This window comes from Exiguobacterium sp. s39 (assembly GCF_018618925.1).
Taxonomy (GTDB): Bacteria; Bacillota; Bacilli; order Exiguobacteriales; family Exiguobacteriaceae; genus Exiguobacterium_A; species Exiguobacterium_A abrahamii.
Genome location: NZ_JACSNA010000002.1, coordinates 230,687 through 287,642, shown reverse-complemented (window position 1 = coordinate 287,642; position 56,956 = coordinate 230,687). Strand labels below are relative to the sequence as shown.

Annotated in this window: 58 protein-coding genes and 1 riboswitch (2 of these 59 cut by a window edge); of the genes, 16 read left to right on the top strand and 42 right to left on the bottom strand. The window is 49.4% G+C overall.

The genetic code is table 11. The annotated features are described in order from the left end of the window. The 3 genes from KNQ11_RS12945 to KNQ11_RS12935 form a co-directional block, all read right to left on the bottom strand. On the bottom strand, positions 1-556 hold the 5' portion of the coding sequence (locus tag KNQ11_RS12945; RefSeq protein WP_133208351.1) for a general stress protein. 188 nt of this gene lie to the left of the window's left edge; only the first 556 of its 744 coding nucleotides appear in the window; it begins with the start codon at positions 554-556; its stop codon lies beyond the left edge, outside the window. Positions 557-684: 128 nt separating this feature from the next. After that, on the bottom strand, positions 685-1,002 hold the full coding sequence (locus KNQ11_RS12940; protein ID WP_023467016.1) for a DMT family transporter: 318 nt from the start codon (positions 1,000-1,002) through the stop codon (positions 685-687). Continuing rightward, positions 999-1,328 carry a DMT family transporter gene (locus KNQ11_RS12935; protein WP_149426776.1) on the bottom strand — a complete coding sequence of 110 codons (330 nt, stop codon included), beginning with the start codon at positions 1,326-1,328 and terminating at the stop codon, positions 999-1,001. The genes KNQ11_RS12940 and KNQ11_RS12935 overlap by 4 nt, the downstream gene beginning before the upstream one ends. Before the next feature lie 269 nt (positions 1,329-1,597). On the opposite strand from KNQ11_RS12935, the gene KNQ11_RS12930 reads away from it, so the two are divergent. Continuing rightward, on the top strand, positions 1,598-2,152 hold the full coding sequence (locus tag KNQ11_RS12930; RefSeq protein WP_133208350.1) for a GNAT family N-acetyltransferase: 555 nt from the start codon (positions 1,598-1,600) through the stop codon (positions 2,150-2,152). A gap of 141 nt (positions 2,153-2,293) precedes the next feature. Further along, positions 2,294-4,849, top strand: a complete 2,556-nt coding sequence (locus tag KNQ11_RS12925; protein ID WP_251139695.1) for a C40 family peptidase — start codon at positions 2,294-2,296, stop codon at positions 4,847-4,849. 58 nt (positions 4,850-4,907) lie between these two features. Here the strand turns inward: KNQ11_RS12925 and KNQ11_RS12920 are convergent, their stop codons facing one another. Continuing rightward, a complete protein-coding gene (locus tag KNQ11_RS12920; protein ID WP_029340705.1) occupies positions 4,908-5,201 on the bottom strand; it encodes a putative quinol monooxygenase in 294 nt (97 codons plus the stop codon). A 77-nt stretch (positions 5,202-5,278) separates the two neighbouring features. Here KNQ11_RS12920 and KNQ11_RS12915 point away from each other — a divergent pair, with 77 nt between their 5' ends. The 4 genes from KNQ11_RS12915 (at position 5,279) to KNQ11_RS12900 (ending at position 9,312) form a co-directional block, all read left to right on the top strand. Beyond that, on the top strand, positions 5,279-6,457 hold the full coding sequence (locus KNQ11_RS12915) for a M20 metallopeptidase family protein (protein ID WP_214772185.1): 1,179 nt from the start codon (positions 5,279-5,281) through the stop codon (positions 6,455-6,457). Positions 6,458-6,519: 62 nt separating this feature from the next. Then, a riboswitch (SAM riboswitch) is annotated at positions 6,520-6,623 on the top strand. 94 nt (positions 6,624-6,717) lie between these two features. Beyond that, positions 6,718-7,248 (top strand): peptide-methionine (S)-S-oxide reductase MsrA, encoded by a 531-nt coding sequence (gene msrA / locus KNQ11_RS12910; RefSeq protein ID WP_023467010.1) that lies wholly within the window; start codon positions 6,718-6,720, stop codon positions 7,246-7,248. Positions 7,249-7,477: 229 nt separating this feature from the next. After that, positions 7,478-8,077: a winged helix-turn-helix domain-containing protein gene (locus tag KNQ11_RS12905; protein ID WP_064300613.1), complete on the top strand. Its 600-nt coding sequence runs from the start codon at positions 7,478-7,480 to the stop codon at positions 8,075-8,077. A 14-nt stretch (positions 8,078-8,091) separates the two neighbouring features. After that, positions 8,092-9,312, top strand: coding sequence for an MFS transporter (locus KNQ11_RS12900; protein WP_214772183.1), 1,221 nt, complete (start codon positions 8,092-8,094; stop codon positions 9,310-9,312). 260 nt (positions 9,313-9,572) lie between these two features. Here the strand turns inward: KNQ11_RS12900 and KNQ11_RS12895 are convergent, their stop codons facing one another. From KNQ11_RS12895 to KNQ11_RS12880, 4 genes are all read right to left on the bottom strand, one after another. Further along, complete coding sequence (locus KNQ11_RS12895) at positions 9,573-10,055, bottom strand: DMT family transporter (protein WP_214772181.1); 483 nt, start codon at positions 10,053-10,055, stop codon at positions 9,573-9,575. A 12-nt stretch (positions 10,056-10,067) separates the two neighbouring features. After that, the gene (locus KNQ11_RS12890) at positions 10,068-10,736 is read right to left on the bottom strand and encodes a Crp/Fnr family transcriptional regulator (protein ID WP_023467006.1); all 669 of its coding nucleotides are present in this window, start codon (positions 10,734-10,736) and stop codon (positions 10,068-10,070) included. A 15-nt stretch (positions 10,737-10,751) separates the two neighbouring features. Then, positions 10,752-11,180, bottom strand: coding sequence for a DMT family transporter (locus tag KNQ11_RS12885; protein WP_050678968.1), 429 nt, complete (start codon positions 11,178-11,180; stop codon positions 10,752-10,754). A 137-nt stretch (positions 11,181-11,317) separates the two neighbouring features. Further along, on the bottom strand, positions 11,318-12,256 hold the full coding sequence (locus KNQ11_RS12880; RefSeq protein WP_214772179.1) for an NAD(P)H-dependent flavin oxidoreductase: 939 nt from the start codon (positions 12,254-12,256) through the stop codon (positions 11,318-11,320). Positions 12,257-12,347: 91 nt separating this feature from the next. On the opposite strand from KNQ11_RS12880, the gene KNQ11_RS12875 reads away from it, so the two are divergent. Further along, positions 12,348-12,887, top strand: a complete 540-nt coding sequence (locus KNQ11_RS12875; RefSeq protein WP_035399020.1) for a gamma carbonic anhydrase family protein — start codon at positions 12,348-12,350, stop codon at positions 12,885-12,887. A gap of 56 nt (positions 12,888-12,943) precedes the next feature. Here KNQ11_RS12875 and paaX read toward each other — a convergent pair whose 3' ends face one another. From paaX to KNQ11_RS12815, 12 genes are all read right to left on the bottom strand, one after another. After that, the gene (gene paaX / locus KNQ11_RS12870) at positions 12,944-13,828 is read right to left on the bottom strand and encodes a phenylacetic acid degradation operon negative regulatory protein PaaX (RefSeq protein ID WP_023467002.1); all 885 of its coding nucleotides are present in this window, start codon (positions 13,826-13,828) and stop codon (positions 12,944-12,946) included. Between the two features lie 73 nt (positions 13,829-13,901). Continuing rightward, positions 13,902-14,669: an enoyl-CoA hydratase-related protein gene (locus tag KNQ11_RS12865; RefSeq protein ID WP_023467001.1), complete on the bottom strand. Its 768-nt coding sequence runs from the start codon at positions 14,667-14,669 to the stop codon at positions 13,902-13,904. Continuing rightward, positions 14,666-15,874, bottom strand: a complete 1,209-nt coding sequence (locus KNQ11_RS12860) for an acetyl-CoA C-acyltransferase (protein WP_214772177.1) — start codon at positions 15,872-15,874, stop codon at positions 14,666-14,668. Before KNQ11_RS12860 ends, KNQ11_RS12865 begins: the two co-directional genes overlap by 4 nt. Beyond that, positions 15,871-16,737 carry a 3-hydroxyacyl-CoA dehydrogenase gene (locus KNQ11_RS12855; protein WP_058265571.1) on the bottom strand — a complete coding sequence of 289 codons (867 nt, stop codon included), beginning with the start codon at positions 16,735-16,737 and terminating at the stop codon, positions 15,871-15,873. The genes KNQ11_RS12860 and KNQ11_RS12855 overlap by 4 nt, the downstream gene beginning before the upstream one ends. Positions 16,738-16,811: 74 nt before the next feature. Beyond that, positions 16,812-18,320: an aldehyde dehydrogenase family protein gene (locus tag KNQ11_RS12850; RefSeq protein WP_214772175.1), complete on the bottom strand. Its 1,509-nt coding sequence runs from the start codon at positions 18,318-18,320 to the stop codon at positions 16,812-16,814. A gap of 5 nt (positions 18,321-18,325) precedes the next feature. Then, entirely contained in the window at positions 18,326-19,105 is a 780-nt protein-coding gene (locus tag KNQ11_RS12845; RefSeq protein WP_023466997.1) for an enoyl-CoA hydratase/isomerase family protein, read from the bottom strand. Further along, positions 19,083-19,406 carry an EthD family reductase gene (locus KNQ11_RS12840; RefSeq protein ID WP_023466996.1) on the bottom strand — a complete coding sequence of 108 codons (324 nt, stop codon included), beginning with the start codon at positions 19,404-19,406 and terminating at the stop codon, positions 19,083-19,085. The genes KNQ11_RS12845 and KNQ11_RS12840 overlap by 23 nt, the downstream gene beginning before the upstream one ends. 15 nt (positions 19,407-19,421) lie before the next feature. Continuing rightward, positions 19,422-19,916 (bottom strand): 1,2-phenylacetyl-CoA epoxidase subunit PaaD, encoded by a 495-nt coding sequence (gene paaD / locus KNQ11_RS12835; RefSeq protein WP_149426766.1) that lies wholly within the window; start codon positions 19,914-19,916, stop codon positions 19,422-19,424. 14 nt (positions 19,917-19,930) lie between these two features. After that, a complete protein-coding gene (gene paaC, locus KNQ11_RS12830) occupies positions 19,931-20,716 on the bottom strand; it encodes a 1,2-phenylacetyl-CoA epoxidase subunit PaaC (RefSeq protein WP_214772173.1) in 786 nt (261 codons plus the stop codon). Beyond that, positions 20,713-21,057, bottom strand: a complete 345-nt coding sequence (gene paaB / locus KNQ11_RS12825; RefSeq protein WP_023466991.1) for a 1,2-phenylacetyl-CoA epoxidase subunit PaaB — start codon at positions 21,055-21,057, stop codon at positions 20,713-20,715. The genes paaC and paaB overlap by 4 nt, the downstream gene beginning before the upstream one ends. A 14-nt stretch (positions 21,058-21,071) precedes the next feature. Further along, positions 21,072-22,043, bottom strand: coding sequence for a 1,2-phenylacetyl-CoA epoxidase subunit PaaA (paaA, locus tag KNQ11_RS12820; protein ID WP_214772171.1), 972 nt, complete (start codon positions 22,041-22,043; stop codon positions 21,072-21,074). A gap of 18 nt (positions 22,044-22,061) precedes the next feature. After that, positions 22,062-23,339, bottom strand: coding sequence for a phenylacetate--CoA ligase family protein (locus KNQ11_RS12815; protein ID WP_149426764.1), 1,278 nt, complete (start codon positions 23,337-23,339; stop codon positions 22,062-22,064). A 331-nt stretch (positions 23,340-23,670) separates the two neighbouring features. Between KNQ11_RS12815 and KNQ11_RS12810 the strand changes: the two genes are divergently transcribed. The 7 genes from KNQ11_RS12810 to KNQ11_RS12780 all read left to right on the top strand — a co-directional run bounded on the left by KNQ11_RS12810 (position 23,671) and on the right by KNQ11_RS12780 (position 30,524). Further along, positions 23,671-24,072, top strand: coding sequence for a thioesterase family protein (locus KNQ11_RS12810; RefSeq protein WP_214772169.1), 402 nt, complete (start codon positions 23,671-23,673; stop codon positions 24,070-24,072). A gap of 37 nt (positions 24,073-24,109) precedes the next feature. Beyond that, the gene (locus KNQ11_RS12805) at positions 24,110-25,252 is read left to right on the top strand and encodes a Glu/Leu/Phe/Val family dehydrogenase (protein WP_050678955.1); all 1,143 of its coding nucleotides are present in this window, start codon (positions 24,110-24,112) and stop codon (positions 25,250-25,252) included. Between the two features lie 13 nt (positions 25,253-25,265). Beyond that, positions 25,266-26,315, top strand: coding sequence for a pyruvate dehydrogenase (acetyl-transferring) E1 component subunit alpha (gene pdhA, locus KNQ11_RS12800; RefSeq protein WP_214772167.1), 1,050 nt, complete (start codon positions 25,266-25,268; stop codon positions 26,313-26,315). Position 26,316: 1 nt separating this feature from the next. Beyond that, a complete protein-coding gene (locus KNQ11_RS12795) occupies positions 26,317-27,315 on the top strand; it encodes an alpha-ketoacid dehydrogenase subunit beta (protein ID WP_214772165.1) in 999 nt (332 codons plus the stop codon). A 13-nt stretch (positions 27,316-27,328) separates the two neighbouring features. Beyond that, a complete protein-coding gene (locus KNQ11_RS12790) occupies positions 27,329-28,546 on the top strand; it encodes a dihydrolipoamide acetyltransferase family protein (RefSeq protein WP_214772163.1) in 1,218 nt (405 codons plus the stop codon). A 1-nt stretch (position 28,547) separates the two neighbouring features. After that, entirely contained in the window at positions 28,548-29,945 is a 1,398-nt protein-coding gene (locus KNQ11_RS12785; RefSeq protein WP_214772161.1) for a dihydrolipoyl dehydrogenase family protein, read from the top strand. 78 nt (positions 29,946-30,023) lie between these two features. Then, the gene (locus KNQ11_RS12780; protein ID WP_214772159.1) at positions 30,024-30,524 is read left to right on the top strand and encodes a methylated-DNA--[protein]-cysteine S-methyltransferase; all 501 of its coding nucleotides are present in this window, start codon (positions 30,024-30,026) and stop codon (positions 30,522-30,524) included. Here KNQ11_RS12780 and KNQ11_RS12775 read toward each other — a convergent pair. The 17 genes from KNQ11_RS12775 to KNQ11_RS12700 all read right to left on the bottom strand — a co-directional run bounded on the left by KNQ11_RS12775 (position 30,498) and on the right by KNQ11_RS12700 (position 50,122). Continuing rightward, entirely contained in the window at positions 30,498-30,908 is a 411-nt protein-coding gene (locus KNQ11_RS12775) for a VOC family protein (protein ID WP_167507525.1), read from the bottom strand. The two genes, KNQ11_RS12780 and KNQ11_RS12775, sit on opposite strands and share 27 nt — an antisense overlap. Before the next feature lie 119 nt (positions 30,909-31,027). Continuing rightward, positions 31,028-32,032, bottom strand: coding sequence for an aldose epimerase family protein (locus KNQ11_RS12770; protein WP_214772157.1), 1,005 nt, complete (start codon positions 32,030-32,032; stop codon positions 31,028-31,030). Further along, complete coding sequence (locus KNQ11_RS12765; RefSeq protein ID WP_214772155.1) at positions 32,029-33,525, bottom strand: UDP-glucose--hexose-1-phosphate uridylyltransferase; 1,497 nt, start codon at positions 33,523-33,525, stop codon at positions 32,029-32,031. The genes KNQ11_RS12770 and KNQ11_RS12765 overlap by 4 nt, the downstream gene beginning before the upstream one ends. A gap of 29 nt (positions 33,526-33,554) precedes the next feature. Next, entirely contained in the window at positions 33,555-34,553 is a 999-nt protein-coding gene (gene galE / locus KNQ11_RS12760) for a UDP-glucose 4-epimerase GalE (protein WP_214772153.1), read from the bottom strand. Next, a complete protein-coding gene (locus KNQ11_RS12755) occupies positions 34,554-35,726 on the bottom strand; it encodes a galactokinase (protein WP_214772151.1) in 1,173 nt (390 codons plus the stop codon). It abuts the gene before it with no gap. Beyond that, a complete protein-coding gene (locus KNQ11_RS12750) occupies positions 35,723-37,846 on the bottom strand; it encodes an alpha-galactosidase (protein WP_214772150.1) in 2,124 nt (707 codons plus the stop codon). Before KNQ11_RS12750 ends, KNQ11_RS12755 begins: the two co-directional genes overlap by 4 nt. 14 nt (positions 37,847-37,860) lie before the next feature. Further along, entirely contained in the window at positions 37,861-39,855 is a 1,995-nt protein-coding gene (locus KNQ11_RS12745) for a beta-galactosidase (protein ID WP_214772148.1), read from the bottom strand. Positions 39,856-39,880: 25 nt separating this feature from the next. Then, positions 39,881-40,666: a carbohydrate ABC transporter permease gene (locus KNQ11_RS12740; RefSeq protein WP_023466970.1), complete on the bottom strand. Its 786-nt coding sequence runs from the start codon at positions 40,664-40,666 to the stop codon at positions 39,881-39,883. 13 nt (positions 40,667-40,679) lie between these two features. Further along, positions 40,680-41,642 carry a carbohydrate ABC transporter permease gene (locus KNQ11_RS12735; protein ID WP_214725005.1) on the bottom strand — a complete coding sequence of 321 codons (963 nt, stop codon included), beginning with the start codon at positions 41,640-41,642 and terminating at the stop codon, positions 40,680-40,682. Positions 41,643-41,714: 72 nt separating this feature from the next. Beyond that, a complete protein-coding gene (locus tag KNQ11_RS12730; protein ID WP_050678942.1) occupies positions 41,715-43,025 on the bottom strand; it encodes an ABC transporter substrate-binding protein in 1,311 nt (436 codons plus the stop codon). A 29-nt stretch (positions 43,026-43,054) separates the two neighbouring features. Next, the gene (locus KNQ11_RS12725) at positions 43,055-43,537 is read right to left on the bottom strand and encodes a hypothetical protein (protein ID WP_050678941.1); all 483 of its coding nucleotides are present in this window, start codon (positions 43,535-43,537) and stop codon (positions 43,055-43,057) included. 221 nt (positions 43,538-43,758) lie between these two features. Beyond that, the gene (locus KNQ11_RS12720) at positions 43,759-44,919 is read right to left on the bottom strand and encodes an ROK family transcriptional regulator (RefSeq protein WP_214772146.1); all 1,161 of its coding nucleotides are present in this window, start codon (positions 44,917-44,919) and stop codon (positions 43,759-43,761) included. Between the two features lie 110 nt (positions 44,920-45,029). Then, a complete protein-coding gene (locus KNQ11_RS12715; protein ID WP_023466965.1) occupies positions 45,030-45,734 on the bottom strand; it encodes a hypothetical protein in 705 nt (234 codons plus the stop codon). A 107-nt stretch (positions 45,735-45,841) separates the two neighbouring features. Then, on the bottom strand, positions 45,842-45,970 hold the full coding sequence (locus KNQ11_RS16935; protein ID WP_255359383.1) for a hypothetical protein: 129 nt from the start codon (positions 45,968-45,970) through the stop codon (positions 45,842-45,844). A gap of 77 nt (positions 45,971-46,047) precedes the next feature. Continuing rightward, on the bottom strand, positions 46,048-46,896 hold the full coding sequence (locus KNQ11_RS12710) for an MBL fold metallo-hydrolase (protein WP_214772144.1): 849 nt from the start codon (positions 46,894-46,896) through the stop codon (positions 46,048-46,050). An 84-nt stretch (positions 46,897-46,980) separates the two neighbouring features. Next, positions 46,981-49,647, bottom strand: coding sequence for an MMPL family transporter (locus tag KNQ11_RS12705; RefSeq protein ID WP_058265550.1), 2,667 nt, complete (start codon positions 49,645-49,647; stop codon positions 46,981-46,983). 31 nt (positions 49,648-49,678) lie between these two features. After that, the gene (locus tag KNQ11_RS12700) at positions 49,679-50,122 is read right to left on the bottom strand and encodes a MarR family transcriptional regulator (protein ID WP_029343331.1); all 444 of its coding nucleotides are present in this window, start codon (positions 50,120-50,122) and stop codon (positions 49,679-49,681) included. Positions 50,123-50,250: 128 nt separating this feature from the next. Here KNQ11_RS12700 and KNQ11_RS12695 point away from each other — a divergent pair, with 128 nt between their 5' ends. Further along, positions 50,251-50,448, top strand: coding sequence for a hypothetical protein (locus KNQ11_RS12695; RefSeq protein WP_023466956.1), 198 nt, complete (start codon positions 50,251-50,253; stop codon positions 50,446-50,448). A 40-nt stretch (positions 50,449-50,488) separates the two neighbouring features. On the opposite strand, the gene KNQ11_RS12690 is transcribed toward KNQ11_RS12695, so the two are convergent. The 3 genes from KNQ11_RS12690 to KNQ11_RS12680 form a co-directional block, all read right to left on the bottom strand. Beyond that, complete coding sequence (locus KNQ11_RS12690; protein ID WP_023466954.1) at positions 50,489-50,938, bottom strand: universal stress protein; 450 nt, start codon at positions 50,936-50,938, stop codon at positions 50,489-50,491. Positions 50,939-50,966: 28 nt separating this feature from the next. Beyond that, complete coding sequence (locus KNQ11_RS12685; protein ID WP_214772135.1) at positions 50,967-51,416, bottom strand: general stress protein; 450 nt, start codon at positions 51,414-51,416, stop codon at positions 50,967-50,969. A gap of 64 nt (positions 51,417-51,480) precedes the next feature. Next, a complete protein-coding gene (locus KNQ11_RS12680) occupies positions 51,481-52,188 on the bottom strand; it encodes a hypothetical protein (RefSeq protein ID WP_214772133.1) in 708 nt (235 codons plus the stop codon). A gap of 150 nt (positions 52,189-52,338) precedes the next feature. Here KNQ11_RS12680 and KNQ11_RS12675 point away from each other — a divergent pair, with 150 nt between their 5' ends. Next, the gene (locus KNQ11_RS12675) at positions 52,339-52,977 is read left to right on the top strand and encodes a FusB/FusC family EF-G-binding protein (RefSeq protein ID WP_064300586.1); all 639 of its coding nucleotides are present in this window, start codon (positions 52,339-52,341) and stop codon (positions 52,975-52,977) included. Between the two features lie 78 nt (positions 52,978-53,055). Here KNQ11_RS12675 and KNQ11_RS12670 read toward each other — a convergent pair whose 3' ends face one another. Both KNQ11_RS12670 and KNQ11_RS12665 read right to left on the bottom strand, forming a co-directional pair. Next, complete coding sequence (locus KNQ11_RS12670; protein WP_214772131.1) at positions 53,056-54,594, bottom strand: GGDEF domain-containing protein; 1,539 nt, start codon at positions 54,592-54,594, stop codon at positions 53,056-53,058. Between the two features lie 198 nt (positions 54,595-54,792). Beyond that, on the bottom strand, positions 54,793-56,956 hold the 3' portion of the coding sequence (locus tag KNQ11_RS12665) for a HAMP domain-containing sensor histidine kinase (RefSeq protein ID WP_082874248.1). The gene runs 407 nt beyond the window's last position; the window shows 2,164 of its 2,571 coding nt (coding positions 408-2,571); its start codon lies off the right edge, out of view; the stop codon is at positions 54,793-54,795.

Below are 56,956 nucleotides of genomic sequence, written 5' to 3'. Positions count from 1 at the left end.
AATGATCGATTGCCTGCTCGTCTTGCGGCATCTTATCCGTACCGGCACGGTGCAAATCAATCTCTGCATGCTCTTCCTTCGAATCTTTATCAACATCAAGCGGATTACCGGAGCCGAGCTGTGCATTGGAGTTCGCATCTGATGACGTATGCGTCTCTTCGCCACTACCATAACGGACTTTTACATCAGGATGCGTATTGTCTGTATTTAAATGTGGATCGAACTGGATGTCTTGGACTTCAAGTAACAGAACGAAGCCCCCACCTTCGACTTCCGTTTTGCGTTGTTCGATCTCATTGTCTGATAGATCAAGTGACCCGAACAGATCATCGACTTCTTGATCACGACCTTTGTTCCCACGAATCCGATCAATCCAAGACGGTTTCGTCGTCGCGATTTCTGCGTCCATTTGGCTACGGACGAGTGCGATGTTCGACTTCTCCTTGACGATGACGTAGAAGTCTTCCTCCCGGTGTCCTTGAATATGCAGTTCGTCCATTTTTGAAATCAATTCTTCCTCTGAATAGAACGTTCCGATATATTGTTTTGTTTTCATGGATGTTCTCCCCTTATTAACACGATTTGTCATGCGTGACTTCTATAAGGAGTATTTCCTCTTTTGCGTTAAAATATGCCAAAAAATATGCGTTCCGTTAAAACGTCATCTGTTTGACATGTAAACAATCATTCGCCGACGAGTTTCAGACCAATCGTCGCACTTAAGACGAGACCGATACAAACCAGTCGCTTCCAGTCTTTTGATTCGTTATAGAGCACCATGCTGAGAATCGCACCGCCCGCCGCTCCGATTCCCGTCCATACCGCATACGCCGTTCCCATCGGTAAACCATTCATTGCAAGCGTTAAGAATAGGAAACTGAGTCCGAATCCTGTTCCCATCAACAGTAGATTCTTCGCATTCTTATTTTGATTGAACGTATTGATCAAGACGACACCAAACATCTCAAAGATTCCGGCAATGATTAAATAAATCCAACTCATGCTGATTTCTCCTCTCCACTGACTAACTTCAGACCGATGACGCCGACCAGTAAGACAGCGATCAATGCTAATTTCATCACGGAAGCCGCTTGATCGAATAACACGATGTCCGTCACGACCGTCCCTGCCGTTCCGAGACCGACGAAGACAGCATAGACCGTTCCGACCGGTAAATGGTTACTCGCTTTGATCAGCACGGTAAAGCTAACGATGATACAGACGATCGTTGCAGTCCACTCAAGTGGTGTTGCCGCATGTTTTAATCCAATGACCCAGCCGACTTCAAAACACGCTGCGACGATGATGCCAATCCAATACTTTGCCATAGTAATTGCCTCCTGATAGGTAAATTCAAATGAAAAAGCCCGGGAGTAAGCGAGACGATTCGCTTTACTCCCGGGCTTTTATCCCTCCGTTGCATGGACAAACGTCCATGTTCCTCCCTCGGTCCAGCCGTACGGAACCCTAGAGGATACTCCCTATTCCATTCGATACAACCACCCTAGCACGCCCTTTTTCCCGTGTCAAACAGGAATCCGTTCCCCATCTGTCAAATAGAATCAAAGTGACTTCATCTGAAAGAGGAGGATGCTGCATGCGTTATAAAATCAATGATCAACTTCGGATTCGTCGTTTTACACCAGAAGATGTAGAAGCGGTTCACGCCTATGCCTCACAACCCATCGTCAGTCAATTCCAATCATGGGGACCGAATACCGAAACGGATACGAAACAATTCCTACACGATGCGCTTGAAAGTGAACTCGAGACACCAAGACGTCGTTATGTCTTTGCCGTGACGTTTCCAAGTGACGTCGTCATCGGTGCCGGTGAACTCGTCATCACAGACGTTGATAATAAAATCGCCGAAATCGGATACGTCCTCTCGCCTGATGAATGGGGGAACGGATACGCGACGTCAATCGCCTCTTTCCTTCTCCAATTCGGTTTCGAAAAACTAGAACTACACCGCATCACGGCAACGTGTGACCCACGGAACGTCGCTTCCGAACGCGTGTTGCAAAAGGTCGGCATGACGAAGGAAGGACAGCTTCGCGAGACGGTCTATCTCGAAGACCACTGGCGCGATTCCTTGATTTACGGCATGCTTGACTGGGAATGGCAAGTGGATCACGAAGAAGATAACTAACATATGACTTCAAACGGTATGCCGAGGCATACCGTTTTTTTATGGACAATCTCCTATTTTTTTGATTTTTATCAATTTTTAAACAAGCGCATGCTACACTATTCATAATGACAAATTTTAAGAATTGGAGTGAACCTCTTGATGAAAAAATGGACTGCTCATGTTGCTGGACTTGCCGCAACGTTAATGTTGAGCTCGGTTTTACCCGCACCCGCTTTCGCTGAATCGCCACCTGCTCAACCGACGGCAGAAACACAAACAGTCACCGAGACGATCGGAACGGCTTATTTGAAAGAGGATGCTGCGTTGCTACAAACGGCTGATTCCGCAACGGTCATCCAACAACTACCAGCAGGAACGGCATTCAAGACACTCGGCACGGACGGTGACTTTACCCGTGTCAGTTGGCAAGAAGGCGCTGCTTATGTCGCAACCAACGCGTTAACGCAAACAGCACCTGTCTTTCAAAAACAAGCAACACTGACGTCGAAAAGTCCACTCTCATTAGTTGCTTCACCATTTGATTCCACCGTCGTGACGACACTTCCCGCCTATCAGCGAATCGATACATACGGCACTTTCGACACGTTCACACGTCTGAAATGGAACGAGCAATACGTCTACGTCTCTACGACACAACTCGAGCAACTTCCAAAATTAGTTGGAACGCGTTATGCCAAACGAGCGACTTCTCTTTTCGTTGAACCGAAGACGACGAGCGCGAAGTCAGCTGTCACTCAAAATCAAGCATTCGAAACGTTCGGTACGACGGGTACTTTTACACGCGTGGCCACTAAAACGGGTTACGCCTTCGTATTGACGGCTGATTTAGCTGATGCGCAGGTCGAAAATTATCCGGAAACAGGACTGCGTTATGCCAAACGAACGACTTCTCTTTTCGTTGAACCGAAGACGACGAGCGCGAAGACAGCTGTCACTCAAAATCAAGCATTCGAAACGTTCGGTACGATCGGTACTTTTACGCGTGTTACGACTAAGACGGGTTACGCCTTCGTATTGACGGCTGATTTAGCTGATGCGCCGGTCGTGAACCATCCGGAAACCGGGCTACGTTACGTCCAACAGCAGACGACGGTCTATGCTACTGCGACTACAAAAGGAAAAGTCGTACAATCGATTCCTGTGAATACTTCGCTTCAAACGTACGGCATCGAGGGGTCATTTACACGAATCAAACGAAACGACGAGTATACCTATGTGCTGACGGTACATCTCGACGCGTTAAAATACTATCCGAAGACTGCACGCCTCTATGTTCAGCGTGCTACGCCAATCTATTCGGATGCCAAATCTTCAAGTCCTGTCTTAAAGCAACACCAAACGAATACGCTGCTGACGGTATATGGCACAAGCGGTGCCTATAGCCGGATCATCTTCCGTGGAGTTCACGCTTACGTCAAGACAGCTGATCTCGGTACTGGAAAAGTCTATGCATCAACCGGGACACGTTACGCGAAACGCAACTTGTCCGTCTACACATCTGCGTCGACGAAGAGCAAAATCATGTATTCCGTCAAACGAGCTGACAAGCTAACGATTTACGGCACAAGCGGCAGTTACACACGCTTGAAAAAAGGATCGGTCTACGGTTACGTCAAGACGACGGATCTCGTCACGAAAAAGCCGGATCTGTATGACGTCACTGGTCAACGCTACGTGACGGAAGACGATGTCGTCATTCGTTCGCAGGCAAAACTCTCGGGTAAAAAAATCGGTACATTCAAAAAAGGGACCTCGATTTCGATCTACGGAAAAAGCGGTTATTATACACGCGTCAAATATAAAAACACCTTTGGTTTCGTCGATTCGAGTCGTATCGGACTGAACAAGCCGACGGCAAAAGCAAAAAAAGGCACGACATTTTATGTCCATCTGGACCAGACTCCCCTCTTCTCTGCCGACGTGGCTTACAGTCGCCCAGCTGCCTATTTGAAGAAAGGGACGAAATTAATTGGTCTAAAATCAATTGATGATGACTTTTGGCAAGTTCGCCTGGCAAATGGTCAAACCGGTTACGTCCTCAACCCTTATATCAGCACGAGCAAACCCGATATGGGACTGACACAAAAAGCGATCGACCGGACGAAAATCTATACGGTCAAACAGACGACGTCGTTCTTCGCAAGTCCAACTAGTCCCAAAGGTAGCGGACTCGTTGAACAAGGCAAACGCGTTTATCCGCGTCATCGAGTCGGAAACTTCTATGTCATCCAGTCAGGCTGGACACCCGTTTATCTTCCGGTCTCCGCTGTGACGATCACGTCCGATAAACGGGTCGTTAAAAAGAATAATACGCGTGGTGAAAAGCTGATCCAAGCAGCCGTTCAACATATCGGCACACCATACACATGGGGTTCGCAAGATGCCGTGAACGGTGGTTTTGACTGTTCCGGTTTGATTCACTATGCGACGAACAAGGCTGGAAAATACGGTGGTCGGACGAACGTTCGTGGCTACTGGTACGGTGCTTTCTTTACGAATCGCCGGACGAGTATCTCGAGTGGTAAACGCTCGGATATCGTCTTCTTCCAGAATACCTACACGGATGGTCCATCGCATATCGGGATCATGCTCGATAGCGAACACTTCATCCATGCGGGCGGTTCACAACTTCAAATCAACTCGATTTATGAACCGCGTTGGCAAGAGCATTTCCTCGGATTTAAATCGATGTAAGACAAAAAAAGACGAATCCGTCGAAATCGACGGGTTCGTCTCTTCTTATCGCAATACGTTAAAATGTCATCTCGACGTATTTCGTTACTTGTCGATCCATCAAGTATAACTCGATCTGTTCACGGTAGGCTTTATAGTGATCGGATGCGATATGCGCTTCAAGTGCCTCTTCATCCCGATACACTTCATACAGCATGAATTGATGCTCATCCTCGATCGATTGATGTAAGGAATAACGTAAGCACCCTTCTTCTTTTTGTGAGGCATGATAGACCGTTTGTAGAATCGGGAAGACTTGATCCGCAAGTCCTGCTTTGATTGTAAGTACAGCGTTGACGACGATTTCTCCCATGTTTCATTATCCCCTTTCGTGATTACCTGTATCTGTACCCATTTTCACGAAAAGACACACGTCAAAGGAGCTTGAAGATGCAAACTCAACTTTTTGAAGCACTTGAACAATTCGAACCGACGATGATCGCGTTACGTCGTGATTTTCATCGACATCCGGAACTCTCTTTCCAGGAAGTCCGCACACCAGAACGAATTGCAAACTTTTACGCGGAGCAGGGCATCCCTTATCAAACAGCCGTCGGAGGTCGTGGTGTCGTCGCGACGATCGAAGGCAAACAGCCTGGTCCGACGATTGCGGTCCGTGCAGATTTCGATGCTTTACCACTTCAAGAAGAGACGACGCTTGCCTTCCGGTCGATCCATCCCGGTGTCATGCATGCATGTGGACACGATGGACATACGGCGATGGTGATGGCCCTGGCTGCTACACTCTATCCGTTACGCGATCAATTGCAAGGAACGATTCGAATCATCCATCAGCATGGAGAAGAGGTCTTTCCTGGCGGAGCCATCCAAATGATCGAAGCCGACGTCCTCGAAGATGTCGATGCGATTTTTGCGACACATCTCGAAAATGATTTACCAGTCGGTACGATTGGGTTTCGGGAAGGACATACATTATGTGCAATCGACGAATTCGAAATCATCGTTCATGGTCAAGGTGGACATGCGCAAGCACCGCACAAAACAAAAGATGCGCTCGTCGCTGGAGCGCAGCTCGTCTGTAACTTACAGCATCTCGTCAGTCGACGGGTCGATCCGTTCGAGCCGGCTGTTCTCGCAATCGGATCCTTCCATGCGGGAACGGCACCGAACATCGTCACGGGTGAAGCACGCATCGTCGGTGAAATTCGGACGTTCAATGAGACATTGCGGCATCAGCTCCGGCAAGAAGTCGATCTTGTCGCCAAAACGACATGTGCCGGCATCGGTGCTACCTATTCAATCGACTTCACGACGGGTTACCCGGCGCTCTGGAATCATCCGGACGAGACAAAACTTGTTCAGGAAGCCGCTTCTTTCTTACCGGAAGCATCCGTCCGGGCACTCACACCAATGATGGCTGCGGATGACTTCGCGCATTATCTAACACATGTCCCGGGAAGTTATTTCTTCACTGGCTCCGGATATACGGACGGTCGCGTCAACTATCCACAGCATCATCCGCAGTACGAAATCAACGAACAGGCGTTGTTGATTGGTGCGAAGACACTTGGAGCGACGGTTTTACGTGCCTTAAAACCTAAGGATTGACTTTATTTCTGTGTGAATGGTATCATCACAACAATGATAACGAATGACATCAACTTCATATACCCTTATCAAGAGTGGACCGAGAGATCTGGATCGATGACGTCCCAGCAACCTGCGCATAGCAAGGTGCTACGACCAGCAAAGCGAAAGCTTTGGTTGATAAAAAGCGGCGACTCCTTTTGCAACCAAGCGAAGGAGTCGTTTTCGTTTTCTCGCTGTCAGACATACAATGGGGATTTCCCACGGAGAGGAAGAGACAGATGGAAAAAGCAACATTTGCAGGTGGATGTTTTTGGTGCATGGTGACACCGTTTGAAGAATTACCAGGAATCGAGGGAATCGTATCAGGTTACATGGGCGGACACGTCGACAATCCGACATACGAGCAAGTCAAAACAGGAACGACGGGACATCTCGAAGTCGTCCAAATCACGTTTGATCCGAGCCTGTTCCCGTACGAGCGTCTGCTCGAACTCTACTGGCCACAAACGGATCCGACGGATGCAGAAGGTCAATTCCAAGATCGCGGCACGCAGTACGCACCAGCGATCTTCTATCATACGGATGCACAGCACGAAGCAGCGATCGCTTCCCGTGACGCCCTTGCTGCAAGCAATCGTTTCAAACAACCGATCGTGACGCGGATCGATGCCGCTTCTGAATTTTATCCGGCGGAAGAGTACCATCAAGACTTCCATAAGAAAAATCCAGAACACTATAAAAAAGATCGTGCTGCTTCTGGTCGCGATGCTTTCATCGAGCAGGAATGGAAAGATACGACGACGGTCTAATCACTTCGAACCATATACAGTAGCTGAAACTGATTTCAAACATCTCGTTCTTACCCTACTTTCAGTAAAAAGTGGAGGATGATCGAGATGTCGTGGAATCAGTTTTTTTGTATGTAAAAAAATGATGTCTTCTTTACCAACACCCTTACATAAATTTGTAATCGTTTACAAAAGAAGCCTTTTGTTTTACGGTTAATAAAAATTAACCGGTTAAAAAGGAGATCATTGCATGGAACAAAAAGCGATTCACATGTTAGAGAACTATGAACAGTTAAAAGTGATCAGTGATCCGTTACGAACAAAAATCCTCATGTTTCTCGTCGAAAAACCACACACGGTACATCAGTTAGCCCACTTGCTGACGTTATCCCGCGCGAAGGTCCTCTATCACGTACGGGAACTTGAAAAGCATGACTTGATTCGTCTCGTCCGTACGGAAGAACAGGGCGGCAATCTATTGAAATACTATCAAGCGATTGCTCGAGGATACATTCCTGCCGATCATCTACTGAACTTCGTCGAGACGAATGAAGCGACCCGGCAGTCGTATCTTGAGGTACTAGACCGGGCAAAGACACGCGTTCTTACGGCTCCGACAGCTACTTTTTCTCCTTCATCTTCGAACATCGAGGACTGGATGAGCTTATCACTTCAAAAGGAACTGGCGATGTCTGAAGCCGATTTTCGGCAGTTTGCTACAAAATATCGTGCTCTATTAGACGAGTTCACACGGTCCCCTTCACTAGACAAAAAAGATAAAAAACACTTCTATATCATGACGACTGCCTTTGCAATTGATGAACCACTATTTGAGAATGACGACGTCTAAACCGGAGGTGCCACATGCTGCCTATTGAAATGGATACGCAACAATCGCTGTTTAAAAATCGATCTTTTTTATTTTTATGGGGGTCCGGTATGTGCTCTGCCCTCTCCCTATCAACCTATCTGTTTGTTGAACAATGGTATGTCATCCATACGCTAAACCAGGCGTCATATCTTGGATTCGTCCTCATGGCCACCTTGTTACCCCGTATTTTTCTCATGTTATTCGGTGGCGTCTTATCCGATCGCTATAAACGTTCGACGATCATGCGCATCTCGAGCGCTTTACGAATCAGTTTCATTCTCTGTATTCTCGCATTACTTCATACCGATCAGCTTACATTGCTGACGATTTTAGGATTCGCCTTTCTATTCGGTAGTGTGGATGCATTCTTTTCGCCGGCGAATGCTTCCTTACTTCCTACGCTCGTTCCGAAAGAACAACTCACTAAAGCCAATTCACTGATTCAGACATCTAATCAAATCGCCCTCTTTTCAGGTCCGATTCTTGGTGGAGTCATTCTCAGCTATTCTTCTTACTCGCACGTCTTTCTCGTAATTTTCGGGACACTCTGTCTGACGCTCCTTTTCACGTATGGTATTCGTGAATCTAAGATCAAGCGATTGCTTCAGCATTCAGCTCTCTTTGAACTAAAAGAAGGGCTGCATTACGTTTTTCACTTTCAGCAACTCAAGCAGACACTTTTTCTTGTCATCTGTGTCAATTTCTTTTTCTTTGGACCACTCTTACTCGGAATCCCCTTACTCGTTCATGATGTGCTCCAAGGAGATGCGATGGATTTAAGTTATATGCAAGGTGCTTATCAAATGGGAATGCTCGGAGGGGCGCTCTGGAGTGGTTTTACGCAAACGAAAGTAAATGGGCTTACCTCATCGGTCCGATTAATTGGCGCCTTAGGTCTGCTTCTCTTCCTGCTTAGTCAAGCGCAGCAGATCTTGTTGTACCTGATCATCCTGTTATCACTTGGTGTCCTTTCTTCGATCATCAATATTCGCTTCATTACGTTCATCCAGTCTCAGTGTGCGGAACAGACGATGGGACGTGTCATGAGTGTCGTGAATGCCGCGTCAAATGGTCTCATTCCATTATCTTACGCGCTCCTCTCGTTTCTACTGTCGTTTCACGTTTCGATCACGACAATCATGTTGTACTGTGGTCTTCTCATTATTGTTCTCTCGCTTTACTTCAGAAGACGAATGGTTCATCTATTCGATTGAGATCAAGTCACAACACATAAAAACATGCGAATCTCCCGATCGAATTAGCGGGAAACGCGCATGTTTTATTTAGTCAATCTAGAACGTGAGTGTTCATCCTCGACTCCTGCAGGGAAAGAAAGCGCGAGTCGCGCTTTCGTCAGGGTCAGGTAAGCCCCGGCAAATCGCATAGAATGCGGGATGACGCGGCTTACCTCCCGCCTGCGGAAAGCTAGGATGACAGAAACGTTCGTCAGTCGATCGAACTAGTATCAGATTTTTTAAGAGACTTGCTTCGGTATATCCTTCGCCCTCTCTTCCGGCGCGACGACTTGATACCGTTTCAAAACGAAGATCCCACATACCATGACGGCGAGACCGACGAGCTGACCGAATGATAAATCAATTTGTGGTAAACCGAACCAGCCGAACGTATCGACAGCGAGAGCAAAGCTTAACTGCGAAATCAGAACGACAGAGATTGCGACGGACGGACCAAGCAACTGAATCCCACGCATGACACAAAAAACGACGCCGACACCGACAAGTCCACCAAACCAATAGAGTGGCGATACGTTTTGAATCTGTCCGATTGTTCCGCCACGAAATAGAACATACGTGACACTTGCTCCGATGAAACCAACGAAGAAGACCAGCGTCGTCGTCGCCCAAGCGCCAAACGCGTCACTCATCCGAGCATTCAATACCGTCTGTAAACTGATTAACATCCCTGCCAACACGGCACACACGATGCCTATTATCATGTTCGTTCCTCCCTACTCATAGCTGTTGCCGTTCGCCTTCTCGCGAATCCGCTCCAGATCGACGATGATGATTTTCCCGCGTCGTCGAACGAGAATCTCTTCTTCACATAATTTCGTGATGATCCGATTGAGATGGCGATAACTCGTTCCAAGCCAGTCGGCGACGTCATGTAAGTTCGACGTCCGCATCTCCTGATAAAACAAACTGTCACTGGCTTCAGAAGCGATCGACAACAAATACCCTGCAAATCGCTCTTCAACTGTATACAACACATGGTGCGACGCTGATTTCGAGTCGGCATACCACTTCGCTGTGATCGTGCGTAATAAGAATTGCAGAAAGACGTTCGTTGTATTGTGCTCGCGTAAAATCGCATACGGTACGCTCAACACCTCGACATCGGTCACTGCTTCGACCGTATTCAGCACTTCCCGTTCATTGATGAACTCAGCGTCACCGATCACTGTCAGTGGTGTCTTGAATCGTAGAATCCGTTGTTTCCCTTCTGACGAGGCAGCAGATATCTTAACTTTGCCTGCGACGATGAAGTACATCCGGTCGATCGCTGCCCCTGTCGTACAGAGGAGTTCCCCTTTTTGGAAGGTTTCTTGACGCAACCAAGCGCGCGTCTCTTCCGTCAAAATCGTATCCAGTCCATACTGTTGAATGACGGTTTCCATGTTCATTTCCCCCCTTTAGGCAAGTGAGAAAATCGCAACTCCTGCAAGCATGAGACCCACACCAACCCACTGACCACGATTTCCTTGTTTTTTTAAGACACCGAACCATCCCTTTAAATCAATCACAAAAGCACATAAAATCTGTGCGACGAGTAATAAACACATTGCCCATGTCATCCCGAGCGTTTGGATTGCTGTCAGTTCCGTTACGACGACTAGCACGCCAATCAAACCGCCGCTCGCATAAATCCACGGTAACTGACGGAAGCCACCGATTTTCCGATCTCGTACGAAACTGTAAATGACTAAACAACCCATCAGACCCACAAAGTGGACGATCAATACGGACAACCACGGTCCGACCCCTGTCGCAAGGCGCGCATTGAATATGCCTTGCAGGGCGATGAACAGACCGCTCATCAAAGCAAACACGACTCCTTGCACGTCATCTCCTCCTTTAATCTCTACACTAGAGTAGACCTTACTCGTACCCTACTTGAAAAGGACAAATGTCCCATTTTCAAAAAAACATGAAAAAACCCGCTGTCCACAAGTGGAATCACGGGTCCCTCACTATATGCTCATGTCGTAAAACGAGTAGTCGTTTGCTTCAGCTGTTCCTCTGCTTCCGTCATCATGCGCGTAAACAACTCCGCAACAGTCGGCACATCATGAATCAATCCGGCAACCAGTCCAGCGTTGACATACCCTTTCTCCTCATCACCCTTAAGAGCGCCCGTAATATGATACGACTCATTCGTCTGATCAAGAAAAGCAGCAGGTGTCTCTGCTGTGAGTCGTTCGACGTAAGGACCATCAAGGACACGTCGGACGAATCCGACGGAACGTCCGATGATGCGTGTATCGGTATCGGTCGCATCCATTAAGTGCGCCTTGTATGCCGAATGAACCTTCGCCTCTTCCGTCGCGATCAATCGTGTTCCGAGCTGGGCACCCGCCGCACCAAGTAACAGAACAGCTGCCAATCCACGCCCGTCACCAATCCCACCCGCTGCCAGGACCGGAATGTTGACCCGATCGACGAGTTGCGGAATCAAGGTCAGCGTCGTCAACTCGAGCGGTGAATTGATGCCTGCCGCTTCAACTCCCTCCGCTACGAGTACATCAGCGCCTGCTTGTTCTGCCTTTAACGCCTGTTTGACTGAAGCGACAACAGCGATCGTTTTGATGCCAGCAGTTTGAAGTCGCTCTATGTACGGTGCCGGATTTCCTGCCGACAAGGAGACGACCGGAATCTTTTCTGCGATCGCGAGATCAATCAGTGCTTCCGTATAGGGAGACACACGAATCGCGATGTTCAAGGCAAATGGTTGATCCGTCAGCATTCGTGTCTCGTGAATCCGCGACGACACTTCATCGACCGACAATGTCCCGCACCCGAGCGTTCCGAGTCCTCCGGCATTCGACACCGCTGCCGTGAGCGCCGCATGACTAATGTTACCCATTCCTCCTTGGATTAAAGGATATCGAATTTTAAAGAGCTCACAAATCGGAAACATATCTTTCCTCCGTTCTCGACTTCACTCACATGCTATACTGACATGGAATGAATAGCAGTTCATCTTATTATAGAAACGAGGTCATTCTGTTATGAAGATTCCGTATCAATCGATTCATCCGAACGTTGCCTCCGATGTATTCATCGCTCCTGGTGCTTATCTGATCGGAGACGTCACGATCGGTTCCGAGTCTACCGTCTGGTTCAACGCTGTCTTACGCGGTGACGAAGGACCGATTACAATTGGGAAACGATGCAGTATTCAGGACAACGCGACGATTCATCTCTATGAAGGGGCACCCGTCGTCATTGAAGATGAAGTAACGGTTGGACATAACGCAATTTTACACGGTTGCAAAATCGGACGTCGTTCGATCGTCGGAATGGGTGCGACCGTTCTTGATCACGCAGAGATTGGTGAAGAATGCATCATCGGGGCGAATACGCTAATTCCATCGGGAAAAGTTTTCCCACCCCGTTCGCTGATCATCGGCTCACCCGGTAAGGTCGTGCGTGAACTAACAGAAGCGGATCTTGCGATGATTCAGGAGTCGATTGATTCTTATGTCGATAAAGGATATGCCTTCCGAAACATTCTCGCAGAATCCGCTGAACAGAACACATCTGAATGACACGAATGCGGGGCGGATCAACTGATCCGTCCCGCTCTTTTCATTCGAATAAATCTTCACCGCTCTGCAAACAGCGGGTGTTCCGCCGCGTCGTACGAGGCACTGCGTTGGGACACATCGTGCGTCTCTTCAAAGATCGATTCGAAGAACCGACTCGCTGGTTGTGCGAGCAATCGGTAATATTGTTCGAACAAGAGCGCCGCATGATGTCCGCTCCACGCATCTGGTAACAGTTCTTGCGGTAATCCGGGATCCGTGAATAGAAACTTCCGGTATTCATGTACGAGCATCGTCCGTTCGACGAAACACTGTTCATCCGTCATTTCTCCGAGTTGGAGCTGACTTTGATGGACGATGTATTGCCGGCTGTAATCCGTGATGAACGTCTCGTAACGCTCCTGCAATTCTTCCAGCGGGAACGCACGCTCGACGAGGGATTGATCCTGCTTCGGACCGTGGTATTCACCGACGAAGAAATCGACATACTCTTCGATCTCGTACGACGCGATCAATCGTTCCGCCTCTTTTTCAAGTGGGTTCGGTGAGATCCAAACCCCGTTCGATAAGTTACCAAACCCACTCCACGTCAGTTCTTTGCGGAGCTCATCACGAATCTGGCGTTTATCCTCCGGAATCGTGTACATCAGCGTCCGCCACTTCCCGTCCCAGTCGTGCGGTGTTGATCTGTAGATCCGGCGTGCGGCCTCCTCCATCCGTTCCACCCCACGTGGTGTCAATGAATAGAAGCTTTTATTTCCTTGTTTCTCGGAGACGAGCCAGCCTTGTTTAACCATTCGGGACACAGCAACCCGAACGGCCTGTTCGTTATGTCCGAACTCTTTGACGAGTCGAATTAAACTCCCGACCCAGATTTGATTGCCGTAATGGCGAATGTAATCGCCGTAAATCGTAAAGATCATCGATTGGGTGTTCGCACTCATGGTATTCACTCTCTCTTCAGTCGTTCATAGTGTGTATCGTTAGTATACGGGTTATTTCAAACGTCGACCATCCTCATCTTCCTTCAAAGCGTGGTGGTCGTTTTTCAGCGAAGGCTTGTAGCGCTTCCTGACGATCAGCCGTCGGAATGACGACTTCATAAGCTTCTGTTTCGAGCTGTAGTCCTTCTTCGAGTGAGACATCCCGCCCTTGATCAATCGCTCGCTTCGCTTGGCGCAAGGCAATCGGACCATTCTGTAACATCTGATTAGCAAACTCAAGGCACGTCGTCATCAACGCTTCCCGGGCAACAACGGCTGTCGCGAGTCCGTACCGTTCTGCTGTCATCGCATCGATTTTTTTCGCCGTGAAGATCAATTCCTTTGCCCGCGTCTCCCCAATCAGTCGTGGCAAGCGCTGTGTTCCACCAGCTCCCGGAATGATTCCGAAGCTGGTCTCCGTCAAGCCGACGAGTGCATCCTCGACGAGAAAACGGAAATCACAGGCAAGGATCCACTCGAACCCACCGCCGAGCGCGTGACCGTTGACGGCTGCGATTGTTGGTTGCGGCAATTGTGCGATCGAAGTGAAGACATTCCGGATCGCAAGGACATTGCGCCGAACTTCTTCTTCGTTTAAATGCACGCGTTCTTTTAAATCGGCGCCGGCGCTAAATGCTTTCCCCGTTCCCGTAAACAGGACGACCCGCGCTTCCGGGTCGACCGATAACGCATCGACCTGTTCTTGCAAAGCGACAAGCGTCGGATAATCGAGACAGTTCAAGCGTTCCGGACGATCAATCCGGACGATCGCAATATAGCCTTCTCGTTCTAAGTGAATCATACGAGTCCCTCCCGATCGACGACAAGTGCGATCCCTTGTCCGACTCCGACACACATCGTCGCGAGACCATACGTCCGGTTCGTCCGGCGCATCTCATGCAATAATGTCGTCAAAATCCGGGCCCCACTCGCACCGAGTGGATGACCGAAGGCGATCGCACCGCCGTTGACGTTGACTTTTTCGCTTGGTAAACCAAGTGCTTCGATACAGGCAAGACTTTGAGCCGCAAACGCTTCGTTCAACTCGATTTGATCGAGCTGTTCGACCGTCAAGCCTGCCCGTCGGAGGACTTTTTCCGTTGCGTCGATCGGTCCGATTCCCATAATGGCAGGTTCAACCCCTGCCGTCGCACTCGCCCGGTAATACCCGAGCGGCGTCAAACCGAGTTCGTTTGCTTTTTCTTCACTCATCAATAACAACGCCGACGCACCGTCGTTGACACCTGAAGCATTCCCCGCCGTCACGGTACCATTTGGGAATAACGGACGAAGTGTCGCCAGTTTCTCACGTGTCGTCTCAGGACGAGGATGTTCATCGCGGTCGAAGACGCTGACGTTACCTTTCCGGTCTGTTTGTGTGACCGCAACCAGTTCGTCCGTGAAGTGCTCTGCCTCGATGGCTCGTTTTGCGCGTTGCTGGCTTTCGAACGCAAAGTCGTCCTGTGCTTCGCGCGAGATTCCGTACTGACGGGCGACGTTCTCAGCTGTTTCCGGCATCGAATCCGTTCCGTATTGATCTGCTAAACGATCATTGACGAAGCGCCAACCAATCGTCGTATCGTACATCGTCTGGTTGCCACGTGGGTTGGCTTGATCCGGCTTCGCGAGAACGAACGGTGCACGCGTCATGCTTTCCGTTCCACCAGCGATATAGATATCACCTTCACCTAAGGCAATCCCACGCGCCGCCGCGATGACGGCGTCCAGTCCAGATCCACATAAGCGATTGATCGTCGTACCGGCGACTTCGACCGGTAGACCAGCTAGTAATCCCGACATCCGGGCGACGTTGCGATTGTCTTCTCCCGCCTGATTCGCATTGCCAAAAATGACTTCCTCGATCGTCTTCGGATCGACTTGTGGATTACGCTCAAGCAACGCTTCGATGACGCGTGCTCCTAAGTCATCTGGACGAACCTGACGCAACGCGCCGTTATAGCGACCGATCGGTGTCCGAACGGCATCGATGATGGCGACCCGTTTCATGATGTCACCTCGCGATTCGTATAATCATAGACACCACGACCTGTCTTACGACCGAGTCGACCCGCTTTGACATACTGTTCGAGTAGTGGTGCTGGACGGTATTTTTCGCCGAGCTTCTCATGCAGATACTTTAAGTTGTGGAGCCGAGTATCAAGTCCGACCAAGTCCCCGAGTTCGAATGGTCCCATCGGGTAGTTTAAGCCGAGTTTGATCGCTTTATCGATCTCTTCTGGTGTCCCGAGTCCTTCTTGTAACATGTAGAACGCTTCGTTTCCGACGAGCGCACTGATCCGCGAAGTCACGAACCCAGGAAACTCACGGATGACGACTGTTTCCTTCTGCATCTGACGCGCTACCTGTTCAAGAGCTGCAACCGTCTCATCCGATGTCTCAAGACCACGAACGAGCTCGATCAGTGGCATCAGATGGACCGGATTGAAGAAATGCATCGCCATGACCCGGTCCGCCCGGTTCGTAAAGGACGCAATTTCCGTTGGACTCATCGTCGACGTGTTCGTCGCGAAATAACAGTCCGGACGTGCATTCGCTTCTAGCGTTTCAAAGACTTGCTGTTTGATGCTGAGTTGTTCCGGTACTGCTTCAATGACGAGATCCGCTTGTTGTGCCGCCTCAGCTAGGTCGGTCGACAGATGCAGTCGATCGAACAGTCCCTCGACCTCATTCGCGGACATCTTCCCTCGCGTGATTCCTTTCTCTGCGATGCGTTCGAGTTCTCGATAGGCACTTTCGACATATTCTTCTTTAATATCAACGAGTGTCACCTGAAATCCGCGGTGTGCTGCAACGTACGCAATGCCACGTCCCATGACGCCGGATCCGACGACGACGATTTGTTCTACCATCTGAATTCCCCCTTATCCCCTGTGCTGTTAAAAAAGGCTGGACTTCCCGACGGAACTCCAGCTTTCCCTCTTGCTTATAGTCCGAACGGATTGAGTGGACGACTGCCGTAATACGACAAGATACTTTTTGTTTCCGTGTACAGATCAAGCGTCTCGATACAGAGTTCTCGACCGAAGCCCGATTGTTTGTAGCCACCAAACGGTGTGCCCGGGAAGGCAGAGAACGGACAGTTGACCATGACGATGCCGGCTTTGATTTGATTCGCGACACGTGTCGCTTTCGCGCCATCTTTCGTCCAAACGGCTGAGCCGAGTCCAAACGATGTATCGTTCGCTAAACGAATCGCTTCTTTTTCATCTTTGAACGGCATGACGACGACGACCGGTCCGAAGATTTCTTCATTGACCGCTTTCATCTCGTGCGTGACGTCCGTGATGATCGTCGGTGCGTACCAGAAGCCTTTTTCGTATCCTTCTGGTGCTGTCGCGTGACCTCCTGTGACGATCGTTGCGCCGTCCGCTTTCGCCGACTGGACATATCCATCGATGACGTCGACCTGTTGTTGATCGATGATCGCTCCAACGTGTGTCCCTTTATCAAACGGATTACCGAGGACGAGTTGTTTTGTCTTCGCGACGAACTGCTCCATGAACGCTTCGTAGATCTCTTCGTGGACGTACAGGCGCGAGCGCGCTTCACACGATTGACCACTGTTATAGAAGATTCCGAACAATGAACCATCAACAGCTGCTGTCACATCCGCGTCTTCAAAGACGATGTTCGGTGATTTTCCACCGAGTTCGAGTGTGACTCGTTTTAACGTCTCGGACGCACGTCCCATGATGTCTTTACCGACTGGCGTCGAGCCCGTGAAGGCGACTTTATCGACGTGAGGATGCTCAACGAGATGGTTGCCGATCTCGCGTCCGGATCCAGGGATGACGTTAACGACACCTGCTGGTACACCAGCTTCTAGACAAATCTCACCGAGAATGATCGCTGTCAATGGTGTCAATGTCGCTGGTTTGACGACGACCGAGCAACCGACGGCGATTGCTGGTGCGACTTTCCAAGCTGCCATCATTAACGGATAGTTCCACGGAATGATTTGTGCACAGACACCGACCGCTTCTTTTTCCGTATAGTTATGGAATTGTCCCGGTACGTTATTGACGACACCACGGTGACCGACGATCGCACCCGCATAGAACTCAAAGTCTTCAATCGCTTGCGTGACTTGTCCTTGCGCCGCTGCCAGTGATTTCCCTGTATCAAGAATCTCCAGTTCGACGATTTCGTTGAAGCGGGAACGCATGATGCTCGCAACCTTATTCAAGACTTGTGCCCGACGCCCGACCGGCCACATCTTCCACTTCCCGTGATCAAACGCATCGCGTGCCGCTTGAACGGCGCGATCGGCGTCTTCCTTCGATGCTTTTGCGACTTCCGCGATCACTTCGCCCGTTGCCGGATTGTATGTTTTGAACGTCTCGCCTGTTGCACCCTCGACTTGTTCGCCGTTGATGAGCAAGTGATAGACGGACCGTTTCATTTCAAGTGTTTTTTCATGTACTGTCGACATTGTATTCACTCCTGTTCCTGTTGATTGAAAATCGGTGATCGTTTTTCGAGAAATGCTTGCATGCCTTCTGTTTGATCGGCTGTCGCGAACAAGAGATAGAAGTTACGGCGTTCGTGCTCCATCCCATCCTGTAACGATAAATCAACGGCTTTGTTTGCCGCGTCCTTGATCAACCGCAACGCCATACTCGGTTGGTTCGATAACCGCTCTGCCATCGCCAGCACCGTCGCTTCGACATCAGCCGTCACCCGGTTGATGATACCAAGTCGTTCCGCTTCCTCTGCCTTCATCCGGTCGCCGGTGAAGAGCCACTCGAGCGCCCGCGTTCGACCGATGCATTTCGTCAAGCGCTGCGTCCCGCCTGCTCCCGGCATGACGCCGAGTCCAACTTCCGGGAATCCAAACTGTGTCTCAGGATCGGCGTAGATTAAATCACAAGCGAGTGCCAGTTCAAAGCCGCCGCCAAGGACGAAACCATGGACACCCGCGATGATCGGCTTTTTGATTCGGCTGATTCGGTCCCAGTCCGCGAACGGATCGAGGAGTTCCATCGAGATCGGTGTCGCCTCGAGCATCTCCTCGATATCGGCGCCCGCTGAGAACGATTTTCCGTTTCCAGTCAAGACGATGACCGTCACCCGTTCGTCTCGGTCGAACGTCTCCATCGCCTCGACGATTTCCCGGACCATCGTCCGGTTCAGCGCATTGTATCGTGCCGTTCGGTCGAGTCGAATCCGACCAATCCGATCGACCATTTCCGTCTTAACGTACTGTTGTGTCGGCATGGACATCTTCACCAATCATCAATGTGACGAGATCCCCCGCAAAGCTCATCAAGTCTTTCCCGGATGCTTTTCCTTCGAGCGAACGCATGCCTGCTTGCATCGCTTCCTGACTTTCATAGACCATCTCGCACATCAAGTAATACTTTCCGTCTCCGCCCATTGGTGAGCCGACGATTTTCGTGACATTCATTTCTTGCAGTCCTGGAATTTTTGCTGTCAATGGACCATGGACCTCAAAATAGTGCTGATCGAATGCTTCCTTGTTTTCTGGGTGTTTGTACAGTGCGATTAATTTTGCCATCTTGATTACCTTCCTTCACATGAGAGTAGAGACGGGTTTCATCGCCTCGAATGGATTTTTACACGATTTACAGTAGAGAATACTTCGACATGCTGTCGGTCCGAATAAGTTTTCCATCGTCACATACGTCGATCCACAATACGGACAGTCAATCTCCCACTTCCCTTGCTCAAACCGAGGAGGAGCGATACCGAATGCTTTCAATCCTTGCATGCCTTGTTCCGTGATTCGGTCCGATGTCCATGGTGGATCAAACCGGAACTGGACGTCGACCTGTTCGACATTTGGAATCACCTGCAAGGCAGATTCGGTGTTTTTTTTAATGATTTCAAGCGCCGGGCAACCGAGGAACGTCGGGAGAAGCGTGACGCGCACCAGGTAACCATGCTCCGTCGCTTCCGCGTCCATCGTCTCGACCATGCCAAGATCTAAAATACTGACGCTATCAATTTCCGGATCCTTCACCCCGTTCAGGGCTTCCCGGATTGCATCTTGGAGTGTCGTCGTCATGCTTCCCTCTCCTTTCACCACGTCGCCGTCTGATCAATCAAGTAAACTTCTCCGAGTGTCGCAAGCGCGTCATTCAAATCTTCCGTATGATCGCCGTTCCGCCCGTTACGCGTCATCTGCATTTCTGGAAGCGTCACGTTCAATTCGACGAGTAACGGTGTGATCGTCTGATACCAACGATCGAGTAAAATGCCTTGCCCTTCGATCAACCGCATCTCTTCGATCAATTGACCGTGTTCGCCATAATCGAACATGTCACCGAAGTCATAGAGGACTTTTTCTAAGGCTGCATCCATCTTCTGTCGCGCCGTCTCCGTCGATTGATAAAGCTGGGTAAACCACGTTTGCCAGTGTAGCAAATGATAGTACAGCTCCATGTTGATCTTGATGGCAGCCGTAGCGAGTGGCTCATAACTGCTCGACTTCAAAGCATCAATCCGGATCTTTTTCGCGACCGTGTAGCAATAGTTCCGTACGACGGCGAATGCCCAGTCATATTCAGGCTTCTCCATGTAGTAGCCAGGTCCGTTGACACGTTCGACGAGAATCGAATTCTTTCGTTCATGCGCCAGTCGGACATGAGCTAATGCATCAGCATTTCCTTCGCCGAGTTCTTCGAGGAGTTGGTAATACATCGCCGCGTGTCCCATCGAATCTTGCGCAATCGACGACGAAGCGACGTCCTCTTCGATATGCGGTGCGAGTCCGAGCCATTCCGAACCACGATACGCGTAAAGGAAATCATCATCCGCGAGTTGATAGAGTAAGGAGGCGAGTGCCGTCCGTTCTTGTTCCGTCATTTGGAATCGCCTCCTTGCCAAGACATGATCTCTTTTTCATCGAGCATCTGTTGCTCGTAATGACGCCATTTTTTTTTCAAGTAGCCGTATCCTTTCGTTGTCCGATAGTCCTTATTATCGAGGCGTTGGAGCATCTGCTTCTCATCGGGTGATAAACCACGGATATCTTCGCGTTTGACGACCCAGATGTCGACGACCGGTTCCCGGCGCATGAAGTTTTCTTGCGCCATCAACAGTGCCATCTCCTTGTTCGGAGCGAGCAAGCTGAATTGATGGGTGAACGCCGCGTTCGGCGTCCGTTTGCTAAAGACTTCGAATTCGTGATAAAACGTCTCGTTCATCGTGCTTTCCCCTCTCATGCCTTCGTTTCAGCGAGTGCATCCCGTACCCAGGCGTTATTTTCGTAAGATGTCCGGCGCAGATCCAGTCGCTCTTTCGAACGTGGTCCTCCCCCTTGGATGATTGTCTTGAATTTTGTCCAGTCTGGCTGCGCATATTCCCATTGCCCTGTCTCTTCATCAAAACGTAACGTCGGGTCTGGAATGACGAGTCCGAGTGAACGAATCCGTGGCACGTACTTCGTAAAGAAGTTTTGTCGGAGCTCTTCATTCGTTTTCGTCCGAATCTTATAGGCGATCGTCACGTCCTGTTTTGATGTCCCGGTTGTCTCTTTCGAGGCTGGTCCAAAGAACATCAACAAGGATTCCCACCACTCATCCAGTGATTCCTGAATCATCGCCCGCTGTTCCTGTGTTCCTTCCGCGAGTGCCATGATGATCGACTCTCCGTGTTGCGCATGGAAGACCTCTTCCGCACAGATTCGTTGCAAAGCCCGTGCGTAAGGACCGTACGAAGCCCCGAGCATGTTCGTCTGCGTGATGATCGCCGCGCCATCGACGAGCCAACCGATCATCCCGGCATCGGCCCATGACCGCGTCGGCATGTGGAAGACGTTGTGGAACTTCAATCGTCCCGTAAACAAATCATCCATCAAATCCCCGCGTGTCTTGCCATATGGCTTCATCAAATCCTCGACGACACGAAGTAACAGTTGTCCATGCCCCATCTCATCCTGAACCTTCGCCATGATGCCGAGCTTCCGGCGAAGTGATGGTGCTTTTGGAACCCATTCTTTTTCCGGAAGCGCACCCATGATTTCACTGATACCGTGCATCGAAATCAATTTAATTAGCGTGTCCCTGTAAAAATCAGGCATCCAGTCATCGGCTTCGATCTTTTCACCTTGCTCGATTCGTTCCTTGAAGCGAGCTAATTTTTCTTCTTCCGTCAGTTGGACGGGTTCGAACAGTTGTGTTGCATCATACATGCTAGTTCCTCCTTTGAATCAGACGAGTGATGTCGAGCGTCGATCAACGATCCGAACGGCTTTCCCTTCCGATCGTGGTAACCCTTGGTGCGGGTGACAGACGAGATCAATGGAAATGAGGCATTCCGACTTGATGGCGTCACATATCGAACGCATTTGTCGCTCCGAGATGTTTTCGAATTCGATATGTAGCTCAACGGCATCGAGTCCTGCTTTACGCACGAGATGAATTTGATAATGCGGCGTCACGTCCGGCTGTTGGAGTAAGACCCGCTCGATTTCTGACGGGAAGACGTTGACCCCTCGGATAATCAGCATGTCGTCCGTTCGCCCTTTGACACGTGACATCCGTGTCGTCGTCCGACCACAAGCACACGCTTCGTGCGTGATCGATGCTAAGTCACCTGTCCGGTAACGAATGATTGGAAGCGCTTTCTTTTTCAAGCTTGTAAAAACGAGTTCCCCGACCATGCCATCTGGTACCGGTTCCCCCGTAACGGGATCGACGACTTCCGTAATGAATAAGTCATCCATGATATGCAGACCTGCCTGCTCCTGACATTCCATCGCGACACCTGGTCCCATGATTTCACTGAGTCCATAAATATCAAATGCCTGTAGATCAAAGGTCTGTTCGAGTGTCTGCCGCATCTCTTCCGACCAGGGTTCAGCTCCGAAGATGCCGTAACGCATGCTTGTCTTGCGTGGATCGATCCCCCGTTCGATCATGCGTTCTGCTAATCGCAAGATATAAGAAGGTGTCCCACAGATGCCATCTGGTCGGAAATCCTCGATTAACGTGATTTGGCGATCCGTGTTGCCACCGGAAATCGGCAAGATTGTCATGCCTAGTTTTTCAGCACCTGCATGAAGACCGAGTCCACCTGTGAACAGTCCGTAGCCGTATGCATTGTGCAACAAGTCAGCTGGTGAACCACCGGCTAAGACTAAGCTCCGTGCTACGGCATCTGCCCAGTCGTCTAAATCTTCTTGCGTATACCCGACGACAGTCGGTTTACCACTCGTACCAGACGAGGCGTGAATTCGGGTGACCTGTTCTCGTTCGACGGCAAATAGCTCGAACGGATAATGATCGCGTAAATCTTGCTTGCGTGTGAAGGGAAATTTTCGTAGATCTTCGATCGTTTGAAAATCATGTGCCGTCATCTGCAATGTCTGCAGACGTTCTTGATAGAACGGGACGCGCGTGACGTGTTCCATCGTTTGACGTAATTGCTCCATCTGTAGCTGCTCCCGCGTTTGCGCATTCATCGTTTCGTGATGTTGATCGTACATACCTGTACCTCCTCATCATGTATACAATAATTAAACGGTCGTTTATTTTTAGTTATATGTTTAACGTACGATACGTTCACAATGTTGTCAATCTTGTTTTGTTAAATGCTCCCAAACGATTCTCACTTTATCACTTCAACGCACTTTATCAGTAAATCAATTGGTTTATAAAGCTATTTTCCATGATTGAGAGTCTTTTTTTGGAAAATATTTCTGAAATGATTTGCTCATTTTGTAACGGGTTGATAAAATATCGTGTGACAAGTGTTATACTATTTTTGGTAAGACCACTTGATTGAATGAGGATTCGTTGTAGTGAAGGGGGATCACGATGAAGCCAGGTTTAGCTGTCGGGGATACAGCAGAGATTCAAGCGGTCGTCTCGCAAGATATGTTTGCACGGTTCGAAGGTCAATTGGTTCATCCCGCATACTCGACCGTGTCGATGGTCTACCATATGGAATGGGCAGCACGTCAACTCATCCTGCCTTACCTAGAGGCAGGCGAAGAAGGTGTCGGGGGCGCGGTTTCGTTGAAGCATCTTGGCATGGCAGCTGAAGGCGCACGATTGATCGTGACCGCTACAGTAACACGCGTCACAGCACGTCGCGTTGACGCTGACATCGAAGTCCGAGATGGACAAGCGGTCATTGGAACAGGAGAAGTGACACAATTCATTTTAGAAAAAAGCCGGATTCAAGAAAAATTGCAAGTGAATGCTCCAACAAAATGAAAGCGCTTACTTATATTTGATAGAGGAGGACTCTACTATGAACATGTTAAACCCATCTACGAATCCAACGCTCTCGATCATGGAAAAAATCGCGGGTCACGAACAAGTCGTCTTTTGCAACGATCCTGTCTCAGGGTTACAAGCGATCATCGCCATCCACGATACGACGCTCGGCCCCGCTCTCGGTGGTTGCCGCATGGCGCCTTACGCTTCTGTCGATGAGGCACTTGACGATGTCCTCCGCCTGTCGCGTGGCATGACGTATAAATGCGCTGCCGCTGATGTTGATTTTGGTGGCGGTAAAGCCGTCATTATCGGCAATCCGGCAACGGATAAATCACCAGAGCTTTTCCGCGCCTTCGGTCGTTTCGTTGATTCGCTCGGTGGACGTTTTTACACCGGAACCGACATGGGCACGACGATGGATGATTTCGTTCACGCTAGCCGAGAAACGTCACGGATCGTCGGCATTCCGGAAGCCTTTGGCGGGAGTGGTGATTCATCGATTCCGACGGCTGAAGGCGTCGTCTACGGACTGCGGGCGACGATCGAGATGTTATTCGGTTCGGACGACTTAAGTCGCGCGACTTATGCGATTCAAGGACTTGGAAAGGTCGGCTTCAAGGTTGCAGAACAACTGTTACTCGCCGGTGCGACGATTTATGTTTCAGACGTCAACGAAGCAGCGCTCGCAGCAATCGTGACCCAAGCCGAAATGGCACCTGGCACGGTGCGCGTCGTCTCGCCTCACGAAATCCATTTAACAGACGCTGATATTTTCGTTCCATGTGCATACGGCGGTGTCATTCACGCTCAAAACATCGCGCTCTTACCGTGCAAAGCCATCTGTGGTTCGGCGAACAATCAACTTGCAGATGAACAGCTCGCTCACGTCTTGATGGATCGCGGCATCTTGTATGCACCAGACTATATCGTCAACGGTGGTGGGTTGATCCAAGTTGCTGACGAACTGTACGGAGCAAATCATGAACGGGTTCTTCTGAAGACGCGTCACATCTATGACGCCGTGCTCGAAGTCTTCAAGGAGTCGCAAGCAGAAAACATCACGACGGTCGAAGCAGCGAACCGGATGTGTGAAAAACGGATGCAGATCCGGGCGAAACACAACAACATCTTCACGAATACGACAAAGCCAAAATGGGATATCCGTAACCACTGAAGGAGGGACTGACATGGAGCAACATTTTCCGATTCAACGCATCATCGATGAAGAAGGTCGTATCATCGACGCCTCAAAAGAACACGATCTGACGAAAGAGCTCGCCCTCACCCTATATGAACAGATGCACCGGATCCAGACGTTCGACCGGAAGGCGATCAACTTACAACGCCAAGGGCGCCTCGGCACTTATGCACCGTTCGAAGGACAAGAGGCGGCGCAAGTCGGTAGTGCACTGGCGTTGTCAGAGCAGGACTGGTTATTCCCGACGTACCGAGATCACGGTGCGACGTTGACGTTCGGTGCCGACATGGTGCGGACGCTTCTCTACTGGAACGGTCGTGTCGAAGGTTGCGTGCCATCTGAGAAACACATCTTCCCTCCTGCCGTACCGATTGCGACGCAAATTCCGCATGCCGTCGGTGCCGCGTGGGCGGAAAAACGAAAAGGTACGACGAACGTCGCGGTCGCCTACTTTGGTGACGGGGCGACGTCTGAAGGCGACTTCCACGAAGGGATGAACTTCGCGAGTGTCTTCCAAGCACCAGTCATTCTGTTCAACCAAAACAATCAATTCGCGATTTCTGTTCCGATCGAAAAACAGATGCATTCCGAAACGATCGCACAAAAAGCGATCGCCTACGGGATGCCAAGCGTCCGAATCGATGGGAACGATGCATTTGCCGTCTATTTCACGATGCAAGCAGCCGTTGCGCGTGCCCGTTCTGGCGGTGGACCAACATTGATTGAAGCCGTCACATGGCGATTTGGTGCGCATACGACAGCAGATGATCCAACGAAATACCGTGATCAAGCTCGCTCGCGTGACCGGGTCGATCCGCTCGATCGACTTGAACAGTTCTTAAAACATCAAGGCTACTTTGACGAAACCTGGATGCAACAGCTGCAGGAACGGCACCAGGCAGAAATCGAAGCGGCAGTAACTGCGATGGAGCAATTCAAGGCACCAGACGTCAATGATCTGTTCGACCATACGTACGCGACCTTACCGGTTGATGTCCAGCAACAAAAAGAAGCGTATCTGCTAGCAAGGGGGAAATGAGATGGCAACACCAATCAATCGTCAAACAGAGATGACACTCGTTCAAGCTGTCACGGATGCCCTGCGGACAAAATTGTCGGAGGATGAGACAACCCTCGTCCTTGGAGAAGACGTCGGAAAAAACGGTGGTGTCTTCCGAGCGACAGACGGCTTACAGGAAGAGTTCGGGGAAGACCGGATCGTCGATACACCGCTCAGTGAAGCCGGCATCGTCGGTACGTCGATCGGTCTTGCCATCAATGGCTTTAAACCGATCGTCGAGATTCAATTTCTCGGCTTCATCTACCCTGCCTATGAACAAATCATGGCGCACGTCTCCCGGATCCGGATGCGAACGATGGGACGGTACAGTGTGCCGATGGTCATCCGTGCGCCTTATGGTGCCGGCATCCGGGCCCCGGAAATCCATTCCGACAGCACAGAAGCGCTCTTTACATCGATGCCTGGTCTCAAGGTCGTCTGCCCGGCGACGCCATACGATGCAAAAGGGTTATTGATTGCTGCGATTGAAGATCCAGATCCCGTGTTGTTCCTTGAGTCGATGCGCAGTTACCGCTCATTTAAGGAAGTCGTACCGAGCGAATCGTATACCGTTGAGATTGGAAAAGCGCGCTGCGTCAGCGAAGGGACGGACGTGACGTTGATCGCCTGGGGAGCAATGGTTCAAGTAGCCCAAAAGGCAGCAACGGCTGCTCAGGAACGCGGGATTTCTTGCGAAGTCCTCGACTTACGAACGCTTTATCCGCTCGACCGGGAAACTATCGCTGCTTCCGTTCAAAAGACGGGTCGTGCCGTCATCGTTCATGAAGCCGCAGCAATGGGTGGTCTCGGTAATGATCTCGTGACGTTGATTAATGATACGGCGTTTCTTTATTTACGGGCACCGATTGCCCGCGTGACCGGTTTTGATGTTCCGGTTCCACTGTTCGCCCTCGAAGACCATTACATTCCGACGCCAGAACGTGTCCTTGCGACGATTCAGCGTACGGTCGAGTTTTAAGGAGCTGAATGCCATGATCGAAGTTAAATTGCATGATGTCGGTGAAGGAATGACAGAAGGTGAAATCGCCCATTATCTCGTTCAAGTCGGAGACCATGTCACGACGGATCAACCGGTCGTCGAGGTCGCGACCGATAAGATGGTCGCCGAACTACCGGCTCCCGTCTCCGGAATCGTCAAGGAAATCATCATCCCGGTCGGTCAGACGGTGCAAGTCGGTACGACGTTATTGCACATCGAAGCAAGTAACGCTTCCGACATGCCGGTCGCGGTAACACCTGAAGCGTCGCCCGCTCCTGAACCAGCATCGGTTACTGTCACCGCCCCACCTGTTCAAGTTTCTCCAGCAAAACGGGTTCTTGCGACACCATATACACGAAAAATCGCTCGTGATCACGGGATTGATATCGAAACTGTCACGGCTTCCGATCCATCAGGTCGAGTCTCGGAGGACGATGTGCTTCGCTTCGTCCAGACTGCTACTGCTCCACAAGAATCAGTTGCGCCGATCATTGAAGAGGTCACGTACCAAGAGACCTCACCGGAAACGATTCCGTTCCGCGGCATTCGCAAGCAAATCGCGAAAAAAATGACCCAGTCGCTGTACACGATTCCCCATGTCACTCACTTCGAAGAAGTCGATATGACGCGTTTGCTTGCACTACGTGCCGAATGGAAAGCAGCTGGACGAAACATCAACGTCAACGCCTTCTTCATTAAAGCCTTGATTGTTGCCTTAAAAGAGTATCCTGTCTTTCATGCCAAACTCGATGAAGCAAATGCATGTATTCGATTAGAGCAGGATTTCCACTTTGGCATGGCAACCGAAACACCGGACGGGTTGATGGTTCCGGTCATCCGTCATGCCGATCAGCTCTCACTGACGGAACTGCATGAACAATTGGTCGCGTTGCAACAACGTGCTCAAAACGGTGCCTTGCGCGCAGCGGACTTAAAAACAAGCACTTTTACGATGAGTAATGTGGGTCCGCTCGGCAGTACGGGAGCAACACCGATCATCAACTATCCGGAGACAGCACTGATTGCCTTCCATAAGACGAAAAAACGAGCCTGTGTCGATGAGAACGATCAAATCGTCGTTCGCTCGATGATGAATTTGTCGATGTCGTTCGATCATCGTGTCGCAGACGGGGCAACGGCTGTTGCCTTTACGAACCGATTCGTGTCACTGATTGAACATCCGACTACCCTACTTCTGGAGTTGATCTAACATGGTTGTTGGCGAACTTACACAAGAACGGGATCTTCTGATCATCGGTGGAGGTCCCGCAGGTTATACGGCAGCGATCCGTGCTGCACAAGGCGGTCGAAACGTTACATTGATTGAACAAGCTGAACTCGGTGGACTTTGTCTGAACCGAGGCTGTATCCCGTCCAAGGTCTATACGCATGCGGCAGAAGAGATGTTACGCTTGCCGCATCTTGAAGACCTTGGATTCAACACTTCTGCTGTCCATGATTTCAGTAAACTGAATGCTTACCGGAATCGTGTCGTGCAACAATTACGTCAAGGAGTGGTCGCCCTCTGTCAGGCGAACCAGATTGAGCATATCTCTGGTGCAGCCTCCTTCCTATCAGAGGACCGGATCGGCGTCGAGTCGGGACATCAGTTCGATACGTACCGGTTCCAGGACGTCATCATTGCGACCGGCAGTCACAGCATCCAGCACGAGGAATCGTGCCGCTTGAATGCCGAACAGCTTTATCAACTCGAGCAACTACCAGAGAGCTTATTGATTATTGGATCTGACACGCTAGCACTCGAAGCGGCCGCCTGTTTCCATGCACTTGGGACAGAGGTGACGTTGTTCGCGGATCAATTGTCACTCGAACCAAGCCTTGAAAAAGAACTGAAGCGGACATTCAAAAAACAAAAAATCCGTCTCGTGTCGGATGTCGTGACACGTATCGAGGCTTCATCGGACGCGACCGTCACCGTCATGAAAAACGGAGAAGAAGTCGCCTATCAGGGTGCCTATCTGTTCCAGTCCCTTTCCCGGATCCCGAACAGTTTGACACTCGGTCTCGAACGGATTGGTGTGACGCTTGCAGAAGACGGAACGATTTCAGTTGACGCAACTGGACGAACGAATCAACCCCACATTTACGCAATCGGTGATGTCACACCGGGTCCACAGCTCGCCATCCGTGCGATTCATGAAGCGAAGCGGACGGCAGCGCATCTGTCCGGTCAAGACGTCGATTCAACGACACCGTATTATCCGACAGTTCTACGGACCTTCCCACCGATCGCTTCGGTCGGGATGACAGAACAAGAAGCAGTCGAAGCCGGACATGCTGTTCAGAGCGGACAATTCCCACTGAATGCAAACGGAGCGACGACGATTGAAGGTGGCAGTGGGTTCGTCAAGGTCATCGCTGATGAGCAAACATCACTGATCCTTGGTATTCACATGATCGGGGACGATGCTCATCGTCTCGTCGGACAATTCACCCAAGCGCTGGAACTGACAGCAAAACGGGAGGATCTTCTCTTCCCTGTCATGGCCCATCCGAGTCGAAGCGAAGCCTTGACGGAATCGATGGAAGCCTTATTTGGTCAATCGATCCATCTTCCACCGCGGCAACAAGTCGGTTCGCGCGCGTAATCCAAAAGAGGTGCCTCTGCGTCAGAAGCACCTCTTTTGGATTCATCACTTCATTTCGTGTAGAAAGGAAAACATGTCATGGAACTGTACTTCACTCGTTTGCACTGGAATACGCATACATTTCCGGTCGCTGCTACAGCAGATGGTCTCTGTTATGTCGGCGCTTGGGATGAACCGGAGGAGTTATTCGACGACTGGTCGCGGAAACACTTCCCCCGATCCGATCGGATTGCTTCTGATACCGCGCTTGCTCCGTATACGGAGCAGCTACTGGCTTATCTAAATCAGCAGTCGACGACACTGTCCTTTCCAATCGCACCAGTCGGTACCCCGTTTCAACTTGAAGTCTGGAATGCTTTACGCGCGGTACCGTACGGTCAAACCGCCACCTACTCCGATATCGCGGAACGTCTCTTCCGGCCGAACGCGACTCGCGCGATTGGCACGGCAATTGGGAAAAATCGATTACTGCTTGCGATTCCGTGTCACCGGATCATTGGCAAAAAAGGCGATCTGCTCGGCTATCATGGCGGTCTGAATATGAAGCGGACACTACTCGCGCTCGAGCAACGCCTCTGATTCTCGTCCCTCTTCGCTGAACGATAGAGCGAACAGAATCCCGAACGGGTCGCGGACTTGCGCATACCAACCTCCAAAGTCTGCTACCGCAAGGGGTGTGACGATTTGACCGTCTGTCGTTAATCGCAGATACACTTGCTCGAGCTCTTCAAGCGACGTAAAAGTCAACAACAGATGGAGCGAAGAAGAGGTATTCGGTGCGGCACTCTCATCCCAGAGCATCAATTCAAACGCGCCATTGGATAAATGCGCGTGGTAGACGGTATCTCCTGCTTCATCCATTATGATACGCCGACGTGTCATCGCAAATACGTTTTCGTAGTACACGATCGCCTGCTTGGCTTGTCCCGAAAAAACGAGACAAGGAGTAGCGGCATACTGCATGAAAAGCCCTCCTTTCATTATGCTTTAGTATCATCTTTCGCACTTTTCTTCCCGATTTCCTTCTATACACAAAAAGCCCCACTTTCTTGTCCAACCGGACATGGAAAGTGGGGCTTTTTTCAAGAAACTACATCAAAGCGATAAGTTGTTTTCCAGTGATAGGTTTCACCGGGTGACAACAAGATTGATGGAAAATCAGATTCATGGACTGCATTCGGATGGACTTGTGCTTCAAGGCATAAACCAAGTGATGGTCGAGCCGGAACACCATGAATCGTATAATCTGTCAGCAGTTGCGTTCCCGTATAGAGCACGACCGCCGGCTGATTCGTTGTCACGTCGACGAAACGACCGGACACCGGATCTTCAAGTCGAAGTTTGTCATCCCGCAACACGAAGGGATGATCATAGCCGTTTCCAACAGCAATCGTCTCGGGATGCTCCAGCGTAATCCCGTCACGAATCGACTGACCGTTCCGGAAATCGAACGGGGTTCCGGAGACATCCCGCTGTTCCCCTGTCGGTAAGCCGTCTGGCTGGACCGGTAAGTAGCAGTCGCTTGGTAACGTCAAGACATGATCTAACACATCCCGCTTCGCATTCCCCGATAAGTTGAAGTACGTATGATTAGTCAGATTGAGTGGTGTCGTCTGATCCGTCACGGCCGTCATCTCAAGCGTCAGTGTCGTTCCCTCTAATCGATAATACACGTCGAGTGTGACCGTTCCCGGATAACCTTCTTCTCCATCCGGACTGTTCAAGCGCAAATGGAACAATGTATCCGTCGCTTCAATGACATCGAACCATGCTTGATTGAATCCGTGAATCCCACCATGCAGATGATTCGCACCGTCGTTTGCGACAAGCGGATAGACCTGTCCCGCTACTTCGAAGCGCGCCTGTCCGATTCGACCAGCGACGCGTCCGACGATTGCCCCGAAGTAAGGTGAGTGCTGTTGATAATCGTTCACTGTCTCAAGACCTAAGACGACACTTTCCAAATGACCATCCCGATCGGTCGTCCGGATATCTTGGATGATGCCGCCGTAGTTCCAGAGTGTCACTTCGATGCCTTCCTGACGTAACGTATGTCGGATCAACTCTTTCTCAAGTAGTTGTGTCATCGTTGTTCCTCCACCGGTTGGCGCGTCACGAGTTGAACGAATCGCCCGAACGCCGCCTGACCTTCTTCCGTCTGTTTAAAGACGCCACAGTCTTCGAGACCACGTACGAATTTCGCAGCGACCGCTTGCTCGACGTACATCGTGACATCTTGACCGTCATACGCTTGTTTTAGTTCTTGCGCCCAGTCAGCATGAGCGACAGCTACTTCGTCGACTTCACCTGTGATGAACTGTTCGACCTGTTGCAATTCTTGGAGCAGGCGTGCCGGTAAAACTGCCAGTCCCATCACTTCGATCAAGCCGATATTTTCCCGCTTGATGTGGTGAATATCGGCATGCGTATGGAAAATACCGTCCGGATGTTCTGCTGACGTCCGGTTGTTCCGTAAGACGAGATCGAGCTCGAATTGTCCATCACGTTGACGGGCAATCGGCGTCACTGTATTGTGTCGCGTCTCACCGGTATGTGAACGGATTTTTTGACTCTCATCCGTATACGTCAACCACGTCTCATAGACGGTCGTCGCAGCATCGAGTAGTGCCGACGCATCCTCACTCTTCAGACGCAACACACTCAGTGGCCAGTGTAAGGTTTCGCCAGTGACTGTCGGCTGATCCGGGAACGTAAAGGATGTTAAAGCGTTTGCCCGGTCCATCGCAAACGTATAGCGACCGCCCTGATAATGATCATGCGTCAGGATTGATCCGCCGACGATCGGCAGGTCAGCGTTCGAACCAGCAAAGTAATGTGGGAACTGCTCGACGAAGGCGAGCAGGCGCGCAAACGCATCCCGATTGATGACCATGTCACGATGTTCCTGTGACAAGATGATGCTATGTTCGTTGTAATAGACGTACGGTGAGTATTGTAATGCCCACGGTTCTTCCAGCAGTGTCAGTGGAACGATTCGGTGATTTGCTCGGGCTGGATGATTCGCACGGCCCGCGTAACCGACGTTTTCGACGCACAACAGACAGGTTGGATAGTTCGATGTCGTCGGTGCCTCCGTCCGAGCTGCTGCGATTTCACGTGGATCTTTTTCCGGCTTCGATAGGTTGATCGTGACATCGATCGTCCCGTAAGCCGTATCCGCTTGATAGCGTTTATTCTTAGCGATCCGTTTCGTTTGGATGTAATTGCTCGCTTGACTGAGCTGATAAAAGTAATCCGTCGCCGCTACCGGTGATTCAGCGTACAGACGACGGAACGTCGCTGTCACGTCAGACGGACGGGCGACGAAGATATCCATCACATCTGCTGCGAACTGCTCTTTGTCTTCAAGACGCGCCGGTAACTGTCCACTTACGATCAACACTTCAATCATGTCATCCAAAATATCGGGAATCGGGCGAGATGGTACGTCTGCCTGTTCTTCAAAATCGGCTTGACCGATTCGCGCTAGAATCCGGTTCCGGGCGTAGATCGCATCTTCCGGTTCAATCAAGCGTTCCTGGATTGCTTGCGCTACTAACTGTTGGATGAGTTCATTCATCGCCGTCACTCTCCTCATTCTCTCTCTCTTTAACGAACGCTCGTCCGGTACCCTTCTGGATTGTGCGCATGCCAATTCCAAGCATCACGGATGATCGTTTCGATGTCGGTGCGTTGTGGTGTCCAGCCGAGAACTTCCTTTGCTTTGGCGGATCCGGCGATCAAGATACTCGGATCCCCTGCACGACGTTCAATGATGCGTTCTGGAATCGGATGTCCCGTCACGCGGCGGGCTGCTTCGATGATTTCTCGCACGGAAAACCCTTGGCTTGAACCGAGGTTAAAGACTGTGCTGTCGTTGCCGTCCGCTAAATAATCGAGTGCGCGTACATGGGCATCGATCAAGTCTTCAACATGGATGTAATCGCGAATGCACGTGCCATCCGGCGTTGGATAATCATCGCCATAGATCGAAATTTCTGCCCGTTGTCGGTTGGCGACTTCAAGGACGAGCGGAATCAAATGTGTTTCCGGTGTATGGTCTTCTCCGATCTCACCTGTTGCTCGTGCACCGGCGACATTGAAGTAACGTAACGCGACGTAACGTAAACCATATGCTTGTTCAGACCATCGCATCATCTTCTCCATCATCAACTTCGTCTCGCCATATGCATTCGTCGGACGCGTTTCCGCTGTCTCGAGAATCGGCATCTGTTCCTGTTCACCGTATGTCGCTGCCGTCGAAGAGAAGACGATCTGTTTGATGTCGTGCGCGATCATCGCTTCAAGCAACACTTGTGTCCCGTAAACGTTGTTATCAAAGTAACGTAATGGTTCCGTCATCGACTCGCCGACGAGTGAAAAAGCAGCGAAATGAACGACTTGTTCAATCGTCTCTTCCGTAAAGACGCGATCGAGAAAAGCACGATCGCGAATATCTCCTTCATATAAACGTGCTTGCGGATGAACCGCTTCACGGTGTCCGGATTGCAGATGGTCGATGACGACGACATCCTTTCCGGCATCAATCAATTGATAGACGGCATGGGAGCCGATATAACCAGCTCCACCTACGACTAACGTTGCCATTTAGATGACCTCCCGTTCGATTTCACGTGCTCCGTTACCGACCGTCGCCGTATAGAACGTCGCCGGGTATCCGATCCGTGCTTCATAATGTTCGCCGACAGCTTGTTTGAAGGCGTCGACTGCCTCGTCTTCAACGATCGCAATCGCACAGCCACCAAAACCAGCACCTGTCATCCGTGCGCCGAGCACGCCCGGTTGTTCCCAAGCCGCTTCGACGAGTGTATCGAGTTCAATCCCTGTCACTTCATAATCTTCCCGTAACGAGACGTGTGACGCGTTCATCAACTGACCGAACGTCGTCAGTTCTCCCGCTTCAAGTGCTGCTAGTGCCTGAAGCGTTCGTTCATTCTCTGAAATCGCATGGCGTGCGCGACGCATCAAACGTTCGTCTTCCCATGCGACTTTTGCAAATTCTGACGTCGTCCATTGTCCGAGTGCTTCCCGTGGCGTGAATTGATTGAGATAAGCGAGTGCTGCCTCACATTCCGCCCGGCGTTCATTGTATTTCGAATCCGCCAGTTCACGGCGTTTGTTCGTATTCATGATGATGATCGTATACCCTGTCAAATCGAGTGGAGCATACGTATAATCGAGCGTCTCACAATCGAGCAACAATCCCGCTCCCGCTTTTCCCATGCCGATCGCAAACTGATCCATGATACCACTGTTGACGCCAATATAACGGTTTTCGACTTGTTGACCGAACCGGACGAGATCAAGACGTGGAATCTCTAATCCATATAATCGATCGAGCAAGACACCGATGACGAGTTCAAGCGAAGCCGATGATGAAAGACCAGCTCCATTCGGGATGTCACCTTGAATCAGGATGTCACATCCTGAATCGATTCGGTACCCTGCTTCCTGTAAGACTGTAATCATACCCTTCGCATAGTTCGCCCAACTGTGCATCGCGTCATACGCGAGTTCGTCGAGCGTGACTTCGATGATGCCATCCTGCTCGAAATTCAACGAGTAGAAGCGGAAGCGTTGATCGTCTCGTTTTCGTGCGATCGCATGTGTACCGAACGTCAACGCGCACGGAAAGACGTGACCACCATTGTAATCCGTATGCTCGCCGATTAAATTGATCCGTCCTGGTGCAAAGAAGCGATGCGTCGACGGTGAGCCAAACCGCTGTTCAAATTGTTCTTCTAACGTCTGGTCTGTCATACGATCGTCTCCTTTGATTCGAGTAGTGAGAGCGCACGGTGGACTGGCTGAATCCGCAAGCAGCGGGCTTCATAGTCCGTCGTGTATGAGAACGTCAAGCCTTGCTGCATCAAGTAAGCGCCGCTTAACGTCCGGTCCTCGACTTGATAACGCATTGCTGGCTCGAGTCCTTTTAGCTTGAAGTGATACTGGTGTGTTCCGTATTGTCGAAGTGGCGCGATCGCAAGCAAAACTATTTCTTCTTCTGATGTATACTGCATGACGCTTGGCGTCTGTTGTGTAAAAGCAGATAGGCGATACTGGATGCCGCGTTGGATCGTCGGACGAATCGCTTGATATGTCTCGATCCAGCCTTTTGCTTCCGCAAGTTCACCCGTTGACCACTCGCTTAAGTTACCACCGATGCCGAGTGTGCCTTGCATCGAGGAGACGAAGCGTGTCGCAAGTGGTACGTTGCGTCCATTTAACCAGTTCGGTCCGTCCGTCACCCAGCAACTCATCATTTTCGCATTGTAGGCATACGAGAAGTCATGCTGAATTTGTAAGCGATCGAGTGGATCGGTGTTATCACTCGTCCAGACTTGTTCTGTCCGTGAGAGGATTCCAAGGTCGATCCGTCCGCCACCACCGGCACAGGCTTCGAAGTCGACCGTCGGATGCAAGCGACGCAATTCATCAAAGATCCGGTACAATGCATCGACGTGACGTTTCCACAGTTCTTGCTGTCGATCCGTCTGGTCTTTTGGAACGCCTGGTTCCGAGAAGGCACGGTTCATATCCCATTTGATGTAGTCGATCGCATGACGCGTCAGCAAATCATCCATCATCTCGAGAATGAACTGCTCGACTTCTGGTAATCCAAGATTCAAGACGTATTGATTCCGTGACGTCGTCCGGACTGCATCGCGCGCATGGTAAATCCAGTCTGGATGCGCCCGGTATAGATCAGAATCCGGATTGACCATCTCCGGTTCGACCCACAGACCGAATTGTAACCCTTGTTGTTTCACATACGAGATCAAAGGCTCTAGACCGTTCGGGAATTTTTCCCGATTAACGTGCCAGTCCCCGAGTCCCGCTTGATCGGAATGGCGTTCACCGAACCAACCGTCATCGACGACGAACAGCTCACAACCGATTCCTGCTGCCAGATCAACGAGTTCACGTTGACCAGATTCCGTGACATCGAAATACGTCGCTTCCCATGAGTTATAAAGAACAGGACGATCGGTCGCACGTGGCATGATGACGTCACGCTGGAACGCATGCGCATGAGCGCTCATATCCGCGAAACCGTCCGCATAGCCGATGTAGAACGTTGGTGTCGTCAACTGTTGTTGATGTGATAGTTTCCAACTGAAGTCAAACGGATTCATGCCACCTGATAGTTGGACAAAACCGAACGCATCTTGTTCGACGTGAATCGCCCAGTTGCCGGAATAAGCAAAATGTCCGTAGACGACTTCACCGCTGTCTTCTGTCGCATCCTGTTCAAGTGCGAACCAAGGATTCGCTTGGTGACTCGTCACCCCACGTCGACTTTCAATCGTCTGGCGCCCTGGTGTCACTGGTGTGATCTGTTTCTTGAACTCACCTGTCCACATCCCAGCGAAATGATGCAGTTTTAAATGCGGTTGATGCCAGCGTCCCATCGTGAAGGACTGGACTGCTGTCAAACGAACAGGTAATCGGCCTGTGTTTTCGACGACGATCGAACGACCGATGATGTCATAATCAGCGAACACTTCGTACTGCACTCCGACACGCATCTCCTGCAAGGGATCAAACAGCCAGAGCGTCAATTTCGTTTCGGTCTGCTCGGAGCGTTCAAACTGGAACTGGTGAATCCGTTGTCCGTCCTCTCGTTCCGATTTCAAAGTTGGCTCCGTGTACAACATCTCGCCGAATGGTACGAAATCGTACGTCGCGACGCCATCTGGTGATTCAAATGAACTGTGTGCGACGATCGGACTCGGTAATGCTTCATAATCATCTCGATATGGTAACTTGGCACCGAAATACGTGTGAATCAGCTTACCGTTCGCACCAATCGTGACGACGTGAGCGACCCGTTTCCCTTCGATGACGAAACGACGTCCTGCTACTTCAAAGATTGCCATGGTTCTCTTCCTCCTTACGTCGTCAGAATCAGTGTCTCAAGTGGTGCGAGCTGGACCGTTCCACGATATGTCTCATCTTTTGTCAATGCTTTGTATGTTCCGTCTAACGTGACGTCCCGCGTTTCTTTCGTGTCATGGTTCATCAAGAAGAGGAAATCACGTTTTTCGCCGTGACGACGCACGATTTCGACTTGATCCGGCGCCTCGATCATCTCGATGCCGGCCTCAGTGAACGCTTGACGGTAAATCGTATCGATCATCGCGTCATCAATCGATGAGCCGATGTAGGTAATCATTCCTTTATAGGCATTGCGCGTCACAGCCGCTACACCCTCGTAGAACGTATCTTTATAGACAGCGAGCGTCTCTGCTGTCGTTGGTGTAATGAGGTCACACCAGAGGCGGGCTGTTGAGGATTGTCCTGCCATCTCGCCGATGCCTGTCACCTGATGTTGCTGAACGGATTGGAGTGACTCGTATTCGTCGATCTCGATGCCCGCATACGGCGCGAACTTACCTGGTAACGTCGTCGGTACGACATGGTTCCGTGCATCCTTGACGCCTGTCCGGTACGTGAAGATGACGTGACCGCCTTGTTCCATGTACGCGATCAAGGCATCATCGAACGTTGGATTCGTTAAGAAATAGAGTGGAACGATGATCAGTTTGTAACGAGAGAGATCATCACCCGGGAAGACGATGTCGGTTGCGACTTGTTGACGAACCGCTCCACCATAGAAGCGGACGAACTCCGTCCGGAAATCAAACGCATCACTGTGTGGCTGGTGTGTCCACGCCCAGACGTTTTCTTGATCGAAATAGACACCGACCTTCGCGTCGTAACGGCTCGCGTTAATCTCATCGCCGTACGTATTCAGTTCCGTCATGATCTGTTTGACTTCTTCGAATTTCCGCTTCGGTTTGCCGTCATGATCGATGATGCCGTGACAGAACTCCTCTGTTCCGAAATGAGCAGCCCGGAAGCGGAAGTAGACGATTGCTTCCGCTCCCCGCGCGACCGCTTGGTACGTCCAGAGGCGAATATGTCCTGGTCGTGGCAAGTAACCGATTTTGCTCCAGCCTTGTGCGCCACTCAACTGTTCCATGACCCAGAACCCTTTTCCTTGCTTCGAAGAACGGCACAGATCGTGATCACTCGCCATCTTCTCGAACCGGTTCGGCTCCGGTAGTCCACCCCAGACTGGGTAGTTATCGAACGCCACGTAATCGAGGTCTTGCGCCATTTGTTGTTGATTGACCGCCATGTCACTGTAGACCAGATTGTGCGTGATGAAGACGTGCTCTGGAATGTAGCGACGTAAGACATCAACTTGTAATTTGTTGTAGTACGTATAGCCGTCGGCACAGAAGCGATCGAAGTCGACGAGCAAGGATGGGTTGTGTTCCTGATAGACTTTACGCGGTACCGGGATTTGCTCCCACGCCGTGTACGTCTGACTCCAGAAGACGGTTCCCCATGTTTCGTTCAAGGCATCGAGCGTTCCGTAACGGTTCGCTAGCCAACGCTGAAAAGCAGCGCGGTCGACATCGCCGTAAGAACGATCCGATTTCTCATGCCCGTATTCATTATCCGTTTGCCACCCGATGACACGAGGATGTTGGCCGTAGCGTTTCGCCATCTCTTCCGTGATCTTGACGGATAGACGCTGGTACGTTTCGCTGTGGACCGTATAATGGCGACGAGCACCAAAGCTGATCGTCACACCATTCTCATCGACCGGTAAGATTTCTGGATACTTCGTACATAACCAAGCCGGTGGTGTCGCAGTAGGTGTTCCGAGTACGATATCGAATCCTTCCGCACTCAAGCGTTCGATGACGTCATCCCAAAAGCTGAAGTCATAGACGCCTTCTTCCGGCTCCATCATTGACCAAGCGAATTCCGCGAGACGAACGACGTTGACGCCAAGTTCCTTCATCAGTCGGAAGTCTTCCTCCCATAGTGCTCGTGGTGTTTGTTCTGGATAATAATCGACTCCTAAATACATTGTGCTCCCCCTTACGCAAAAACAATTATTTTACTGCACCCGCCGTCATTCCTTTTTGGAAGAAACGTTGGAAGAATATATAGAAGATCATCGTCGGTAAACTGATCAAAACAAGTGACGCGTAGATTTTTCCTGGATCCCCACCGAGCGCATCTTTGAAGAAACTTGGTGCCATCGTCACTGTCTGATAGGCAGGATCCGTCATGAACGTAAGAACCATCAAGTATTCGTTCCATGAGTTAAGGAACGCATAGATTAAAGCTGTTGCGAGCGCTGGTTTTGCGAGTGGTAGCATGACTTTGAAGAAGACTTCAAGAATCGTCGCCCCATCGATATACGCCGCTTCCATCAGTTCGTTTGGTAGTTCATCGAAGTACCCTTTGATGAGCATCAGACCGAATGGTAAGAAGAATGCGACTTCCGCTCCGATCAGTCCCCAGTGGTTGTTCAGTCCGTCAAACGAACGGAGCGTGAAGAACAATGGAACGATCATCGAAGCGACGGGTAACATCAGACCTGCTAAGACCATGTTGAACAAAAGGCGTTTTCCAGCAAACTCAAGTTTCGAGAAGGCGAACGCCGCGAATGCCAGAATCGTGATCGAGATGATGATCATGAAGAAGGCAACGAAGAAACTGTTGAAGACGAACGTTGGGAAGTTCGGGTTTTGTAATGTCGCGATATAGTTGTCGAATCCATTGATTCGGAGACTCTCTTTGAACATGACGAAAATCGGGAATAACCAGACGATTGATGCCAGTACCAATACAAGGTTGATCATCCAGCGGCTTTTTTTAGATTCTACATCCATGGGTCGTTCCTCCTTAGTTATCCATTTTCTTTTGTACGCGCAATTGGAAGTACGTGATGAGCAAGGCAATCGTCAACAGGATGATGGCAACAGCACTCGAGTAACCGACTTCCTGTTGCAACATCGATTTCCGGAATAGATAAGTCGAAATGAACTCCGTCGACGATCCTGGTCCGCCGGCTGTCGTGATCCAGACTAAGTCAAACGTCTTCAGACCACCGATGACACCGAGGATCGAAAGTGTGAACGTCGTTCCTTTCAAGTTCGGGAAGACGATGCTCCACAGTGTCCGGAAGAATCCAGCTCCATCGATTTTTGCTGCTTCGAAGATTTCCTTCTCAATCGTCAACATCGCCATGTAGTACATGACCATTGAAGAACCCGTCCACTGGAAGATGTTGATTGCAATGACGGAATAAAGCGCGATATCCGGGTCACCGAGCCAGTTCTGTTCGAGGCTACCGAGACCAATTGCACGGAGGAACTCATTGATGTAACCAAACTGGAAATCATAGATTTGTGAGAATGCCGCACCGAGTACAACAGGGCTCAAGACGACCGGGAAGAAGAAGACTGACTTCATTGCCGTCCGCATTGGTCCCGGTGTATGCAGGAAGTACGCCAAGACAAGACCGATACCGGCTTGGATCGTGACTGTTAAAATCGTGAAGATGAACGTATTCTTCAGCGAGAGATAGAAGTCTGGATCTTGGAACATCTCAGCATAGTTGTCGAGTCCGACGAACGCTTTGTCAAACGAGATTCCATCCCACGAGAAGAACGAGTTATAGGCGTTATAGAAGATCCCATAATAGATGAAGCTGACAACGAACAAGACGATCGGGGCAACGAAAGCCCATCCGACCATGTTCCGCTTCATGTTCTTTTTCTTCTTTGGCGCAGGCGTACGTGTCGCTACCGGCTGGAGCGGTTCTGCTTTTGGTTTAATCGGCAATTCCTGTCGCTCTGTCTGCATATGGATTCCCCACTTTCCTCAAGTCCAAAAATCAGGAAGTGGCACGCAGGCGTACCACTTCACTGTCGAGTCTTATTTCGCTGATTGATCCGCTGCGTCTTGAACGCGTTGTAATGCTTCTTTCGGATCTTGTCCTGTCGCGATGTTTTGAAGTTCCTTACCGAGGATATCGTTTAATTTTGTATCCCGGATACCACGGCTAGCAACCGCTTTTGCTAATGTGTCGTTCAACATCTTGTACGACTCTTTTTCACCTTCAGATGTGAAGGCAGCATCTGAATCGACTTTGACGTCCTTGATGCCAGGTGCCATCTCGAACTCACCCATGTAGACTTCTTGTCCTTTTCCTTGGCTCATGAAGGCGATGAACTCCGCTGCACCTTCTTGTTGTTTTGACTCTTTGTTGACACCAAGTGCCATGTCGATCGATGCGATGACGGGTTGCTCTGTTCCGCCTGCTAAGTTCGGGAGTGGAACGAATCCGAGCTCATCATCGATTTTCCATTTTTCTTTTTTCTCTTTCGTCGTCATCGAGTGCGCTTCCCATGAACCGATGACCCACATCGCTGCTTTTTTATCGAAGAACTGGTTCATCCCGTCATTGTATGTCGCTAGACCAAGTGCACCTTCTTGGAAGACTTTATCTTTAAAGAGGTCTTGCCAGATTTGTGCTGTTTTGACCATCTCGTCGTCTGTCCACTTCGCTTCACCCGAAAGAACTTTTTGGATGTAACCTGGCGCCACTTGGTGACTGAGGACGTTGTAGACGTCGATATCGATCCACGCATCTTTTGCTCCGAGCATGAGTGGGATGACTTTATCGCCTGAGTCTTTGATCTTCTTGACTGCGCTGACTGTTTCTTTGTAGTTCTTCGGTGGTGTCACGCCATATTTGTCGAGCATCGTCTTGTTGTACATCAAGTACGCTTGACCTGTGAAACCGATTGGGACCGCGTATTGTTTACCGTCGAGTGTCGTCTGTTCAATTCCAAGCTCGACGAACTTATCTTTCCAGCCTTTGCCGGCTGCTTTATCCATGTACGAATCAACCGGTACGACACGATCCTTGTACTGTTGGATCATCGGTTCTTTTAGACCGATGATGTCTGGACCCTTACCTGACAACATCGCGACTTGTAATTGTTTTTCATAGTCTTCACTGTAGCGTTTGAATTGAACGACGTATTTGTCTTGCGATTCGTTGAACGCATCAACGACTGCTTTCCCCGCTTCAGGTTGTGGCGCCCAGCCCCACCATGTGACGATCGTCTTACCGTCTTTCGTTTTCGTTTGTTGCTCATCTTCTCCACCACAAGCAGCAAGGAATGCGGATAATGTCAGGACAGATGCTGCAGCAACGAGTTTCGTTTTTTTGAATTTCATGTAAGAGCTCCCCTTTTATGTGTAAGTAGTCAAGCGTATCGTCTAGCGTGTTCCCCTTCAATTTGTGCTTGTTTGCACCATTCTTCGATCACTTTCGTCTGAATCGGCATTCCCTGTAGCTGAATCAATACGCGGGCAATCAATCGAAGACGGTACGCCAGCGTATCGACGTCCGGTCGGACGAAGAGATATAACTCCCCACCGAGCGTCAAACAACCGGCAGAGCGCATGTGTTGCATGAGTGCGCGTAATTCAATGTATCCGCTCTCATTTTTTCGAATGTGTAGCTCGGATGAACGGATCGTCAGGACCCCTTGTACCGATGACATCCGGAATTGAAACACACCGTCACGTCGTGGTCGGACGAGCACAATATCCTGCTCGTCTGTCGGGACATCGCCTGGACCCTGTTCTGTCATCTGTTGCGTCGACCGATGAAAATAAAAACCGCGGATTGCTCCGTAACGCCCGAAAGCTTCACGGTACGAAACCCATGGATCGTATGGTTCCATTGCGCGATGCCTCCCTTTCCTGCTTCAGCTTGATTAGCCCCTGCTAACCTGCATCCACCTCCACTTAGTTGACCATGAACTTAGTAAATTAAATTTATTATCTAACTTTACATCGACTATAGCACATCACTTTTTCATTTGTAAACGGTTTCATTAAATTATTTTTGAATAACAAAACCGATTCCATCTCCTGCTGGTTCGCAAGACACGGAATCGGCTCATTAAATCGTTTGAAATAAACTGTTCGTTGCAAGGGCCGCAGCACTGAGCGCTCCCTGTTTTTCACCCCACGGGACCATCTTGACATCGGTTTCACGTGAAGCAGCGGTCAACGCCGTGTGCTCGACCCGTTCCTTGATTTGATCAACGATCGTAGGTGCGAGCTCGAACATCGGTCCCCCAAGTAAAATCCGGCGTGGATTCAAAAGATGAATCGTATTCAAGACCCCGATTCCGATATATTCCCCCGCCCGTTCATACGCACGAACCGCCTGCTCGTCTCCCTCGTTCAGCCGCTTGCGCAAATCAGCAAGCGTCGAGACTTGTGGATCAACGACAGCATAATCCCGTAACAATGCTTTTTCGCCTGCCAACGCTTCAAGACATCCTCGGTTCCCACACGAGCAAATCGGACCATCGAGATCAAGGCGCATATGTCCGACCTCTCCCGTAATATGATGTTGTCCGTCGACAAGCTGTCCGTCGAGCACATAAGCACCCCCGATCCCTTCCCCAGCATAGAGATAGAAGAATTGTTCGACCCCGACGCCTTCACCGAACAATAACTCAAACGAAGCGAGTGCCCGGACATCATTTTCGATGAAGACAGGATAGTCAAAACGTGCTTCGAGTTGTACCTTCAACTCAACGTCATGCAGATGGAATCGTGGAGCAAAAAGAATGACACCTGTCTCCGGATTGACCATCCCGTGGACGGAGATCCCGATTCCGTGAATCGTTCCCCGTCCTTCTGTCTGTGCAATCAAGATTTCGCATAAGCGACCGATTGCTTCAATCAGTTCTTCATTCGTCTCAAAGCGTCCCACGGCTTCGGACTCATGAATCGTGTTCCCACTTAAATCCGCAACGACACCGATGAATTGGTGACTTGTTGCATCGATGCCGATGACGTACTGCTCTGTTGCGACGAGTTCGAGCATGATCGGTTTTCGTCCCCCATTTGATACCCCAAGCTCTCGCTCCGTCACGAGTTGTTCTGCAATCAATTCACTGACGATGTTTGATACCGTCGGCTTCGTCAAGTTCGTCCGTTGTGCTAACTCGACCCGCGAAATCGGTTGATGCATCCGGATCAGCCGCAAGACGAGTGCTCGATTATAAGAACGCATCCATTTAGAATTACGCGGTGTTTCTTTCGCCATGTCCCCCTCAACCCCTTTAGTCTGTCTCTTTACTATCTTCGCATATTTTGTAAGGGATTTCACGGTCTCACACAAAAACCGTTCATCTGCTGAACGGTTTTTGTGCACTTTCATGCTTCGTCATATGGTTGTTCCAAGATCAAGACACGTGAACCGTCCGGATTCTCGGTCAGTTCGATTTCGACGATGGCTTGACCGACCAGCAAAACGATCGGTTGAGACGGATCATTCTCGCGAAAGAAACCGATTTTTCCGTGGTGTGCATCCATATAGTCCGCATATAAAAATGTGCCGTTGACGTGCAACTCATCCTTCATGCGATTAAACGTCAGACGTGGCACACCGTACCAGGCTTCCCCATTCAAATAAAGCAACGGACGCTCGCCGACCGATTCATTCATTGCCCGTCGGACCTCGATCGCACCCGTCGTATCGTAATACAATCGATCCTGACCACGTGTCGCGATGACGATCGGATGTTTCTGATACAAGACGACTTCTAAAATTTCATCTGCTTGTTCGACGAAATAACCAGTCTCATCCGACTGGGCAAAACTAATCGTATACAGCTGCATCCAGGACACAATATCCGTCACTTGAACCGGTTTATGAAAAAGCGCAGAAACAAGCAGTGTTTCTTGCGGAGTCACAATCAGATTGACGGAGATATCCGCTAAGCGGATCGTCCGGATTTGTGTCGAAGGATACGTATGGTCATAACTCGGAACAAGCATCGCTTCATAGTGATCATCCTTTTCGACCAGTTCAATCGATGGCATGCGTCGATCAAAATCCGCAATTTGAATTCGTTTCATCCGACATCTCCTCTCACCTTCTCGAACAGCCTCACGCAAGTTATTACCCAATATCTGGTTTTTGTGCACTCCCCTGAATTCAAAAAACCGGAACGCATGCGTCCCGGTCATTGTAGGTACAAATCATATAGTAGATATAGAATGCCTCCGACGATGATTAAAAATGAGAAGATGCCCGTTTTCCCAAAAAAGACGCGATCGACGGTTTCATCTCGTTCGAATCTTTGCTTCGTCATATAGTACCGCTCCCTTTAACAAGCTCGTAGTACTTCTCTTTTTCGACGTCTCGTATCCAATCCCTTGTTATGACCTGTCATTTCATTCCATTTGCAAAATAAATCAATGTTTCGGTCTCATCTTCTGTCAACGACCGTTCTGTCTCTTCGGCATACAAAGTCCGCATATCTTTCAGTCGTCCTCCGGTCGCTTCCGTTACGCGAATGGCTCGACGCAATATCTGAACCTCTTTTTCAAATTCTGACTTCGGCATCGCTTCTCCATGCGACCAGATATAATAGTCGGCATCTAAACGATCGAGTGTCGTTAGTAAACGCGTCGTCCGTTCGACCGTATAATTCCACTTCGGTGAAAAGATATCGGCATACATCGCGTCGCCTAAGAACACGACACGTTCTTCCGGAATGTAGACGAGTAGACTTCCCGGGGAATGATCGTTTTCGACTTCAATCAACTGACAGTGTACCCCGCCCAAATCAAGATCCAGTTTTCCTTCAAAGCCGATCGTCGGTAAAACGACTTCGATATCACGTGTCGAACCGAACTCGAGCTTGATCGCGTCCGCACAAAACGGAATCTCGATGCCTTGATCCATTCGTTCTTGTAACGCTCCATCTGTCCAAGCGTATGGTTGCATCTCCTTCATTCGTTCGATCGTTTGCTTGGTCGCGATTGACGGCAGACCGAGATGTTTCATCCCAAAAATATGATCCCAGTGCCAGTGGGTCAATGCCAATAAATCAGGTGATCCAAGATTGTGTTTCTTCATTTCTTCTAAGAATAGTGCTGCATGAACTGACGAGTTTCCCGCATCGATCATCAATTGATGATTTTCCCCACGTACGACGGCGAGAATCGGGCGGTCCGTCTCGCTGACCGGTGTCTGATACCAAATCCGTGAAGTTAGTTGTTTGAAGTGTTGCATGCTCTACCTCCTTATCATCTGCTTTTAGTATACGTCATGACAAAACCGGGTTCATCTAGAAGACGAACCCGGTCTGGTTAGTTATTATTTTTTAGCGTTTGGTCGAAACGGCCACCAGACCCCTTTGCCAAACGATACCGTGATCGCTGGAATCAAGAGTGGTAAGACGATCAAACCATACAAGAGTAGACCTGTGATGACGATCGTCGCGATTTGAACGAGACTCAAGACACCAGACGGCATCATCGCTCCGAAGGTTCCTGCGAGGATGATCGCTGCCGTGATGATGACAGACCCCATCTTTTTCATCGACAGGAACATCGCTTCCTTCGTATCGAGTCCCTTGATCGTCTCTTCCCGGAAACGGTCGAGTAGGAAAATCGAGTAGTCGATACCAAGGGCAATCAACATAACGAATCCGAAGAACGGAACGGCCCAACTGATACCGTCATATCCGAGTCCGTTGACGAAGATCAGCTCTGCGATCGACATCGACGTATAATACGTCAGCAATAACGAACCGATCATGAACAACGGCATGATCAACGAACGGAACATGATTGCTAGAATCACGAAGAGACTGATCAGCATGACCGTCACTGTTCGTTTGAAATCGGCTTTCGACGTATCGTTTAAATCACTGTTGACGCTTGAGATACCACCGTATGCAACACTGCTGTCTTCAAACGGTGTACCTTTGATTGTCTTCGCTGTCGTCTCTTTGATTGCAGCGACAGTTTGAATCGCTTCCGGAGAATACGGATCATCTTCGAGGATGACTTCGAACTTCAATCCCGTCTGTTGATCGATCGCGTAACGATCAATTGCTGGTTTAAAGGCTTTATCCGACAGCGTATCTTTTGGAACGAACACACCTGTCCCCCGAATCGATGTCGCTTGTCCCATCTCGGTCAGAAGATCAGAAATGTCTTCAAGACCACTTTCAATTTTCGTCAATCCTGCGTTCGCTTGACCGACACCGTCCGCGAGTTGCGTCAACCCACTTCCAAGTTGACCCGCTTGCGCACCTTGAGACGCGATACCACTTGCTGCTTGACTGATGCCAGCTTGAACTTGACTCAATTGACCAGACAAAGCATTCAACGTTCCGACGGTTTGTGGGATGTTTTGGGTCGACTGTAGACCTTGACCGACGAGCGTCAACTGTTGGTTAATTTGCCCAAGTCCGTCTGCTGCTTGTTGCAACTGACTTGCACCTGCTGAAGCCGCGTCTCCTGCTGGTAGCTGTCCTGTAATCCCATTCAAATTATCTTCCACCGTCGTCAGACCAGACTGAACATCCGTGAGGCCGGCGGTAGCTTTCTTCATACCATCAGCAACTTGTTTTAATTGACGATCGACGTAGAAATCATTGATGACTTCGCCTGTCGGACGAGAAATCGAACGAACCGATTTGACTCCGTCAATCTTCACCAGTTCACGACTGAGTTGTTCTGCATAAGGAACTGTTTTTTCAGTAATCAAATCATCGTCACTCTTCAGGATGACGTTGACCGGGAGCGACTCACCTGCACCAAATCCATCCGAGATCGCATTGAGTCCTTTGACCGTCTCATACTTTGCACCAATCTCATCGACGGTATTAAACGAGAGGTCATCATCATACGTAAAGAGTGTCGGGACCGTGATGATCGCAACGATGATCATCGCAAGCAACGGACGACGAATCGATAATCCACCATACTGTGCCCACAGTTTACTGTCTTGGTGACTCGCCGCCTTCTTCGATGGCCAGAATAGCTTTTCTTTTAGTGTTGCCATGAAGAATGGGACGAGTGTGAACAAGACGAGCAAGAGCACGGCAATCCCGACTGCAACGGCGACCGACGATTTAAAAATCGGGAAGTCCGCAAATCCAATCGCCGAGAAGCCGACGAGAACAGCGAGACCACTGATGAGTAACGTACGCCCTGCTGTCTTATACGTGTTGACGATTGCTGTCTCAACGTCGTGTCCTGCCGTCAACTCTTCCTTGTACCGGCTCAGTAGCAAAATACAATAGTCCGTCCCAATCCCGAACAGGATGGCAACAAGGAAGATTTGCGTATAGTTCGATACCGGGAAGCCGAACCAATCGACGAAAAAGGCGACGAGTGATTGGCTGATCAGGTACGTAAACCCAACCGCAACGAGTGGGACGAACGGTGTGACGACTGAACGGAAGACGAGCAGAAGCAGTCCGAAAATCAATCCGACGGTAATCAGTTCCGTCCGCTTCAATCCTTCTTGTGAGCTCGTATTGACGTCATCGTTGATTAACGCTTCACCCGTTAGATAGATCGTTTGATCCTTTGGTAAGAGATCCGTCCGGATTTGTTTTGCCAGTTTGACGATTTCTTCTTGCGAACCGTCGACTGTGATTGGTACGAGGACCGTCTTTTTATCTTTTGAGACGAGCTGTCCTTCCGTCTCCTTGTTTTCAAACGGATCGAGCACATCCGTGACCGGACGATCGAGTGCTTCTAAATCCTGAACGATTTGCCCGATTGATGTTCGATCGGCATCGCTGACTTTGTCTTTGAGCGGAATGACAAGAGAAATTGTTTCTTCACTTGCCCCCGCTTTTTCTAAAATATCAGCTGCCCGTTGTGAATCGGCATCATTTGCAAGCTGAATCGCACCTGCTTCTTCTGCTTGTTTAGCTAAGTTTGGTGCCGTAAACAGTAACCCTACTGTGACAATGAGCAATAACGCAAGAATTGCCCAACGCCATTTGACGATTTGTCGCATATCCGATTCTCCTCTTCCTTCGATTCTGTCTTTAGTCGTTCAACTGCAAAATCTCTTTGATCTTCTTAAAGGTTTCGATGAACTGGATGATTTCTTCTTCCTCGACCTTTCCTTCAATCAAATTTTCAAGATACGTATAGATTTCTTGCTCCGCTTCAGTTGCCACTAACCGACCTGATTCCGTCAGTGAGATATACTTCGTCCGGTGGTCGTCTTCTCGTCGTTCGACGATGACGAGACCTTTTTCCGTCAACTTTTTCAGCCGATTCGATATGGCACTTTTGTGAACACCCTGCACTGCCGCGAGACGCCCAGACGAAATCGGTCCATATTTTCCGACGAGCTTCAACACATGAAGTTGTTCCGGTGAATACATTTGCCAAACGGGTGCTTCGACCGACTTCAACACGCGTTCTGTTCCGTGGATCATGACTTCTTCAAACAGGAGGACTGCTTCACGTAAATTGTCTTTCATTTTTAGTTTACCCCCTAAACTTATGAAGTTAGTTTAGCCCCTCAACTAGAAGTTTGTCAACTCTAAACTGTCACAACTTACCGATGCAGAACATGACCAATTTCTGTATGATAAAGGAAGAGAGGAGCATGCTTATGTTGACTTTGTTTTGGATTGCGTTAGTTATCTGTCTAGTAGGTCTTGTCTTTACGTTACGGATTGCCAAGCAACCAGCAGAAGAAAAGTATGACCACAAAACTTCGGCCAAAAACATGTCTTGGATGTATTTCATTTTTCTTCCGATCATTTTGATTTTATTAGGCATCTTCTATTATTTTTTAACATGACATAAAACAGCACACATCAACCGATGTGTGCTGTTTTATATCACTTCAAGGTTTTCGGACGGACGATATAGATATCGCATTTTGCATAACGGGAGATGTTTTCAGAGACACTCCCGATCATGATGCGTTCCATCGCATTCATCCCGACCGCCCCACAGACGATCAACCCAGCACCGACACGTGGTGCGATGACCTTCGGAATCAATGTTTTTGGAGAGCCATTTTCGATGACCAGTTCAACTGTCTCGACGCCTGCTTCTCGTGCCCGCTTCTCGTAACGATCGAGCAGTCCTTGTGCATATTCCGTGACGTTTTGATCAATGAAACGCTTATTGGCACGTACATTAGCAAATGTCTGAATATCGATGACATGGGCGATGACGAGTTTGGCATGATCGAGTTTGGCGAATTTCACTGCCTTTTCAAAGGCAAGATCTGCCGTCTTTGATCCATCGACTGCCACTAAAATCGTATGATACTGGCTCTCCATCAAGAATCATCCTTTCTGCACGACTCTCTTACAGCATCCGGTCATTTTCATTTTCGAGGGCGCGGTTTTCGTGATCGAGTTTTCGTTCTGCCTCGATCCCTTCTGGTTCTGTCTCCAAAATACTTTTTGGTTCCGGTGCAGGACGTGCTGCTCCTGCTTCGTCTGCTAACAGGACATACTCACCTTGCTGGACACGTAAGACATGTTGACGAATATCCGACTCCGGTAATCCGAGTTCCGTGAAGGCGGTTTGAATTTCCTCAGTCGAAGCCGGTTTGCCTGTAAATCGCTCAAATAGCGTCCGTTTTCCAGAGACGAGTTGCGCTGCTGATTGCCCGCGTAACATCGCCATATCGGTTTTGTCTTGCAACACGACATACAAATCTTCTTCTAGATAACCAGCAAAGTGTAGATCCTCAATTTTTCGAATCAAATCCGTCTCATTTTGATAGACACCAATCCATTGTTTTTTTCCCATGACACACGTCTCCCCCTTTTATAGCAACTATATGAGATATACCCCAAATTCATCTAAAACATGACTAGGATGAAGAAGACTTCGGCGATTGCTGTCGAAAAAGACGTTGCCGTTTATAGAAGACGTAATAGCACAAGAGTAAAACACATACGATTCCGACCCCTGTTACGATTTGTTGCAGAAGAAAGAGGCGATCGTTAAAGTACAATCCAATCAAATACCAGACGAGCGCGAGACCGAATACCCAATCGGAATGAATGACGACAAACAATAGTCCTCCGATAATCGCTACGATGAGTGCAATCGTACTCCATTGCTGTTCGGAAAGACCAAATAGCGAAGTGAACTGAAAATCCGATAAGATCCGAAATGGTAAAATTAACAGCATCGTGCTCATCCAGGCAAGTAATACTGAAAATGGGGAGCGCATCCAAGGCGAGCGCCGAGGATGATACTGAATTTTCATATAGACTAAACAAAGACTGATGAATGAAATCGTAGTCCAGACGAGTTCCCAAGGTGGTCCGGTCATACTACTGACGCCAAGTGTCAGGAGCGATAACGCGAGCCATCCCCCGATGTCTTCAATCAGTTCTCGATCCGCTGGAAAAGCTCGAACCGGTCGAATACACCAAATTAACAACGTCGTGAACACGACACCTGTAATCGCATCAAAAAAAGGTGCTGGAACAAGAGGCAACGCAGGAAGGGTGACCGGATTTGACCAAACGACGCGCGCTAGCAATGCAAAGAGGAATGCTCCTATATTCATGAGGCGTAAAAATGTTAAATACTGCACGTCCCTCTTCACCTCCTCGTTCATTCTGTTATTCAATTCCCCTTGCAAGAGGCAGAAAAACAAAAATGTCGCTTTGTTCTGTTGCCAAATTCCGGTACGATGAAAAGAAAAGGAGGAACGCGAATGGACGCATTTTTATTGCCCTATCAATACAACTTCATTCGGAATCAAGTCGACCTACTGCAACATCAATTCGCTGCCGTTCATGATCCCGATGTTCGTGATGCTGTCCGGTATAGTGCTGCTGAAAAAATATTCGATCTATTGCCCGTACTTACACCAGAACAGGAAGCGCTGTTGACGAACATTCGTGACGCTGAATCCGAACAAGATCTCCTCGCGTATTTAGCACACGTCGAACCATTCGTCCAACCGTTTCCGAGCATTTCTGAATCACGCATCCGTCAGCTCTTCAAAAAAACGAAAAAGTTACATGTTCCGCCACTTCACTCCTTTGAATGGGTTCACACGACGTTTTTAAGCTGGAACGATACCGGAAATCGAAAAAAATACTTCGTCTATCCTTTGGACGGTCAATGGATCGGCGTCGAGGGAACCTATCTGCCATCGATCCAAAAAGGGATCTGTGCGATTTGCCATACGTATAGTGACATCACGCTCGTAACCGCAACGACACGTCGTTCAGCTGAACAGCATCAGACGATTGGTCATCATATGTGTATCGACAGCGATGCATGTAATCAAGCTGTGACGAATCCAGAAGTCATTGAAACGTTCTTAGCACGCACGCAAAAGAAATGATCGGCATCAAAAAAACACGTTCGTATGACTGATCCGATGAGGTTCAGTATACGAGCGTGTTTTTGCATGTGACGGCGTTCAGGTGTTCGTTATCGCTGGATCATGTAAGCAAAATTGATTCTTCCCGCGACGTTTTGCCTCATACATCGCTAGGTCTGCTTGCTCGATCAAGTCTGATCGAGAGGCTGCATGCGCAGGATAGATCGCTCCACCAATGCTCGCTGTTACGGGAAGTGGAATGATGCCATGGTGAAACGGCTGTTGGAACAAGGAAACGAGATGTTCTCCACACTGCACCACTTCTGCTTCTTGTTCAACGTCAAACAATAAGACGACGAACTCATCTCCGCCTTGTCTTGAAATGACTGTATTGGGCGGCAGTTTCTTTTGTAAGCGTGTCGTGACATCGACGATGAGTTGATCTCCGACACGATGTCCATACGTATCGTTAATCTCTTTGAAGTGATCGATGTCAATAAAGAACAACCCAACCTGCCCGTCAGTCGCTTCCGCTCGGTACAAGGCGTCTTGGAACAGTCGCGCAAACAGATATCGATTCGGTAACCCTGTTAAGGCATCGTGATATGCCATGTGTCGCATCTCCTCCATGGCAGTTGCTAATGCTTCCGTTCGCTCTTCCACCTTCGCTTCGAGATTTTCGCGCAACCGTTGATTGTCAACAACAATCCGGATTTGACGGGAAATCAACAACGGAATCGCAATCATTAACCCAATCGTCAAACCGTTCCAACTAATCGTTTGTCGTGCCATCGTCACGAATAGAATCAATAAGAATAAGTAAGGAGTGATCAAACGTAAGACATCGATCCATCTCCGTGTGACGTCAAGAGGAACGAGCGCTTCTTCAGCATCAAAGCGATACGCGGCAAGCCCGACAATCAGGACAGTCGCTAACCATAACGGATCGAGCCAACTCGAAGGAAATGGATAATCAAATCGTTCGAGTACCACGTATAATAGATCAGCGAGTAACTGAAAATGAAATGCGAGTAGAATCAATAATAACGAGCCGCCATTGCCACGCTTCATCAAACCAAAGAATAAGACAATCATTCCGCCGAGCAACAATAAATCACCGATCGGATAACGAAGCCATAAAAGCGTTTCAATCGTCAACAAGGCATTTGCTTCTAAATAAGGCGTCACTAAGTAGTGCCACGAAAGAGATCCTGCAACGACTAAAATGATGAACTCATCGAACAAAAAGACCCGCAAATTGACTTCTTGTCGTCGATTACGCAGGAAATAACCGAAAGCAATGATATAGATCAAGATTTGAAGACTGAAGATGAAGTCGATCCAATCAAACGGTTCCGTTCGTGTACGTCCTTGCAGGAAGTATAGGAGCTGTCCATATTCGCCGATACCAAGCATCGCATTAGCGAATAATAATAGAAGAAATAAGCGGTAAGTAAAAGGGCGTCTTGCCTGGCGTCGCTGTGCCCGCCAAATCAAATAGAGGGAGATCGTTACACCACCGATCGTGAACAGGCTGTTAACGACTTGTCCAATTGCCGTATCCGTGCCCACATACGTCACCCAGCCGATATGAAACAGTAACCAGCCTATAACGATTCCCAGCCATTTCTCATACATGACGATTCCCCCTTTCCTTTTTTAACCATAGTTCGTTTGTCCTATAGGTATATCGGTTCAGGATTGCTGTTTATTCACTCTTTTTTTATTTTATTGAAATCTTTTTTTCGCACGATTACTCATTTTAAAAACAACCAAAAACCGTGTTCACACCTAAGCGGTCTGAACACGGTTTAACTGGAACGTATCACGTTTTCTTTAACTAGAACGTCGATTCTTTTCTGTCGACTCAATGGATTCACTTAGACTGAGCGGTAACACGATGATGAATCGACTACCTTTGCCGACTTCAGATTCGACATGGATGATGCCTTCGTGTTCTTTGACGATTTCCTTACAAATCGATAAACCGAGTCCCGTTCCACCGATTCGACGTGTATCCGAGTTATCGACACGATAGAATTTATCAAACAAGTGAGCAAAGGCATGATGCGGAATCCCAATTCCTTCATCCTTCACTTCAATGATGGCTTGATCGTCTTTCGTATCAATCCAGACATCTATGCGCCCACCATCTGGAGAATACTTGATCGCATTGTTGATCAAGTTACTCATTAATTGTTTAATCCGGTCTTCATCTCCTAAAATGAATGGACGATCCGGGCTGAGCAACTGCAAATGGAGATCGTGCTGTTCACTTGAAGCGTCATACAAGGACATCACTTGTTCAGTTAGGGTAAACAAATCGAGATGTGCCATTTGGTACAACTGTCCACCTGACTGCATTCGCTGAACGTCTAAGAAGTCCGTGACGAGGTTCGATAACCGTTCCGTCTCGTTATGGATCGTCGCTAGATATTTCTGCTGTTTTGAGTCATCGATCTTTCGATTCAGCATCAACTCTGTAAAACCATAAATAGATGAGAGTGGTGTTCGTAACTCATGCGATACGGTCGAGACGAGTTCTGTTTTGAGACGATCGGCTTCTGTTTCCCGGGTAATATCCCGTAAGACGAGGATGATTCCCTTCCATCCTCCGACAACATCAATACGTTCCGCGTAGACTTCGAGATGAGCGGTGTTGTTTCGAATATCAAATCGGACCTTGTCCGGTGAAATCTCACCGGAACGAATCAAATCTAGATACGTATTAAAGGCTTCGACGTCATCCACCAACTGACGCATTACATTGATGACGTACTCACTCGACGGTAACGTTCGATCTACCGTAAATTCCGATTGTAGTTCTGGAATCAACTCAAACAACGGACGGTTGACGTATAATTCTCCATTTCCATCCTCAAGATAAATGATTGCTTCTCGGATCGAGTCCAACACTTGCTCGGTCTTTTCTTTTTCTTGACGCATCCCTTCGTAAGAACGCGTTCGTAGGAGCGATAACGTCATCTGTTGCGCGAACTCGCGAATATCCGTTAACTGCTGTCCTTTATAGGCAGATTTATAACGAACCAGATAGATGGCTGCAATCAATTCATGCGTTTCTGGATCTTCGATAGGAATCGTCACTTCATACGTGCTAAATGAATATGGATAGTCTTTTTGACGCGTCACCCGTTTTTCCGATTGGACGAATTCCATCTCCCGAACCGATCGATTGATGACGGACATCTCATCTTTCAAAAGAACTTTTAAATAATCCATCGTCATCCCATTCGTCGTCGCACCCATGAACTGTCCTTCTTCATAGAGCAATAGGGCACCGTACTCCGAAGAGGTGATATCGATCATCTTTTGAACGATTGCCGGGTACGATTCGACGGTTTCACGAACAGCAAGCGCCTCGGTCAATTCGCTACGCAATCGGAGCTTTTCCTCATTCTTTTTCGTTGTTTGATACGCTTCTTCGAGTTCTTCTTGTTGCGCTTGCAGTTCTTCTTGTTGCGCGAGCAACTCTTCACTTTGCGCCTGCAACTCTTCGTTTTTGCCTTGCATCGCATCCGTATGGGCATTTGTCGTCACGACCATTCGATTAAAGGCTGCGCGCAACAATCCGATTTCGTCTGGTCGCTGCTCGGCAGCTTTATCAATCTTAATCGGTTCTTTCCGAGCGAGCTTCTGATTATCATCGATTAAGCGTAGTAATTGTCGTGTCATCCGGCGAAGGAACGGGTGCACGAATAAGAGGATGAAGGCAATGAGCACAACAATACTGGAGATCCAAATCCATTGTGATTTTGCGACCTCACTCCGAAGTTCACCGACAGCCGTTTCTTGTTGTTGGCTGAGATTCGTCCGGTATTCCTCAAGTGCTGCAGATGCTTTTTCAATATCTGGCGTAATATCAATCGAACCATCGGCAGTTGGCTTTAATCGCCCTTGATCAACAAGACGCTCGGCAATCGGCAAAGAAAACAGACTATCCCCCTGTAAGAAGTCCTCATTGATCCGATTCGCCTTTTTT

Excerpts from the sequence above, each read along its gene's own strand:
- KNQ11_RS12940 (WP_023467016.1), bottom strand. The coding sequence starts at position 1,002 with ATGAGTTGGATTTATTTAATCATTGCCGGAATCTTTGAGATGTTTGGT.
- KNQ11_RS12935 (WP_149426776.1), bottom strand. The coding sequence starts at position 1,328 with ATGGCAAAGTATTGGATTGGCATCATCGTCGCAGCGTGTTTTGAAGTC.
- KNQ11_RS12930 (WP_133208350.1), top strand. The coding sequence starts at position 1,598 with ATGCGTTATAAAATCAATGATCAACTTCGGATTCGTCGTTTTACACCA.
- KNQ11_RS12925 (WP_251139695.1), top strand. The coding sequence starts at position 2,294 with ATGAAAAAATGGACTGCTCATGTTGCTGGACTTGCCGCAACGTTAATG.
- KNQ11_RS12920 (WP_029340705.1), bottom strand. The coding sequence starts at position 5,201 with ATGGGAGAAATCGTCGTCAACGCTGTACTTACAATCAAAGCAGGACTT.
- KNQ11_RS12915 (WP_214772185.1), top strand. The coding sequence starts at position 5,279 with ATGCAAACTCAACTTTTTGAAGCACTTGAACAATTCGAACCGACGATG.
- msrA (WP_023467010.1), top strand. The coding sequence starts at position 6,718 with ATGGAAAAAGCAACATTTGCAGGTGGATGTTTTTGGTGCATGGTGACA.
- KNQ11_RS12905 (WP_064300613.1), top strand. The coding sequence starts at position 7,478 with ATGGAACAAAAAGCGATTCACATGTTAGAGAACTATGAACAGTTAAAA.
- KNQ11_RS12900 (WP_214772183.1), top strand. The coding sequence starts at position 8,092 with ATGCTGCCTATTGAAATGGATACGCAACAATCGCTGTTTAAAAATCGA.
- KNQ11_RS12895 (WP_214772181.1), bottom strand. The coding sequence starts at position 10,055 with ATGATAATAGGCATCGTGTGTGCCGTGTTGGCAGGGATGTTAATCAGT.
- KNQ11_RS12890 (WP_023467006.1), bottom strand. The coding sequence starts at position 10,736 with ATGGAAACCGTCATTCAACAGTATGGACTGGATACGATTTTGACGGAA.
- KNQ11_RS12880 (WP_214772179.1), bottom strand. The coding sequence starts at position 12,256 with ATGTTTCCGATTTGTGAGCTCTTTAAAATTCGATATCCTTTAATCCAA.
- KNQ11_RS12875 (WP_035399020.1), top strand. The coding sequence starts at position 12,348 with ATGAAGATTCCGTATCAATCGATTCATCCGAACGTTGCCTCCGATGTA.
- paaX (WP_023467002.1), bottom strand. The coding sequence starts at position 13,828 with ATGAGTGCGAACACCCAATCGATGATCTTTACGATTTACGGCGATTAC.
- KNQ11_RS12865 (WP_023467001.1), bottom strand. The coding sequence starts at position 14,669 with ATGATTCACTTAGAACGAGAAGGCTATATTGCGATCGTCCGGATTGAT.
- KNQ11_RS12860 (WP_214772177.1), bottom strand. The coding sequence starts at position 15,874 with ATGAAACGGGTCGCCATCATCGATGCCGTTCGGACACCGATCGGTCGC.
- KNQ11_RS12855 (WP_058265571.1), bottom strand. The coding sequence starts at position 16,737 with ATGGTAGAACAAATCGTCGTCGTCGGATCCGGCGTCATGGGACGTGGC.
- KNQ11_RS12850 (WP_214772175.1), bottom strand. The coding sequence starts at position 18,320 with ATGTCGACAGTACATGAAAAAACACTTGAAATGAAACGGTCCGTCTAT.
- KNQ11_RS12845 (WP_023466997.1), bottom strand. The coding sequence starts at position 19,105 with ATGCCGACACAACAGTACGTTAAGACGGAAATGGTCGATCGGATTGGT.
- KNQ11_RS12840 (WP_023466996.1), bottom strand. The coding sequence starts at position 19,406 with ATGGCAAAATTAATCGCACTGTACAAACACCCAGAAAACAAGGAAGCA.
- paaD (WP_149426766.1), bottom strand. The coding sequence starts at position 19,916 with ATGACGACGACACTCCAAGATGCAATCCGGGAAGCCCTGAACGGGGTG.
- paaC (WP_214772173.1), bottom strand. The coding sequence starts at position 20,716 with ATGACGGAACAAGAACGGACGGCACTCGCCTCCTTACTCTATCAACTC.
- paaB (WP_023466991.1), bottom strand. The coding sequence starts at position 21,057 with ATGAACGAGACGTTTTATCACGAATTCGAAGTCTTTAGCAAACGGACG.
- paaA (WP_214772171.1), bottom strand. The coding sequence starts at position 22,043 with ATGTATGATGCAACACAACTGTTCGAACCCGTCCAACTGACGGAAGAA.
- KNQ11_RS12815 (WP_149426764.1), bottom strand. The coding sequence starts at position 23,339 with ATGTACGATCAACATCACGAAACGATGAATGCGCAAACGCGGGAGCAG.
- KNQ11_RS12810 (WP_214772169.1), top strand. The coding sequence starts at position 23,671 with ATGAAGCCAGGTTTAGCTGTCGGGGATACAGCAGAGATTCAAGCGGTC.
- KNQ11_RS12805 (WP_050678955.1), top strand. The coding sequence starts at position 24,110 with ATGAACATGTTAAACCCATCTACGAATCCAACGCTCTCGATCATGGAA.
- pdhA (WP_214772167.1), top strand. The coding sequence starts at position 25,266 with ATGGAGCAACATTTTCCGATTCAACGCATCATCGATGAAGAAGGTCGT.
- KNQ11_RS12795 (WP_214772165.1), top strand. The coding sequence starts at position 26,317 with ATGGCAACACCAATCAATCGTCAAACAGAGATGACACTCGTTCAAGCT.
- KNQ11_RS12790 (WP_214772163.1), top strand. The coding sequence starts at position 27,329 with ATGATCGAAGTTAAATTGCATGATGTCGGTGAAGGAATGACAGAAGGT.
- KNQ11_RS12785 (WP_214772161.1), top strand. The coding sequence starts at position 28,548 with ATGGTTGTTGGCGAACTTACACAAGAACGGGATCTTCTGATCATCGGT.
- KNQ11_RS12780 (WP_214772159.1), top strand. The coding sequence starts at position 30,024 with ATGGAACTGTACTTCACTCGTTTGCACTGGAATACGCATACATTTCCG.
- KNQ11_RS12775 (WP_167507525.1), bottom strand. The coding sequence starts at position 30,908 with ATGCAGTATGCCGCTACTCCTTGTCTCGTTTTTTCGGGACAAGCCAAG.
- KNQ11_RS12770 (WP_214772157.1), bottom strand. The coding sequence starts at position 32,032 with ATGACACAACTACTTGAGAAAGAGTTGATCCGACATACGTTACGTCAG.
- KNQ11_RS12765 (WP_214772155.1), bottom strand. The coding sequence starts at position 33,525 with ATGAATGAACTCATCCAACAGTTAGTAGCGCAAGCAATCCAGGAACGC.
- galE (WP_214772153.1), bottom strand. The coding sequence starts at position 34,553 with ATGGCAACGTTAGTCGTAGGTGGAGCTGGTTATATCGGCTCCCATGCC.
- KNQ11_RS12755 (WP_214772151.1), bottom strand. The coding sequence starts at position 35,726 with ATGACAGACCAGACGTTAGAAGAACAATTTGAACAGCGGTTTGGCTCA.
- KNQ11_RS12750 (WP_214772150.1), bottom strand. The coding sequence starts at position 37,846 with ATGGCAATCTTTGAAGTAGCAGGACGTCGTTTCGTCATCGAAGGGAAA.
- KNQ11_RS12745 (WP_214772148.1), bottom strand. The coding sequence starts at position 39,855 with ATGTATTTAGGAGTCGATTATTATCCAGAACAAACACCACGAGCACTA.
- KNQ11_RS12740 (WP_023466970.1), bottom strand. The coding sequence starts at position 40,666 with ATGGATGTAGAATCTAAAAAAAGCCGCTGGATGATCAACCTTGTATTG.
- KNQ11_RS12735 (WP_214725005.1), bottom strand. The coding sequence starts at position 41,642 with ATGCAGACAGAGCGACAGGAATTGCCGATTAAACCAAAAGCAGAACCG.
- KNQ11_RS12730 (WP_050678942.1), bottom strand. The coding sequence starts at position 43,025 with ATGAAATTCAAAAAAACGAAACTCGTTGCTGCAGCATCTGTCCTGACA.
- KNQ11_RS12725 (WP_050678941.1), bottom strand. The coding sequence starts at position 43,537 with ATGGAACCATACGATCCATGGGTTTCGTACCGTGAAGCTTTCGGGCGT.
- KNQ11_RS12720 (WP_214772146.1), bottom strand. The coding sequence starts at position 44,919 with ATGGCGAAAGAAACACCGCGTAATTCTAAATGGATGCGTTCTTATAAT.
- KNQ11_RS12715 (WP_023466965.1), bottom strand. The coding sequence starts at position 45,734 with ATGAAACGAATTCAAATTGCGGATTTTGATCGACGCATGCCATCGATT.
- KNQ11_RS16935 (WP_255359383.1), bottom strand. The coding sequence starts at position 45,970 with ATGACGAAGCAAAGATTCGAACGAGATGAAACCGTCGATCGCGTCTTT.
- KNQ11_RS12710 (WP_214772144.1), bottom strand. The coding sequence starts at position 46,896 with ATGCAACACTTCAAACAACTAACTTCACGGATTTGGTATCAGACACCG.
- KNQ11_RS12705 (WP_058265550.1), bottom strand. The coding sequence starts at position 49,647 with ATGCGACAAATCGTCAAATGGCGTTGGGCAATTCTTGCGTTATTGCTC.
- KNQ11_RS12700 (WP_029343331.1), bottom strand. The coding sequence starts at position 50,122 with ATGAAAGACAATTTACGTGAAGCAGTCCTCCTGTTTGAAGAAGTCATG.
- KNQ11_RS12695 (WP_023466956.1), top strand. The coding sequence starts at position 50,251 with ATGCTTATGTTGACTTTGTTTTGGATTGCGTTAGTTATCTGTCTAGTA.
- KNQ11_RS12690 (WP_023466954.1), bottom strand. The coding sequence starts at position 50,938 with ATGGAGAGCCAGTATCATACGATTTTAGTGGCAGTCGATGGATCAAAG.
- KNQ11_RS12685 (WP_214772135.1), bottom strand. The coding sequence starts at position 51,416 with ATGGGAAAAAAACAATGGATTGGTGTCTATCAAAATGAGACGGATTTG.
- KNQ11_RS12680 (WP_214772133.1), bottom strand. The coding sequence starts at position 52,188 with ATGAATATAGGAGCATTCCTCTTTGCATTGCTAGCGCGCGTCGTTTGG.
- KNQ11_RS12675 (WP_064300586.1), top strand. The coding sequence starts at position 52,339 with ATGGACGCATTTTTATTGCCCTATCAATACAACTTCATTCGGAATCAA.
- KNQ11_RS12670 (WP_214772131.1), bottom strand. The coding sequence starts at position 54,594 with ATGTATGAGAAATGGCTGGGAATCGTTATAGGCTGGTTACTGTTTCAT.